This window comes from Pseudoalteromonas sp. MER144-MNA-CIBAN-0113, assembly GCF_040308965.1.
In the GTDB taxonomy this organism is placed as follows: domain Bacteria; phylum Pseudomonadota; class Gammaproteobacteria; order Enterobacterales; family Alteromonadaceae; genus Pseudoalteromonas; species Pseudoalteromonas tetraodonis.
Window position 1 is genome coordinate 1 of record NZ_JBEOOG010000019.1, and the last position, 57671, is coordinate 57671.

At 41.0% G+C, this 57671-nt stretch carries 49 protein-coding genes (1 of these 49 running past the window's edge); 21 read left to right on the forward strand and 28 right to left on the reverse strand.

Annotation, left to right across the window (positions count from 1 at the left end):
* Positions 1-213 precede the first annotated feature (213 nt).
* From AAEY57_RS07055 to AAEY57_RS07105, 11 genes are all read right to left on the reverse strand, one after another.
* Entirely contained in the window at positions 214-765 is a 552-nt protein-coding gene (locus tag AAEY57_RS07055; RefSeq protein WP_350607124.1) for a cytochrome b, read from the reverse strand.
* A gap of 673 nt (positions 766-1438) precedes the next feature.
* Complete coding sequence (locus AAEY57_RS07060; protein ID WP_350607127.1) at positions 1439-2050, reverse strand: hypothetical protein; 612 nt, start codon at positions 2048-2050, stop codon at positions 1439-1441.
* 41 nt (positions 2051-2091) lie between these two features.
* Positions 2092-2322 (reverse strand): hypothetical protein, encoded by a 231-nt coding sequence (locus AAEY57_RS07065; RefSeq protein ID WP_350607129.1) that lies wholly within the window; start codon positions 2320-2322, stop codon positions 2092-2094.
* A 732-nt stretch (positions 2323-3054) separates the two neighbouring features.
* On the reverse strand, positions 3055-4164 hold the full coding sequence (locus AAEY57_RS07070) for a RelA/SpoT domain-containing protein (protein WP_350607131.1): 1110 nt from the start codon (positions 4162-4164) through the stop codon (positions 3055-3057).
* Positions 4165-4512: 348 nt separating this feature from the next.
* Positions 4513-5283 (reverse strand): SDR family oxidoreductase, encoded by a 771-nt coding sequence (locus AAEY57_RS07075; RefSeq protein ID WP_350607134.1) that lies wholly within the window; start codon positions 5281-5283, stop codon positions 4513-4515.
* Positions 5284-5292: 9 nt separating this feature from the next.
* Positions 5293-6192: a 3-hydroxyisobutyrate dehydrogenase gene (gene mmsB / locus AAEY57_RS07080; protein WP_350607136.1), complete on the reverse strand. Its 900-nt coding sequence runs from the start codon at positions 6190-6192 to the stop codon at positions 5293-5295.
* Positions 6193-6196: 4 nt separating this feature from the next.
* On the reverse strand, positions 6197-7354 hold the full coding sequence (locus tag AAEY57_RS07085) for an enoyl-CoA hydratase/isomerase family protein (RefSeq protein ID WP_350607139.1): 1158 nt from the start codon (positions 7352-7354) through the stop codon (positions 6197-6199).
* Positions 7354-8133, reverse strand: coding sequence for an enoyl-CoA hydratase (locus tag AAEY57_RS07090; RefSeq protein WP_076919543.1), 780 nt, complete (start codon positions 8131-8133; stop codon positions 7354-7356). Before AAEY57_RS07090 ends, AAEY57_RS07085 begins: the two co-directional genes overlap by 1 nt.
* Before the next feature lie 10 nt (positions 8134-8143).
* Entirely contained in the window at positions 8144-9301 is a 1158-nt protein-coding gene (locus AAEY57_RS07095; RefSeq protein WP_350607142.1) for an acyl-CoA dehydrogenase family protein, read from the reverse strand.
* Between the two features lie 119 nt (positions 9302-9420).
* The gene (locus AAEY57_RS07100) at positions 9421-10911 is read right to left on the reverse strand and encodes a CoA-acylating methylmalonate-semialdehyde dehydrogenase (RefSeq protein ID WP_055012220.1); all 1491 of its coding nucleotides are present in this window, start codon (positions 10909-10911) and stop codon (positions 9421-9423) included.
* A 72-nt stretch (positions 10912-10983) separates the two neighbouring features.
* Positions 10984-12165 (reverse strand): thiolase family protein, encoded by a 1182-nt coding sequence (locus tag AAEY57_RS07105; RefSeq protein ID WP_350607144.1) that lies wholly within the window; start codon positions 12163-12165, stop codon positions 10984-10986.
* A 329-nt stretch (positions 12166-12494) separates the two neighbouring features.
* Here AAEY57_RS07105 and AAEY57_RS07110 point away from each other — a divergent pair, with 329 nt between their 5' ends.
* The 9 genes from AAEY57_RS07110 (at position 12495) to AAEY57_RS07150 (ending at position 21957) form a co-directional block, all read left to right on the forward strand.
* The gene (locus tag AAEY57_RS07110) at positions 12495-12929 is read left to right on the forward strand and encodes a MerR family transcriptional regulator (protein ID WP_008114692.1); all 435 of its coding nucleotides are present in this window, start codon (positions 12495-12497) and stop codon (positions 12927-12929) included.
* Positions 12930-12964: 35 nt separating this feature from the next.
* The gene (locus AAEY57_RS07115) at positions 12965-14140 is read left to right on the forward strand and encodes an isovaleryl-CoA dehydrogenase (protein WP_350607147.1); all 1176 of its coding nucleotides are present in this window, start codon (positions 12965-12967) and stop codon (positions 14138-14140) included.
* A 9-nt stretch (positions 14141-14149) separates the two neighbouring features.
* Entirely contained in the window at positions 14150-15757 is a 1608-nt protein-coding gene (locus AAEY57_RS07120) for a carboxyl transferase domain-containing protein (protein ID WP_350607149.1), read from the forward strand.
* A gap of 12 nt (positions 15758-15769) precedes the next feature.
* On the forward strand, positions 15770-16540 hold the full coding sequence (locus AAEY57_RS07125; protein WP_350607152.1) for an enoyl-CoA hydratase/isomerase family protein: 771 nt from the start codon (positions 15770-15772) through the stop codon (positions 16538-16540).
* Between the two features lie 8 nt (positions 16541-16548).
* On the forward strand, positions 16549-18531 hold the full coding sequence (locus tag AAEY57_RS07130; RefSeq protein WP_350607153.1) for an acetyl/propionyl/methylcrotonyl-CoA carboxylase subunit alpha: 1983 nt from the start codon (positions 16549-16551) through the stop codon (positions 18529-18531).
* A 1-nt stretch (position 18532) separates the two neighbouring features.
* Positions 18533-19432, forward strand: coding sequence for a hydroxymethylglutaryl-CoA lyase (locus AAEY57_RS07135; RefSeq protein WP_008114701.1), 900 nt, complete (start codon positions 18533-18535; stop codon positions 19430-19432).
* A gap of 28 nt (positions 19433-19460) precedes the next feature.
* The gene (locus AAEY57_RS07140) at positions 19461-20159 is read left to right on the forward strand and encodes a CoA transferase subunit A (RefSeq protein ID WP_010389947.1); all 699 of its coding nucleotides are present in this window, start codon (positions 19461-19463) and stop codon (positions 20157-20159) included.
* Positions 20160-20174: 15 nt separating this feature from the next.
* Positions 20175-20831, forward strand: coding sequence for a 3-oxoacid CoA-transferase subunit B (locus tag AAEY57_RS07145; protein WP_008114705.1), 657 nt, complete (start codon positions 20175-20177; stop codon positions 20829-20831).
* A gap of 247 nt (positions 20832-21078) precedes the next feature.
* Entirely contained in the window at positions 21079-21957 is an 879-nt protein-coding gene (locus AAEY57_RS07150) for a LysR family transcriptional regulator (protein WP_010389946.1), read from the forward strand.
* Positions 21958-22607: 650 nt separating this feature from the next.
* On the opposite strand, the gene msrA is transcribed toward AAEY57_RS07150, so the two are convergent.
* Positions 22608-23915 (reverse strand): peptide-methionine (S)-S-oxide reductase MsrA, encoded by a 1308-nt coding sequence (gene msrA / locus AAEY57_RS07155; protein WP_008465712.1) that lies wholly within the window; start codon positions 23913-23915, stop codon positions 22608-22610.
* Positions 23916-24093: 178 nt separating this feature from the next.
* Between msrA and pxpB the strand changes: the two genes are divergently transcribed.
* The 4 genes from pxpB (at position 24094) to AAEY57_RS07175 (ending at position 30019) form a co-directional block, all read left to right on the forward strand.
* Entirely contained in the window at positions 24094-24753 is a 660-nt protein-coding gene (pxpB, locus tag AAEY57_RS07160) for a 5-oxoprolinase subunit PxpB (protein WP_024600982.1), read from the forward strand.
* Positions 24746-25687 (forward strand): 5-oxoprolinase subunit C family protein, encoded by a 942-nt coding sequence (locus tag AAEY57_RS07165; RefSeq protein WP_350607157.1) that lies wholly within the window; start codon positions 24746-24748, stop codon positions 25685-25687. Before pxpB ends, AAEY57_RS07165 begins: the two co-directional genes overlap by 8 nt.
* A gap of 287 nt (positions 25688-25974) precedes the next feature.
* Complete coding sequence (asnB, locus tag AAEY57_RS07170) at positions 25975-27639, forward strand: asparagine synthase B (protein ID WP_350607158.1); 1665 nt, start codon at positions 25975-25977, stop codon at positions 27637-27639.
* A 799-nt stretch (positions 27640-28438) separates the two neighbouring features.
* A complete protein-coding gene (locus AAEY57_RS07175) occupies positions 28439-30019 on the forward strand; it encodes a BCCT family transporter (RefSeq protein WP_350607161.1) in 1581 nt (526 codons plus the stop codon).
* Positions 30020-30097: 78 nt separating this feature from the next.
* Here the strand turns inward: AAEY57_RS07175 and AAEY57_RS07180 are convergent, their stop codons facing one another.
* The 4 genes from AAEY57_RS07180 to AAEY57_RS07195 form a co-directional block, all read right to left on the reverse strand.
* Complete coding sequence (locus tag AAEY57_RS07180) at positions 30098-30799, reverse strand: 3'-5' exonuclease (RefSeq protein ID WP_350607164.1); 702 nt, start codon at positions 30797-30799, stop codon at positions 30098-30100.
* Positions 30800-30802: 3 nt separating this feature from the next.
* On the reverse strand, positions 30803-32698 hold the full coding sequence (locus AAEY57_RS07185) for a putative nucleotidyltransferase substrate binding domain-containing protein (protein ID WP_016899937.1): 1896 nt from the start codon (positions 32696-32698) through the stop codon (positions 30803-30805).
* A gap of 86 nt (positions 32699-32784) precedes the next feature.
* Positions 32785-35865 (reverse strand): efflux RND transporter permease subunit, encoded by a 3081-nt coding sequence (locus tag AAEY57_RS07190; RefSeq protein WP_016899936.1) that lies wholly within the window; start codon positions 35863-35865, stop codon positions 32785-32787.
* 2 nt (positions 35866-35867) lie between these two features.
* Positions 35868-36884: an efflux RND transporter periplasmic adaptor subunit gene (locus AAEY57_RS07195; RefSeq protein ID WP_016899935.1), complete on the reverse strand. Its 1017-nt coding sequence runs from the start codon at positions 36882-36884 to the stop codon at positions 35868-35870.
* A 221-nt stretch (positions 36885-37105) separates the two neighbouring features.
* Between AAEY57_RS07195 and AAEY57_RS07200 the strand changes: the two genes are divergently transcribed.
* Positions 37106-37543: a hypothetical protein gene (locus tag AAEY57_RS07200; protein ID WP_350607168.1), complete on the forward strand. Its 438-nt coding sequence runs from the start codon at positions 37106-37108 to the stop codon at positions 37541-37543.
* A gap of 57 nt (positions 37544-37600) precedes the next feature.
* Here AAEY57_RS07200 and trhO read toward each other — a convergent pair whose 3' ends face one another.
* The gene (gene trhO / locus AAEY57_RS07205) at positions 37601-38608 is read right to left on the reverse strand and encodes an oxygen-dependent tRNA uridine(34) hydroxylase TrhO (protein ID WP_350607171.1); all 1008 of its coding nucleotides are present in this window, start codon (positions 38606-38608) and stop codon (positions 37601-37603) included.
* 205 nt (positions 38609-38813) lie between these two features.
* On the opposite strand from trhO, the gene AAEY57_RS07210 reads away from it, so the two are divergent.
* Positions 38814-40136, forward strand: coding sequence for a DEAD/DEAH box helicase (locus AAEY57_RS07210; RefSeq protein ID WP_350607174.1), 1323 nt, complete (start codon positions 38814-38816; stop codon positions 40134-40136).
* Between the two features lie 2 nt (positions 40137-40138).
* Entirely contained in the window at positions 40139-40969 is an 831-nt protein-coding gene (locus tag AAEY57_RS07215; RefSeq protein ID WP_350607176.1) for a CvfB family protein, read from the forward strand.
* 55 nt (positions 40970-41024) lie between these two features.
* Here AAEY57_RS07215 and AAEY57_RS07220 read toward each other — a convergent pair whose 3' ends face one another.
* From AAEY57_RS07220 to gyrA, 10 genes are all read right to left on the reverse strand, one after another.
* The gene (locus tag AAEY57_RS07220) at positions 41025-41369 is read right to left on the reverse strand and encodes a hypothetical protein (RefSeq protein ID WP_008114737.1); all 345 of its coding nucleotides are present in this window, start codon (positions 41367-41369) and stop codon (positions 41025-41027) included.
* A gap of 120 nt (positions 41370-41489) precedes the next feature.
* On the reverse strand, positions 41490-42194 hold the full coding sequence (gene pyrF, locus AAEY57_RS07225; protein ID WP_016899932.1) for an orotidine-5'-phosphate decarboxylase: 705 nt from the start codon (positions 42192-42194) through the stop codon (positions 41490-41492).
* A gap of 33 nt (positions 42195-42227) precedes the next feature.
* On the reverse strand, positions 42228-43364 hold the full coding sequence (gene lapB / locus AAEY57_RS07230; protein WP_008465696.1) for a lipopolysaccharide assembly protein LapB: 1137 nt from the start codon (positions 43362-43364) through the stop codon (positions 42228-42230).
* 2 nt (positions 43365-43366) lie between these two features.
* Positions 43367-43648, reverse strand: a complete 282-nt coding sequence (locus AAEY57_RS07235; RefSeq protein ID WP_008114742.1) for a lipopolysaccharide assembly protein LapA domain-containing protein — start codon at positions 43646-43648, stop codon at positions 43367-43369.
* Between the two features lie 21 nt (positions 43649-43669).
* Positions 43670-43957 carry an integration host factor subunit beta gene (gene ihfB, locus AAEY57_RS07240; RefSeq protein WP_008114744.1) on the reverse strand — a complete coding sequence of 96 codons (288 nt, stop codon included), beginning with the start codon at positions 43955-43957 and terminating at the stop codon, positions 43670-43672.
* A gap of 67 nt (positions 43958-44024) precedes the next feature.
* Complete coding sequence (gene rpsA, locus AAEY57_RS07245) at positions 44025-45692, reverse strand: 30S ribosomal protein S1 (RefSeq protein WP_350607182.1); 1668 nt, start codon at positions 45690-45692, stop codon at positions 44025-44027.
* Positions 45693-45787: 95 nt separating this feature from the next.
* Positions 45788-46498, reverse strand: a complete 711-nt coding sequence (gene cmk, locus AAEY57_RS07250; RefSeq protein WP_350607184.1) for a (d)CMP kinase — start codon at positions 46496-46498, stop codon at positions 45788-45790.
* 107 nt (positions 46499-46605) lie between these two features.
* Complete coding sequence (gene aroA, locus AAEY57_RS07255) at positions 46606-47883, reverse strand: 3-phosphoshikimate 1-carboxyvinyltransferase (protein WP_350607187.1); 1278 nt, start codon at positions 47881-47883, stop codon at positions 46606-46608.
* A complete protein-coding gene (gene serC, locus AAEY57_RS07260) occupies positions 47883-48965 on the reverse strand; it encodes a 3-phosphoserine/phosphohydroxythreonine transaminase (protein WP_036956455.1) in 1083 nt (360 codons plus the stop codon). Before serC ends, aroA begins: the two co-directional genes overlap by 1 nt.
* A 98-nt stretch (positions 48966-49063) precedes the next feature.
* Complete coding sequence (gene gyrA, locus AAEY57_RS07265) at positions 49064-51763, reverse strand: DNA topoisomerase (ATP-hydrolyzing) subunit A (RefSeq protein WP_008465686.1); 2700 nt, start codon at positions 51761-51763, stop codon at positions 49064-49066.
* Between the two features lie 178 nt (positions 51764-51941).
* Between gyrA and ubiG the strand changes: the two genes are divergently transcribed.
* From ubiG to yfaE, 5 genes are all read left to right on the forward strand, one after another.
* A complete protein-coding gene (gene ubiG, locus AAEY57_RS07270; protein WP_138562050.1) occupies positions 51942-52652 on the forward strand; it encodes a bifunctional 2-polyprenyl-6-hydroxyphenol methylase/3-demethylubiquinol 3-O-methyltransferase UbiG in 711 nt (236 codons plus the stop codon).
* Positions 52652-53332, forward strand: a complete 681-nt coding sequence (locus AAEY57_RS07275) for an HAD family hydrolase (RefSeq protein ID WP_350607190.1) — start codon at positions 52652-52654, stop codon at positions 53330-53332. The genes ubiG and AAEY57_RS07275 overlap by 1 nt, the downstream gene beginning before the upstream one ends.
* A 411-nt stretch (positions 53333-53743) precedes the next feature.
* On the forward strand, positions 53744-56026 hold the full coding sequence (gene nrdA / locus AAEY57_RS07280; RefSeq protein WP_350607193.1) for a class 1a ribonucleoside-diphosphate reductase subunit alpha: 2283 nt from the start codon (positions 53744-53746) through the stop codon (positions 56024-56026).
* 73 nt (positions 56027-56099) lie between these two features.
* Entirely contained in the window at positions 56100-57230 is a 1131-nt protein-coding gene (gene nrdB, locus AAEY57_RS07285; RefSeq protein ID WP_350607196.1) for a class Ia ribonucleoside-diphosphate reductase subunit beta, read from the forward strand.
* A complete protein-coding gene (gene yfaE, locus AAEY57_RS07290) occupies positions 57230-57502 on the forward strand; it encodes a class I ribonucleotide reductase maintenance protein YfaE (RefSeq protein WP_076921099.1) in 273 nt (90 codons plus the stop codon). Before nrdB ends, yfaE begins: the two co-directional genes overlap by 1 nt.
* Positions 57503-57599: 97 nt before the next feature.
* Here yfaE and AAEY57_RS07295 read toward each other — a convergent pair whose 3' ends face one another.
* Positions 57600-57671, reverse strand: the 3' end of a protein-coding gene (locus AAEY57_RS07295) for a DUF1287 domain-containing protein (RefSeq protein WP_350607197.1). The gene runs 525 nt beyond the window's last position; 72 of the gene's 597 nt are visible here — the last part of the coding sequence; its start codon lies beyond the right edge, outside the window; its stop codon occupies positions 57600-57602.

Below are 57671 nucleotides of genomic sequence, written 5' to 3' on the forward strand. Positions count from 1 at the left end.
CAAACCGGGTTGCCAAATCGATGATTTACTGCCTTGGAATATCAAAAGCTAGGTGTGGATTGCCGGACGCTTACGAAATACTGCATGACCTCTCGGTACCAATTTATGTAAACGGTAAACATTGGGGCGGGTTTAGAATAGGGTTTAAGAGTACAAGTCATTAATTAATATAAAAAGGGAGACAGATTGTCTCCCTTTTTATAGATGATGTGTTTATTTTTTAGAAAACAGCATACGTTTAAAGGTGTTATCAGCCAAAATGTAATGATGAAATAATGCAGCCGCCGCATGTAAGCCTATTACGTAATAACCAACTTCACCCGCAGTTTCGTGTATTTCTTTAATGGTTTTACCCAGCTCTTTGTTTTCACTTGCCAATGGAGGCAACTCTAAACCAAAAAATGGCACAGGTTTACCTGCCATACTTAATATTAACCAACCCGCAATTGGCATAGCAAACATAAACACATACAGCGCAGTATGAACAAATGTAGCTAACTTATTTTGCCATTTTGCAGGCTCAGGTTGTATAGCTGGTACCGAGCCGCCCACTACACGCGCAACTAACCTCACACTAACTAAAGCTAGCACCGATAAACCCAACATAAAGTGCCACATTTTAAAGGCATCACGGGTTTCGGTACCCTTTTCAAATAATTCACGAAGTTCAATACTGCCGTACACAGTCACAATTAAAATAAACATCAACCAGTGCAAGGCTATAGAGAGTGTATTGTAATGAGTATCTGTATTTTTAAAATTCATAATACCTCCTAATAAACGCATTAAAGTTAAAAGCCACTTATGCGTATGAGTATACATTTACAGGCTAACCTTTAATCACTCACTGTTTAATGATCTAAAACATAAAATGAGTTACTAATTCAGTTCAATGGTTTAATGATTCTGGAATTTAAGTATTAGTTACAATAACTGAGCAAGCTTAAAATAAACTTAAATAGTAGGCATAAAAAAACGGCAACCTTAAGTTACCGTTTTAAAAATCAAAGTGTGTTTAAAAGTAATAAACCGCTAAAATTAAATGAATTTCTAGATCGTCAATCTTTGTATGCTAACCAATGCTTGTACAGTTCGCTCTTTGATGTCTGAAGTCAAGATTTGACCCCTTTGGTTTTCATTGTATCAACCAAACTTACTTGACGCTTTCTTGCGATTGCCATAAGACACCCTGCTTATTTTTTATGCTGATAAAAGCCTAGTACTTAGTTCGCCAAACTGCAAAAATTAGAGTGGGTGTCAAGTTTGTTTACTGGTGCATATTCACACCAATCGACGTCATTACTGGATGCATAGTCATATTTAAAGTGAGTTTAAAAAGTAACAACACTTAGTTTTTTGAATAAAAAGATCAAGAAAACACAGCTGCCTGCTTGACCGGAACTTTCTAATGGGTGACCCCTTTGGTTTAAATGCTTTGTTATGCTGTTGTTGTCAGATATTCTACAAAATCGGCCGCACCAGCCTTTGCTTCAGTTTCGATCAGTTGGTCTGATTTTGTAAGGAAGCTATCTACACCTTCCAAAACATTCACAAAACTATCCCAAGGAAGACTAGCGATAATTGAGTCTTGGCTATGTGCTATTTCATTACGGATTCGCTCCACATATCTTATAAAACGCTCAACGCCCTTCTTATTAAAACCAAAACGCTCTATAAACTCTTTGGACTTTGCTAATAAGTCGCGCTTATCTGCTAATTGTAAGCAATCTAAGAGAGATAGATCTTGGTTATTTTGCTTACGTAGCTCGTAAGTTTCTTGAGCTTTGGCCACTCTCTGTTCTGATATGCGTTCTTGCCAAGCATTATCTGGATATTCATAACGAATCCATGAGTTCAAATGCATTTCAAAGAGAGATAACATTCCAAAAACATATATTCGTACAGGAGGCTTATTTAAGTCTGCTTTTGTAATTATGCCGACTATCTTCGCTCCATGATTAACATAAAGGAAATCACTCGCTTGAAGGACAGTTAGAAGATTGGCTAAAGGAGTAGAATCTGATATGACTTGTTCAAGTTTAATGTCCATCCGATATTGACTTATGCTGCCATCCTTTAGATCAGATGAGTTTACATAACCAATGACCTTTTGATTTTATCAATCACCCCCGCAGTATCAAACTGCCGGCTCATTAGTGTCTCTTTAACATGACCAGATGGATCATCTACATGACAACAAAGCAAAGGCTCGTATATATCTCGAACTGTGACACTATCGATAAATATCTTTTTCAATGCACTAAAACGAGTGCCGTTTCTGCGATAACCCGTTATTGGTGACATCCACAGTTGATAACCCATTTGATAAAACCTTTGAATTTAATAAAACAGCATAACAACTTTATCAAAGGACACTTTCTTATTTTCATGCAATGCGCGTCCTCTTTATTATTTTAATATTAGTAACAAAACCTGTAACACATTGCCAGCTTTAAATTTTAAGTCATGCTGTAATTTAAATAATCTACAAAAAAGAAGAAAATATCCCCATTTCTTGACTTAGGAGGAAAAACACTAACACTGTATATAAATACAGTCATCTAGATTTGAAGTGAAAACGAATTAAAATGGGTGTCATGTTTATTTGTTTCTAAAAAAGAGATAGTCTTCGATGAAGAAAAATTCTTAAAGAGTTAGTCACGGTACTGAGTGAGCTGAACATCTAACTGGATATAAGGCTGAGCATCAATCAATTGGGTGAATTAATAACCAGCAAGGTTTAACCTGATTATATGCCTACAGACCTAAGCCACTTGCCTTGAATAGTGCCATGATCAGGTTAACCGATGAATGTCTAATGCCCCAGTAAGCCCAAAAGGATATGGGAAAAAGCTGGATGCGATGAGATCGCAATAAGAGAGCCTCTATATGTGTTTGCCGTAAGCTACTTGCTTAACAGCCGGATCTACATACGAAGTAAACGAATTTGTTTATTGATTTAGAATTGACCGTCAATTTATAAAAACGGTCAAAAAGAACACTAATGCCTATTGACAGAGTTAAGGCTCATATGTGTTATGTTTTAGCAACTCTTTACCCAATGTGCTTTCTTATGAAGCGTCGAAAGTCGAGTGTGTCACCAAAGTAGTTTGGATAAGCTTTCTTCAATGTTTTAGCATCTGTTGTTGCTAAAAGAACTGATAGTACAATATCTTCATCTTTTTCACTTTCATTTAACTCACTCAAGGCAATTTTAGTGTCACTATTTTTAAACTGTTTAGTCTCAAACTTTAGGTCGTTAATACCTGTATGCTTTGGGTCAAACAATTCGTCTTTTCTCAGTATTACTAAACACATACCTATATTTCTACTGTAAGATAATTTTTTTGAAGAGTTTGTTGCTGCTTTTATAGCAAAAGAAAAACGAGTAAGCTTACCTGTGACTTCTAATTCAGCCTCTAGAGTTTTCAGCTCCTTTTTAGCTTCAACTAGTTCTTGATCATTTAAGATACAAGCTGATTCATCATGAGCGACAAGCTTTCCTGAAACCTTAAAAAAACGCCTCCACTTTTCATGCCCAGTTATACTTGTTTTTAATTCGGTTTTTTCTAAAGTATCAATTATCTCAAGACTAGTAGCCCAAGCATGCTGCAACTTAGTCCTAAGTTGAACTTCTATCTTAGTTTTTTTCCAATTATTCCCAGTATCATCTTCATCAAAACAACTATAAACTAAATGAACTCCACCATAACCACTTTCTTTTGGAGTGAGATAATTAGATTTATGAATAACTTTATGGACTGATTTACTTTTCTCAAGTCTAAGTTGAAGAGCAGTAAGTTCACTTAAATTTTTTACAATCGCTCTGCATCCTCCAATATCCTGCATCCTAGTGAGTTTAATAGCATTACCTTGAGTCCCATCAAGTGTTGGCCTCTCAAGTTTATTAATTATTGTAGGTAGACGCTTTAATCGTCTTGCGATAACAATATCCTTATTTATTTTTTTTGCAGTTCTCGCTAGATGGTTTTTGATTAACATTAGCGGATACATGTGTAATTCACGAAAATTTTGAATTTTATTTATAGCATCTTCTCGAACTTCGCTTTCGCAACCATGACGAATATCTCTAGCTGCCTTATCGATAGATTTTTTTGAATAAATAAGTGTAACTTTTTGGTTTTCGTATGCTTGATTTGCCAATGGATAATCCTTTAAAACATAACAGCTTATTGAACACCACTTTGGGGAGTTATAGCACCCCAAAACGGCGTATATTACATTGCTCAATAATTCCACTAAATAACTTCAATGTAAACAAGTTATTACGCAAGTTATAAATTATCGTTGTTAAAATACACCAAAACGACTTTTAATAATGTTCTTGGACAAAACACCACACACTGTCTATATATACAGCACTCCTTTTTAAGTTAAATATCGTTTATGAAATCTCTGTTTCTAACCATGATTAAATTATAACTCTCCGATTTAAAAAAAAAGCACAGCTCAAAGAGCTGTGCTTTCAATAATTAAATTAGAGCTGACAAGTTATAAACGTATGCCGCCGTCTATCTCTACTACACGGCCAGTGAAAAAGTCGTTTTCGATAATATACTGAGCAGTATGGGCTATTTCACCGGTTTCACCTAAGCGCCCTACTGGTGTTACTGCTAGCATGCGCTGTTTGGCTTCTGGCTTCATTACATCTGTCATGGCGGTGCTAATAACACCTGGGGCAATGGCGCCAACGCGGATACCAAAACGGCCAAGCTCTTTAGCCCATGTAGTGGTCAGTGCCACAACACCGGCTTTTGAGGCAGCATAGTTAGTTTGGCCAATATTACCCGCACGCGCTACGCTCGACATGTTTACAATTACGCCGCCTTTGCCTGATTCAATCATGTGGCTTGCCGCTTCGCGCCCTGCTAAAAATACACCTGTTAGGTTAACGTCAATCACTGATTGAAATTGATCAAGCGACATCTTCTTTACCACTTTGCCGTCTTTGGCTTTTATAAACATGCCATCGCGTAAAATGCCGGCGTTATTAATTAATACCCCAATGTAACCAAAGTCACTGTTAATGGTATTAAATACGTCTTCAACTTCGCTCTCTACGGTTACATTAGCGCTGTAGCCTTTAATAGTGCCTGTTACGCCTGCTAATGCAGATAGCTGCTCGGTTGCTTCATTTAATTGGGCTTGCGCCATATCAATTAAGGCAATATTAGCGCCCATTAAGGCAAACTTTTGCGCCATTGCAAAACCTAAGCCTTGTGCGCCACCGGTAATAACTACGGTATTATTTTTTATTTCCACAATACTTTCCTACTTCGAAAACAATTTAAAAATGGCACTAAAATCATCACTGCCTGCACCTTGGTGCTGCATCATAGTGTATAAATTTTTAGCCATTGAGCTCATTGGCGTCAGTGAATTACTCTGCTGCGCTGCTTCCATAGCAAGGCCTAAGTCTTTAGCCATTAAATCGACCATAAAGCCAGGCTTATAGTCGTTACTAGCTGGTGCGGTTTCCATAACACCTGGGCAGGGGTTATAAAGTTCTAACGTCCAGTTACGACCCGAACTTGCGCTCATTATGTCGCTGAGTACTTTTGCGTCCAGGCCGTTATTAATGCCCATTTGAATGGCTTCACTGGTACCTGCCATTAAAATACTCAACAGCATATTGTTACATATTTTAGCAACTTGCCCTGCACCAATATCACCAGCATGGAATATGTTTTTACCCATATCGACTAATACAGAATTCGCTTTATCGAATGCAGTTTGCTCACCACCAACAATAAAGGTCAGCGTTCCTGCCGTTGCCCCTGCTACACCACCCGATACCGGTGCATCAACAAACGCAATACCTTGCTCGCTTAGGGCATGGCCTACATCACGAGCCGATTGTGCATCTATGGTTGAACAATCAATCACTAAGGTACTTTTACTCAGTACTTTAATTAAACCCGATTGCTCGTCTGTGCCTAAATAAAGTGATTTAACATGTTTGCTTGCCGGTAGCATGCTAATTAGCACATCAGCCTCGTGCGCACAGTCACTTGCGCTTTGCGCCGCACTAGCCCCATGATTCACAAGCTCTTTAACGGCTTCTGCACTTAAGTCAAAAACGCGCACACTGTGGCCTGCTTTAACTAAGTTTGCTGCCATTGGGCCGCCCATGTTACCTAAACCAATAAATCCTATATTAAGTTTACTCATCGCTTTACCCTTGTAAATTTAGTTGTGAAAAGTACGGCTCTAGCGGATGTTGCTCGCCAAAGCGATTTGCAAAAAAGCTATCTACTACTTCGCTTGGCACATTAGCTAAGGTTTTAAACTGCCACTGTGGCGTACCGTCTTTATCGATTAGTAAGGCACGTACACCCTCTTGAAACTCGCCCACTTCGCCAGCTCGAACCGACATGCCCAATTCCATTTTAAAACAGTCAGCTAAGTTTTTGCCTTTGCTATGTTTAAGCTGCTCACTCACTAAAGCACAACTTAATGGACAACCATGCGCCAACGATTTTTGTGCACGTTGTAGCCATTTATCATCAGTGGTTAGGTTTAAAATGTAATCTACCTGCTGCTGTAACGTGTCAAAGTCGCCTAACTTTTGAATTAGCGATAAGTTGGCTTTTAAATTGCCTTTAGGCATACGGCTAGAGTTGTTATCTAACTCAATAAGCAAGTTACTTAGCTTGTCGTGGTTTAAACTTGCTGTTTTACCCCATTTAGTATTGAGTAACGCTTCAACAAGCTCTGGGTATTTATCGGCATTTATAAAGTGGTCGGCAAGCGATACAAGCTTAGCGTCTTCACAATTTATAGATGCCGAGGTCAGCCCTAAAAACAAACCAACATGGGCGGGCATTTTATGTAAAAAATAACTGCCGCCTACATCAGGGTAAAGCCCAATGGTTTGCTCAGGCATTGCTATACGCGATGTTTCGGTAACCACACGGTGACTGGCACCGGCCATTAAACCTAAACCGCCGCCCATTACAATACCGTTACCCCACACTAAAATGGGTTTGTTGTAGCAATGAATTAGGTAATCGAGCTGATACTCTTGAGTAAAAAACTCTTCAACCAGTGAGCTCGGTTTACCTTCACTCATTGCTGTGTGCAAGCTCACTACATCGCCACCGGCACAAAATGCTTTTTCACCAGCACCTTTAAGAACCACTAATGCAATGTTATCGTCTTTGTCCCATTGCTGTAGTTGCGGCTCGAGTAAGCTGATCATCTCAAAATTTAACGCGTTTAATGACTTAGGCGCGTTAAGCGTAGCAAAACCAATGAGTCGGCCATTGTCTGTGGTAGCCGTTTCGAATACCACGGCAGCATCAGCTGAATTTAAACGGGTTAATTCACTCATTAGCCATTCACCCAATTAGCTTTGCGTTTTTCTAAAAAGGCGTTCACGCCCTCTTGCTGATCTTCGGTATCAAATAAACCAACAAACAGTTCACGTTCCAGTGGCAATGCATTCGCCATTGGTTGATGACGCCCTTTTTGAATCAATGTTTTACATGCAGCAACCGACGATGGGCTTTGCTCTGATACTTGGTTTGCCAGTTTTAGTGCTGCAGCAAAGCTTTCACCTTGTGCAACTACTTCTTCCACTAAGCCAATTTGTAGCGCTTTATCGGCTTTTAAGCGCTCACCGCATAAAATCATGCGTTTTGCCCAGCCTTCACCCACTAGCCATGCTAAGTTTTGCGTTCCACCAGCACAGGGTAATAAACCCACTTTTGCTTCAGGCAATGCCATTTGTGCTTGCTCTTCTGCAATACGAATATCACAAGCAAGCGCTACTTCAAGCCCGCCACCCATTGCATAACCATTAATGGCTGCAACCGACACGCCTCTAAAATTAGTTAGCGCTTCAAACGCTTCACCAAATACACATGACATATCTGCAGCGACACCTTTGTCGCCACTGGCAAATACATTTAGGTCGGCACCGGCGCTAAAAAACTTCTCGCCTTCACCAGTCAGTACTAATGCATAAATATTTTTATTGGTGTTGAGCTGATTAACTGTGTCTTTAAGCGCCACTAAGGTGTCTTTCGTCCAGGTATTCGCTGGCGGATTCGACATAGTTAAAATGGCAACATGACCTTCAATAGTTAATTCAATGCTAGGATTTGACATACTAATCTCCTTATAAAACTTCGCTGGCTGATTCGGCTAAGATACGACGTGCAATAATCACGCGCATAATTTCGTTAGTACCTTCTAGAATTTGATGAACACGTACGTCACGTACATGGCGTTCAAGTGGATATTCTTTTATGTAACCGTAGCCACCATGAATTTGCAGCGCATCGTTACAAACTGTAAAACCAACATCGGTTGCAAAGCGTTTAGCCATAGCACAGTAAGTGGTTTTTTCACTGTCGTTAGTATCAAGTTTAAACGCCGCGAGTCGAACCATTTGGCGCGCTGCGACAAGCTCGGTATTCATATCGGCAATTTTAAATTGTAGCGCTTGAAATGCTGCCAATGGCTTACCAAATTGGGTACGCTCTTTTAAGTATTCACGAGCAGTATTAAGTGCCGCTTGTGCTGTACCAATAGAACAAGTAGCAATATTAATACGGCCGCCGTCTAAACCTTGCATGGCGAATTTAAAGCCTTCACCTTCTTGGCCTAATAAGTTTGCGGCTGGAATACGCACATCTTCAAAGCTAATTAAACGTGTGGGCTGCGCATTCCACCCCATTTTTTCTTCTGCTTTGCCGTACTCAATGCCTTTAGCATCTGCTGGTACAACAAACGCTGAAATGCCACTTGGGCCATCTGCCCCTGTACGTGCCATTACAACTAAAACTTCTGTTTCACCGGCGCCAGAAATAAACATTTTTGAGCCGTTAATAACATACTCATCGCCATCGCGAACTGCTTTAGTTTTTAATGACGCAGCATCAGAGCCAGAGCCTGGCTCAGTTAAACAGTAAGATGCCAGTAATTCGCCCATTACCAATTGCTCAACGTATTTGTCTTTTACTGCATCGGTGCCAAAGCTTGCGATCATCCAGGTTGCCATATTATGAATGGTCAGCATAGCCGTAGTAGCTGTACAACCCAGTGCAAGTTGCTCAAAAATAATGCTTGAATCTAAACGAGATAAACCTAAGCCACCGGCTTCTTCTGGTGTGTATAAGCCACAAAAACCAAGCTCACCAGCGGCTTTTATTGTGTCTTTTGGGAAAATATGTTCGCGATCCCACTTAGCAGCGTGTGGTGCTAGTTCAGATTCTGCGAATTGGCGCGCCGTTTGCGCAAAAGCTTGTTGATCTTCAGATAAGTTAAAGTCCATGGTAGACCTCTTGTTGTGTTTTGTTTGTTGTCGGTGCATCCCATAACGGGAGTTATTAGTGAGGAGCGACAACATTATGTGTTCTGCCCCTCTTTTTTATTGATTATGCGGTTAAGATACTACTTAAGATTAATACTCATATTTGGACCTGAAGCGATATCATCTTCAAACCAGCGTGAGGTAATGGTTTTAGTTTCTGTGTAAAAACGAATACCTTGTTTACCATACGTGTGAGTATCACCATAGAATGAGCCTTTCCAACCCGTGAACGAGAAAAATGGTAATGGCACAGGAATTGGCACATTAATACCCACTTGACCCACTTCAATTTCGTGTTGGAATTTACGTGCAACCGCACCACTTGAGGTGAATAGTGAAGTACCATTGCCGTAAGGGCTTTCGTTAATAAGCGCAATGGCTTCTTCAAGGGTATCAACAAACATACACGCCAATACTGGGCCAAAAATCTCTTCTTTGTACAAGTTCATATCTTTGGTTACATCAGTAAATAACGTAGGACCTACCCAGTTACCTTGCTCGTAACCTTCAACGGTAAAATCAGAGCCATCAATTAAACAGGTAGCGCCTTGTGCTTTACCATCAGCAATCAGTGATAAAATACGTGCCTTTGCAGCAGGCGATGTTTGTGGGCCATAAGCCGCGTCTGCATCATCCCAAACACCTGGGCGTACACCTTCAAATCCTGCTTTAATTTCATCAACCCAGTCTTTTGCTTGACCAACAAATACCGCTACTGAAATACCCATACAGCGCTGACCTGCCGCACCTACAGAGGCACCCACAAGATTATTAACAACATGCGATTTACTCGCATCAGGCATAATTACCATGTGGTTTTTAGCGCCAACACACGCTTGAACACGTTTCAAGTTTTGTGTGCCTTTAGAGTAAATGTATGCACCTACACCACATGAACCCACAAATGAAATAGCGCGAACCGCTTTGTCTTCTAATAAACGGTCAACTTGTGGTTTTGTACCATGTACTACTTGTAACACGCCTTTTGGCGCACCGGCTTCAATAAATAGCTCAGCTAAGCGCATAGGAGTAAGTGGATCTTGCTCAGAGGGTTTTAAAATAAAGGTATTACCGCACACAATTGCCAGTGGGAACATCCACAATGGGATCATTGCTGGAAAGTTAAATGGCGTAATACCTGCACATACACCCAGTGGTTGCATGTAAGAATACGTATCAATTTTGCGTGCTACGTTTTCCATGGTTTCACCCATCATTAACGACGGCGCATTAGCAGCTTGTTCAACTACCTCAATACCACGCCACACATCACCTTTTGCATCTTCAAACGTTTTGCCTAGCTCATGACAAATAATAGTGGCTAGTTCATCATGGTTTTCTTTTAATAGCGCCGCGTATTTCATCATAATGCGCGCACGCTCAGTAATAGGCACATCTTTCCATGTTTTAAATGTTTCGCTTGCTGATGCAATCGCCGCATCCATCTCTGCGTCTGTAGCGCATGGCACTTGCGCGAGCACTTCTTGATTAGCTGGGTTTACAACATCAATTAATTCATTTGACGTTGACTGAACGAACTCGCCGTTAATTAATAAGGGTACTTGGTGCATAATAAATCCTATTGAGTCAATTTAATTGCCGCAGCGCTGTGATTGTTATAGTTGCTGCGGCTTTGTTATCAGTTAAAGTGCTTCGACTGCCATAGCAACGGCTTCACCGCCACCTATACACAAAGACGCAACGCCTTTTTTGAGGCCTCGGTTTTTAAGCGCATGAATAAGTGTTACTAAAATACGTGCGCCACTAGCACCAATTGGGTGGCCTAGTGCACACGCACCACCATTAACGTTTACTTTGCTTTCATCGAGCTTTAATTCATTAATAGCCAGCATGGTGACCATGGCAAACGCTTCATTAATTTCCCATAAATCAACATCGGCTGTTGTCCAGCCAGCTTTTTCAAGAACGCTGTTCATTGCGCCCACTGGGGCTACGGTAAATTCACTGGGTTTTTGAGAATGCGTGCTGTGAGCCACAATTTTGCAAAGTGGTGTTAAACCCTCTGCTTTTGCTTTTGATTCGCTCATTAAAATCAGTGCTGCGCCACCATCTGAAATAGACGATGAGTTTGCCGCAGTAATGGTGCCGTCTTTTTTAAATGCTGCGCGTAAACTTGGGATTTTTTCAGGGCGAGCATTACCAGGTTGTTCATCAATTGAAACGGTGATGTCACCCTTACGCGTTTTAATAGTGTGCGGAGTGATCTCGTTATCAAACCACCCATTGTCTATGGCTGCGTTTGCTTTACTTAATGAACCCAGTGCAAACGTATCCATTTGCTCACGGCCAATGCCGTATTCATCAGCCGTGTCTTGAGCAAAACAACCCATTGCTTTATTGTCGTAAGCATCTTCAAGGCCATCGCTCATCATATGATCTTTTATTTCACCATGTCCCATACGCATACCGCCACGGGCTTTAGGAATAAAGTAAGGCGCATTGGTCATGCTTTCCATACCACCAGCGATTGCTGATTCAATAGAGCCCGCCTTAATTAAATCATTCGCTAACATCGCTGCTTTTAAACCCGAGCCACATACTTTATTAATAGTGGTAGCACCGGTGCTAAGTGCAAGCCCCGCTTTAAGCATTGCTTGACGTGCAGGCGCTTGGCCTAAACCGGCTGGCAATACGCAGCCCATAATTACTTCATCAATTGCATCATTGCTTAAACCCGTTTGAGCAAGTGCACCTGCAATGGCCGTAGCACCTAATTCGGTAGACTGCGCATCACTTAGTGCGCCCATAAATCCACCCATTGGGGTGCGTTTTGCTGCTACAATTACAACGCTTTCGAAAGACATAAAAGGCTCCATTTTCAATTAACGCAAACATGTTTTATTATGTTTAGCTTAATGTTTAAACTAATCTGATAAATACGAGCATACATAAAATTTACGTTTACGCCAACGTAAATCTAAAATCAACTTTCTAATTAGTGTAAAAACTGTAAAGTTAGCTTGCTAAAAATTTATTACATACTGTCTAACTGGCTTATAACGTTTATAAACACTCAACTTCTGCTGCATTTCCGCTTTTATTTTATACGTCTAAAGTATAACAACCAGATCGCACTTTACCTTTACGTAAACTTCACTTATATTGGAGTTATTCGAATGAGGTAAACATTACAATGAAATCAGATAATCAAACAAACTTTGCAAATTCAGCCAACGAGCCGGCTAAAAACGAACAAACTTTTAGCATTAGTGAATTGGCTAAAGAATTTGATATTACCACCCGCTCTATCCGTTTTTACGAAGACCAAGGGTTAATATCACCAGAGCGCAATGGTCAAACACGTATTTACTCAAAGCGCGACAAGGTACGCCTTAAGCTAATACTGCGCGGTAAACGTTTGGGTTTCACATTAGCTGAAACAGGTCGTTTGTTTGAACTGTATGATGCTGATAAATCAAGTGCAAAACAGTTAGTCACTATGCTTGACCTCATCAGCGAAAAAAAGGCCGACCTATCTCAACAAATGGACGACATTAAAGTTGTACTAATGGAGTTGGTTACCGCAGAACGTCGTTGTCGCGACACGCTTAGCAAAATAGATGAATAAAATATAACAACGTCATCAACACACAGGAATTAATCATGAGCACTATTTCACTATATAAAGAAATGAACTTTGGCCTTGGCGAAACTGCAGATATGATCCGCAGTCACGTAAACAGCTTTGCCAGTCAAGAAATTGCCCCACTAGCTGAAAAAACTGACCTTGATAATGCGTTCCCCAATGAACTTTGGCCGCAAATGGGTGAAATGGGCGTGCTTGGCATGACCGTGGATGAAGAATTTGGTGGTGCGGGTTTAGGTTATTTAGAGCACGTTATTGCCATGGAAGAAATTAGCCGTGCAAGTGCCTCTATTGGTTTAAGTTACGGTGCGCATTCAAACCTGTGTGTTAATCAAATAAACCGTAATGGTTCACTAGCACAAAAAGAAAAATACTTACCTAAACTTATTAGTGGTGAGCACATTGGTGCACTGGCGATGAGTGAGCCTAATGCGGGCTCTGATGTTGTTTCTATGAAACTCAAAGCAGAGAAAAAAGGCGATAAATACATTTTAAACGGTAATAAAATGTGGATCACTAATGGCCCAGACGCTGATACGTTGGTGATTTATGCAAAAACAGATTTAAACGCCGGCGCTAAAGGGATTACTACCTTTATTGTAGAAAAAACATTCCCTGGTTTTTCAACCGCACAAAAGCTCGACAAGCTCGGCATGCGTGGTTCAAATACCTGTGAATTGGTATTTGAAAACTGTGAAGTACCCGAAGAAAATATTTTAGGTAACTTAAACGAAGGCGTTAAGGTACTTATGAGTGGCCTTGATTATGAGCGTGTTGTTTTAGCGGCTGGCCCACTTGGCATAATGCAAGCGTGTATGGATATTGTTGTGCCTTACATCCATGAGCGTAAGCAATTTGACAGCCCTATTGGTCAATTTCAGTTAATACAAGGCAAAATTGCTGATATGTATACACAAATGAACGCAGCTCGCTCATATGTGTACACAGTAGCAAAAGCATGTGATCGCGGCGAAACCACCCGTAAAGACGCTGCTGGCGCAATTTTATATGCTGCAGAGCTTGCAACTAAAATGGCATTAGACGCAATTCAAATTTTAGGCGGTAATGGTTATATAAATGAATACGCAACAGGTCGCTTGCTGCGTGATGCAAAATTATATGAAATTGGTGCAGGCACCTCAGAAATACGCCGTATGTTAATTGGTCGCGAATTATTCACTGAAAGCCGCTAAGGATTAGTTATGACGATTTTAAAATCGAGCGTTAATCCGCATGATCCAAATTTTGTGCAAAATCACAACAACATGTCGGCGCTAGTGGATGATTTACGCAGTAAAGCAGCAACAATACGTTTAGGCGGCGGCGCTGCGCTAAAAGAGCGGCATGAAGGCCGCGGTAAATTGTTTGTCCGTGACCGTATTACCACTTTGCTAGATGAAGGCTCGCCATTTTTAGAAATATCGCAATTTGCTGCCTTTGGCGTTTATGAACAAGATATTCCTTGTGCCGGTGTGGTTGCAGGTATTGGTCGCGTTAAAGGCGTCGAATGTATGGTGATTGCTAATGATGCGACAGTAAAAGGCGGCACCTATTTCCCGCTGACTGTTAAAAAGCATTTACGCGCTCAAGACATCGCCGAACGTTGTCATTTACCGTGTATTTATTTAGTTGACTCAGGTGGCGCAAACTTACCTGAGCAAGACGACGTATTCCCTGACAAACTGCATTTTGGTCGTATTTTTTACAACCAAGCGCGTATGTCGGGTAAAGGCATTCCACAAATTGCTGTGGTTATGGGGTTATGTACTGCAGGTGGCGCGTATGTTCCTGCTATGGCCGATGAAAGTATTATTGTAAAAGAGCAAGGCACTATATTTTTAGCAGGCCCACCACTGGTAAAAGCGGCAACCGGTGAAGTAGTTACTGCAGAAGAGCTTGGTGGCGCCGATGTACACTGTAAAACATCAGGTGTGGCCGATCATTACGCTGAAAACGATGCTCATGCGTTGTCGATTGCTCGCCAATGTATTGAACGAATTAACTATTCACGCCCTACCTCACCATTACTCGAAGAAGTAAAAGCCCCTCGTTATGATATTAACGAACTTTACGGCATTGTCGGTACTGATCTTAAAAAGCCATTTGATGTCCGTGAGGTCATTGCACGTACTGTCGATGACTCATCGTTTGATGAATTTAAACGCTACTTTGGTGAAACACTGGTAACAGGTTTTGCCAGCATTTATGGTCATCCCGTAGGCATAGTGGCCAACAACGGTATTTTATTCAGTGAGTCAGCGCAAAAAGGCGCGCACTTCATTCAACTATGTGCTCAGCGCAACATTCCACTGGTATTTTTACAAAACATCACTGGCTTTATGGTCGGTAAAAAATACGAGTCTGAAGGCATTGCTAAACACGGCGCTAAAATGGTGATGGCGGTATCGTGTGCCGATGTACCCAAATTTACTATTTTAATCGGTGGCTCATACGGTGCAGGTAACTATGGTATGTGTGGCCGTGCATTTGAACCGACCATGATGTGGATGTGGCCAAATGCCCGTATTTCAGTCATGGGTGGCGAGCAAGCTGCAGGTGTTATGGCACAAGTTAAACAAGATGGATTAGCCCGTAAAGGCGAAAGCATGAGCGAGCAAGAAGTTAGCGATTTTAAAAAGCCAATTATTAGTCAATACGAACAACAAGGTCATCCTTATTATGCCAGTGCCCGCTTATGGGACGATGGCATTATAGACCCTGTCGATACACGTAATGTGTTGGGGCTTGCATTAACTGCAGCTAAAAATGCACCACAGCGTGAGTCTAAGTTTGGCGTATTTAGAATGTAACCGGAGCGCACAATGTCAGTAACACTACAAATAACAAAATCTAATGTGGCTGTACTCGTTTTAAGCCGCCCAGAAAAACGTAATGCATTTAATAGCGACGTTATCAATGAGCTTATTCAATGTATTGAACATGCAAATACGCTCGATATTCGTGCCTTAGTCCTCAAAACCGAAGGTAAACATTTTTCAGCCGGTGCCGACTTAGCCTGGATGAAATCGATGGCAGATAATAACTATAACGATAACTTAGCTGATTCAATGCAACTGGCTAAACTTATGCAAGTATTAGCACAGAGCCCGCATCCTACAATTTGTGCGGTACAAGGTGCCGCCTTTGGTGGAGCATTAGGGTTAATTGCCTGCTGTGATATTGCGCTTAGTAAAGACGATGCACAATTTTGTTTAAGTGAAGTTAAACTTGGGCTAATACCTGCCGTGATCAGCCCTTATGTGATTAAGGCCATTGGTGAACGTGCTGCACGAAGATACTTTTTAACTGCAGAAGTGTTTGATGCCCACACTGCAAAGCAACTGGGTTTAGTGCATCAAATTACTGGGAACTTAGAAACAGCCCTCGATAATTTGCTGCAAACCTTGATTGATAACGGCCCTATTGCCGTTAAAGCCGCAAAAGCACTTATTAACGATGTTGCCAATAAAGAGATAAACGAGGAGCTAATTGCACTGACTGCAGAGCGTATAGCTAAAATTCGTGTATCAACTGAAGGCCAAGAAGGACTGAGCGCCTTTTTTGATAAACGCCCTCCCCAATGGCAACTCTAGGACGCATTATGAACACAGTACAATTACAAAAAATTCTGATTGCTAACCGTGGCGAAATTGCCTGTCGTATTATGCGCACCGCAAAGCAAATGGGCTTAACTACGGTTGCGGTGTATTCAGATGCAGATAAAAACGCGCAACATGTAAAAATGGCCGACGAAGCCTACCATATTGGTGCTGCGCCAAGTAAAGATTCATACCTAGTTGCAGATAAAATTTTGCAGGTTGCTAAAGCCAGTGGCGCTGATTGCATTCATCCAGGCTACGGCTTTTTATCAGAAAACAGTGAATTTGCTAAAGCCTGTGAAGCCCATAACATTGCTTTTATTGGCCCACCAGCAACGAGTATTGAAGCAATGGGCTCAAAAACCCGTGCTAAAGAAATAATGGCCGCGGCAAACGTTCCTTTAGTACCTGGTTACTATGGTGATAAACAAGACCCTGCTTTTTTGCAATCTGAGGCTGAAAAAATTGGTTACCCTGTTCTTATCAAAGCGGCCTTTGGCGGTGGCGGTAAAGGGATGCGAGTGGTAGAAAAGCCGAAAGACTTTATAACTGCACTTGAAGGCGCCCAACGTGAAGCCATTGCCGGTTTTGGTAACGATTTAGTGCTATTAGAGCGCTACGTTAATCAACCACGTCATGTTGAAGTACAAGTATTTGCTGATAACTATGGCAACTGTGTGTATTTAGGTGATCGTGACTGTTCGTTACAACGCCGACATCAAAAGGTGATTGAAGAAGCCCCTGCTCCAGGTTTATCTGACGCGCTTCGTAAAGAAATGGGCGAAGCGGCTGTACGCTGTGCATTAGCCATTAATTACCGTGGTGCGGGTACTGTTGAGTTTTTACTTTGCGGTAATGAATTTTTCTTTATGGAAATGAACACTCGCCTGCAAGTAGAGCACCCAGTGACCGAAATGGTAACCGGCGTTGATTTAGTGAACTGGCAAATTAATATAGCGGGCGGGCAAACACTGCCGTTAAAGCAATCTGAGATTCAACTGCAAGGCCATAGCTTTGAAGCGCGTATTTACGCCGAAGACCCTGCAAATGACTTTATTCCGTGCTCAGGCACCATTGAAGCGCTACATGTCCCCGCTAACAGTGAATATGTACGTATTGATACTGGTATTGCCCAAGGTGATGAAATAAGCCCGTATTACGATCCAATGATTGCCAAACTTATTGTTCATGATGATAACCGCGACCAAGCACTTTCGCGTTTACAACAAGCATTAACACAATTTCATTTAGCCGGATTTAGCACTAATATCAGCTTTTTATATAATTTAGCGATTCATCCACGCTTTAAACAAGGTGCTCCAAGCACCCACTTTATTGCAGAGCAAGGTGAAGCGTTAGTTACTATTGACCCGTCTTTATTACAAACTAGCCGCTTAATTGCAGGTTTTGCGTATTTAGCATCACTTGGTAGTAATACACGTAGTGCAAATCCATGGCAACAATTACATGGGTTTAGTTTAAATGCGCCGCAACAAGTTAAAATTCCATTTAGCGATACCCCCTTAAACGCAATAAAAACCGCGCAGGGCTATAGCATGACCATTAATGACAACACCTTTGAAGTGCAAGGTGAGTTAACTAATGGCTACTGCAACGTATCGATTAATGGCGCTAAACACACTGCGCATGTTAGCCACGTTGATAATGCCATTACTGTAATGAACCAAGCACTGCAAACTAAGTTTGAATGTGTTGATAAACATTTCATCAGCTCACATGAAAATGAGGCATTACCCCTTGCTGCGCCACTTAATGGTACTGTAGTTAAACACTTGTTAGAGGTGGGAAGCACCATTACTAAAGGCGATGCAGTGGTTATAATTGAAGCAATGAAAATGGAATACACGCTTAATGCCCCACATGATGGCGTATTAAAAAGTTACTGTTTTGCTGAGGGTGAACTGGTAAGCCATGGCGCTTTACTGGCCATAGTTGAAGACACAACTGCAGAGGAACCCGCTTAATATGAGTTCATTATTACCTAAAGCAGTGCGCATTGTTGAAGTGGGCGCCAGAGATGGACTTCAAAATGAAGCCGCTGTAGAAACTGCTGATAAAATAACGCTTATTAACGCACTCGCCGCTGCAGGCATAAAAGACATAGAAGCTGGTGCGTTTGTCTCACCTAAATGGGTGCCACAAATGGCAGACTCTAGTGAAGTAATAAGCGCACTTAATTTACCTGAGGTTAATCTCAGTGCCCTTACCCCTAATTTAAAAGGGGCAGAGGCAGCAGATGCTGTAGGTATTAAAGAATTTGCAATATTTACCGCAGCGAGCGAAGCATTTTGCCAAAAAAATATTAATTGCTCTATTGAGCAAAGTTTGGCGCGTTTTAGTGAAGTTATGGCTTTTGCAAAGGCGCATAACATTCGGGTACGCGGTTATGTAAGTTGTGTGTTAGGTTGCCCGTATGAGGGAGATGTTGACCCTCATACTGTACTGGCTGTTGCTGCTAAACTCTTAAAAATGGGCTGTTATGAAATTAGCCTAGGTGACACCATAGGTGTTGGCACACCCGCTAAAGTAATAGAGCTACTTACATTGCTACTTAAACATATTGATAAATCTAAACTTGCTGTACATTTTCATGACACATACGGGCAAGCGCTCACAAATATTTACGCTGCTCTAAACCTTGGTATAGCAACGGTTGACAGTGCTGTTGCCGGCCTTGGTGGCTGCCCATATGCCAAAGGCGCGTCAGGAAATGTTGCCACCGAAGATGTTGTATACTTACTGCAAGGACTTGGCATTGAGCATGGAATTGATTTACAAAGGCTTGCTGAGGCAGGTTGGCAAATTACGAGTGCACTGAACAAACAACCTGCTAGCAAGGTTTCTGCAGCATTACACGCACAATAATTAAATAGCACAGAATGAGGAGTGACTCATGGCCGGTTTTGATAAAGTAGTTTCTAGTTATGAAGCTGCAATGGAAGGTTTAAAAGACGGCGATACAATAATAGCCGGTGGTTTTGGCTTATGTGGTATCCCTGAGGGTCTAATTGCCCAAATTAAAAAAATGCAAACTAAAGAATTAACCGTTGTTTCCAATAACTGTGGTGTTGATGACTTTGGTTTAGGGCTGTTACTGCACGACAAGCAAATTAAAAAAGTGGTCGCCTCATACGTTGGCGAAAATGCCTTGTTTGAACAGCAACTACTAAGTGGCGAGATTGATGTAGAACTTACGCCACAAGGTACTCTTGCTGAAAAAATGCGTGCTGGTGGTGCAGGAATACCTGCTTTTTACACAGCCACAGGTTACGGCACACCGGTTGCTGAGGGTAAAGAAGTAAAAGAGTTTAATGGTCGCCCTTATATTTTAGAAGAGTCAATTACCGGTGAATTCGCTATTGTAAAAGCATGGAAAGCGGATCGCTACGGCAACTTAGTATTTCGTCATACAGCCATGAACTTCAATCCAATGGCGGCTACTGCGGGTAAAATTACCATTGCAGAAGTAGAGGAAATTGTTGAGCCAGGCGAACTTGAGCCAAGCCAAATACATACGCCAGGAATTTTTGTTAACCGCGTTATAAAAGGTAACTTTGAAAAACGCATTGAACGTGTTACCACACGAGATTAAGCAGGAGCACTAACAATGGCATTATCACGTGAACAAGTCGCAATGCGCGTAGCTCAAGAGTTACAAGATGGGTTTTATGTTAATTTGGGCATTGGTATTCCGACACTCGTCGCAAACTATGTACCCGATGGCATAGAAGTTATGCTACAGTCCGAAAATGGTCTTTTAGGCATGGGCGAATACCCTACTAAAGCCACTGTTGATGCGGATATGATCAACGCGGGTAAAGAAACCGTGACGGCAGCTACCGGTGCAGCTATATTTAATAGTGCAGATAGTTTTGCCATGATACGGGGTGGTCATGTAGACTTAACCGTTCTGGGCGCGTTTGAGGTAGACCAAAACGGTTCTATAGCCTCATGGATGATCCCTAAAAAATTAATTAAAGGCATGGGCGGAGCGATGGATTTAGTCGCAGGTGCAAAAAACATTATTGTTACCATGACCCATGCCAGTAAACACGGCGACTCTAAGTTATTAGAAAGCTGTACGTTACCGCTAACGGGCGTTAACTGTGTTAAAAAAATAGTTACTGATTTAGCCGTTCTAGAAGTAAAAGACGGCGCATTTCATTTACTAGAACGCGCACCAGGCGTATCAGTTGATGAAATTATTAGCAAAACGGCAGGTAAATTGCTAGTTAATGGTGATATTCCTGAGATGGTGTTTTAAACCACTCATAATTTCACTCTGTACCGACCTCATTCCCAGTGCCAATGGCGCTGAGTTACCCAAAATCCCTCGTAAGAGGGATTTTTTTTGTCTATATTTTAGTTTTTGCACTATAGTGACAATTTAACGCACCACTTAGGTGAATTCGACCTAATAAAATAAATAAATTGCTGATATAGTTAGTTTTTATTTTTGGTTTAATTATTGCCTATTACTAGGCGATTGAAATAACTTTATACTGGATACCATGCAAACACCTATTCGCGGCCTTCGCTCTTTTTGTTTTGCCGCAAAAAGCTTAAGTTTTAAACATGCTGCTAAAGAGCTTTACTTAACGCCCTCGGCTGTAAGCCACCAAATTAAACAGCTAGAAGAGCAGCTAGGCATTGATTTATTTCAAAGACAAACTCGCTCTATTAGTTTAACGCCTGCAGGTAAAAACTTTTTTGAAGCAATTTATCCAATTATAAATATGCTAGAGAGCACCATTAATGAATTTAGTCAGTTACAACAAAATGTAAACTTAACCATTACCCTGCCCGAATTTTTTGCCAGTGAATTGTTAATGCCTAAGCTCAGTGAATGGACCAGCGAGCACCCTAATATTAATTTACACATGGATACCCTCAAAACGCGCAAAGAACTAACTCGCCAAAGTGATTTATCTATAATTTTATCTTCAAGTAAACCGCTTGATGGACTGGCTACCGAGCTTTTTAATTTAGAATACATTCCAGCGTGTAATAAAAAGCTGCTTGAACAATGGCAAAACGATCATTGTCAGGCACTTAACCAAGTACCCCTTATTGTACATAAAGCACGGCCTTGGGCTTGGCATCAGTGGGCAGAAAAAGTTGGGATTGATGACTTTTCACCAACGCAAATTATTCAAATAGACAGTATGTTTGGTGTAGCAAGAGCTGCGCAGCAAGGAATGGGCATTGCGCTTATTCCTCTACCAATTAGCCAAAGCTGGCTGGATGAACAATGGCTTTATAAACTATTTGAACAACCACTTACCACCAAAGATAAATACTACTTGGTACAACATGGCTCTAGTACGGCAAACCACCCGCTCGACTTGTTTGCCAAATGGGTAATTAACACCTTCAGACAAACAAAGTGACTATTCATTAAACGCCCTTTTATGGGCGTTTAATTATTTACGACCTTTTTAAAATATTTTTTTCGTGTCTCACACAAACCTCTAAAAATAAAATATAACCAGCATTATCAACTACTTGAGCAACTCCTTATTGACTGGATTTATAGGTTAGTTTTTTTCACTTATTAGTTTTGTTTTTATCGCTTGTCGAAATTGAGTAAAAGCTCTAAAGTTAACTCAACAAATCAGCAACGACCAAAAATAATAAAACGCGTTACTGAAACCAAATTTAATTAGTTTGTAACAACGAGCTAGTAAAAAAGAATCTTTATTGTGTGTGAAGATGTTGTCAGTGTAAAAAACAGCTCAAGTTCGGTGGTGACTTAGCTTGGGTTGTTTTTATTTTACGCTTACACCCGCCAATAAATGTAAGAATCTTTATTGTGTGTGAAGATGTTGTCAGTGTAAAAAGCAACTCAAGTCCGGTGGTGACTGAGCTTGAGTTGTTTTTATTTACAATCACATCAGCACCAATAATTCAGCATTAGTTTTTACTAATACAACCCCCCGAATCTTTATTGTGTGTGAAGATGTTGTCAATTGAAATGCAGCGACCTTATCTAAGTCTCGCTGCTTTTTTTTGCTTAAAATTTGCCTATTTGCTAATTAGCTTAAACATCATCTGATCTGTTTATTTCATCACGAGCGACAAATTCTAACACCGTGGCATTAATACAATATCTATCTTGACCTTTTGGCCCTTCCCCTGGAAATAAATGCCCTAAATGAATACCGGTACTTTTAGATTTAAGCTCAATACGTTGCATTCCCCAACTGTTATCTTCATGTTGCGTTACGCTGTCTTTTACAGGGTGTGTAAACGACAACCAGCCAGTGCCTGAGTTAAATCTATCACGGGTATCAAACAAGGGTTCACCACTGAGTTTATCTATAAAAATACCATCGGGGGTGTTTTTAAAAATAGCGTACTCTTTACAATACGGGCTGTCGGTTTTAGCATTAAACGCTACTTTATAAGCTTCACTGTCACCAAGCTTAAATGCCCCTAGCGCCTTATAAAACCGCTCGGCATCCATGTAACCTTGGCGAGAATACACTTCTACTCCATCTTCTAAAAATAAGATGGTGGGTGTAGCCCAAGTAGCCGATTTGATGGTTAAGCCATTAAGCTGATCAGCATGGCGAAATGTCATTGGTATTGTGCCTTTGTAGTCATTGGCTACCGCCGCTTTAAATTTTTCACAGTAAGGGCAGTAATCGCGAGAGTCTAAAATAACAATTTGTTTGCCAGTCAACAATGCGGTGTTATCAAGCTGCTGCTTTTCGTCTTGACTAAAAACGACACCGGTTGAATGATCTGGGCAATAGCCGTTTGGATTTTTTTCAAGGTAATTTTGATGATACTCTTCTGCAGAGTAAAATCGCTCAAGTGGCTTAATTTGTGTAGCAATTTTTCCATAACCTGCTTTGGTGAGTAACTGCTGATACTGCTGTGTTACCGCAAGCGCGGTGTTTGCTTGCTCGTCACTTGTAGTTAAAATAATAGAGCGATATTGCGTACCTACATCATTACCTTGGCGGTTCCTTTGAGTCGGATCGTGGCTTTCGTAATAATTTTGCAGCAGCTCTTTTGCTGAAATGATATTGCTATTAAATGTAACCTGCACCACTTCGGCGTAATTATCTTCATCAAAGCGGCGCGATAACTTAGTTATATTTCTGTAGGTTGGTTTAAACCCATGCCCATCGGCATAGCCCGACTCTGCATCGAGAACACCATTAAGTGCTTCATAGCGTTTTTCTGCCCCCCAAAAACAGCCCGAGCCAAGCACTAGCTGTTCTACATGCATAGTGGCATCTAAATCACTGGGCTTAGTTACTTCGTCTGACGAGATTGCGCTCATCGCACTAAGCAAGCCCACAATGGCAAATGCCGGTAATATTAACCCCTTAAACATACGATGACCTCTTAGTTTTAGTTACCCTAAAGCTGACCTGTAAACTCAACAATTAATTTCACACACAACAAAACTTTACGAATGAGGGAGTTTATTCGATCCGAGCTTGTCTATTAATATCGTAATATTACAGTGACTGTGATAGCTTAAATGTAATTAATATTAATGAGTTATCGATATGAGCATGATTCCTAGTATAAAAATTTTAACGAACTCTAGCCTGCTTTTTGATGTTTCTCACTACAGCGAACCACACATACTTGCGACGCAAAAAAAGCTTTGGGCACTCGCCCAACACTGTAAAAACAGCAATGAATTTATCGATTTGGTACCAGCTATGAACTCGTTAACTTTGTATTTAAAGTCCTCAGAAATGCTTAATAAATGGTACAACACTTTAGCTAAGTTATGGGATGAAGTGGATGATTACCCGTTTGATAGCCAGCACCACCAAATTAATACCTACTACCAAGGTGGAGATTTAGATTACGTAGCTAACTATCATCAACTCACAATTGATGAAGTGATTAACTTACATAGTAAAGAGTTATATCACGTTCTATTTTTAGGCTTTGTTCCCGGTTTTCCTTATTTACATGGGCTCAACTCACGGTTATTTACCCCAAGGCGAGATAATCCGCGAGTGAGTGTACCTAAAGGCGCGATTGCCATTGGAGCAGACCAAACAGGTATTTACCCTGAAGATTCGCCAGGTGGTTGGCATATTATAGCTCACACTGATGCCTGCTTATTTGATTCTAAAGCGGCTAATCCTTGCTTATTTAAACCTGGCGATACCATAGAGTTTGTGCCTGTAAAAGGAGTAAGCAATGATTAAAGTAATCAAGAGCGGTATTCAACTAACAATCCAAGATTTAGGCCGTGTGGGTTTTCGTCATTTAGGGGTTAGCCGCTCGGGTAGCTTAGACGCCTATGCGCACATTATTGCCAATCGCTTAGTAAATAATCACGATAACGATGCCGTACTTGAACTCACCGTTGGGTTATGTGAATTGCAATTTGAGTGCGATACCGTCATTGCTCTGCATGGAGCCGACTTAAACGCTAAAATTGACACTCAAGCCGTTTACCCCGGGTGGAGTTATCCGGTAAAAGCAAAACAAACACTTAAATTTGATACAGGACGCGGTGGCTCCAGAGCTTACATTGCCGTAAAAGGTGGAATTGAATGCCCTGAAGTTATGGGCTCTAAATCAACCGACTTAGGGGCAGCCATTGGTGGTTTTAATGGCCGAGCATTACAAAGCGACGATATTATAAAAATAACCCCATATACTCAGCCTTGGCTATGCAATAAAGGTGCATTAACACCGCCTAAACGAAAAGTTATTCGGCTACATCAAGGCCCACATCATGAACTACTTACACCTGAGTGTATAAACGCTTTCTGTACCACCTCATTTACTATTAACCCGAATAGTAATCGAATGGGAGTACGCTTAGATCATAATAATAGCCAAATAATGCAACACTCGCTCTCACTGCACTCACTCGCAGTAGCACCCGGAAGCGTGCAACTCCCACCTGATGGCAACCCAATTGTGCTGTTAAATGATGCACAAACAACCGGGGGCTACCCATTGATAGGCCATGTAATAGAGGCGGATTTACATCAGTTTGCTCAGTTTAGAACCGCCGATTCTATTACTTTTGAGTTTGTAACGCTTGAACAATCAACCGCGGCAAAAAGTAAACTCGATGCGCATCTATCTCAGCTTAAATTGAGTTTAAATCGCTATTGGACTAATTAACTTAAAGCTATTTTCTTAACGATTATATTTGCACCCACTTGGTGCAAATATATATTTTCATGAGCATTAAATGCTTATCCCTGCCTGTTTTAAATTAAAAATTGTACAATTCGTTGCTATCACACTATCGGCCTCACCATGTTGGTGCACCAGTAGCTTGTTTGGTGCATAAATTATTCTTATTAATTTAAAAAAGCCGTGTGACTTAGTTATTTATTTCTGATAAAACAAGGTTAGTCTTTAGCAAACTCGCTATCGTAGGCACTTAATAGGAATGAGGAAAAATTATGTGTTCAATTTTTGGTGTACTCGATATTAAATCGGATCCCAGCCAGTTACGCACTCAGGCAATCGAAATGTCTAAACTGTTACGTCATCGTGGGCCAGATTGGTCTGGTGTGTATTCATCTGGTAAAGCAATTTTAGTGCATGAGCGCTTAGCCATTGTTGGCGTATCAAGCGGCGCTCAACCCCTTTACAACCCAGAAAAAACCCATATTTTAGCGGTTAATGGCGAAATTTATAACCACAAAGAGCTGGCCGCTAATTTAGAGGTCGACTTTGATTTTCAAACCCAGTCAGATTGTGAAGTGATTTTAGCCCTGTATAAACAAAAAGGGCCGGCATTTTTAGATGACTTAAATGGTATTTTTGCTTTTTGTTTATATGACGAAGAGCAAGACGCGTACTTAATTGGTCGCGATCACATTGGTATTATTCCACTGTATACAGGTCACGATGAGCACGGTAACTTTTATGTAGCGTCAGAGCTCAAAGCGCTCTCACCTATTTGTAAGCATATTGAAGAGTTTCCGCCGGGGCATTACCTTTACAGCAAAGACGGCAAATTAACCTCTTACTATCAACGTGATTGGCAACGCTTCGACGCTGTTAAAAACAACGATGCCAAAGCAGAAGATGTAAAAGATGCATTGGAAGCGGCGGTTAAGCGCCAGCTTATGTGTGACGTACCCTATGGCGTATTGCTATCGGGTGGCTTAGATTCATCGGTTATTTCCGCTATTACCCAGCGCTTTGCTGCAAAACGTATTGAAGATAACGATGAAAGTGATGCTTGGTGGCCTAAACTGCATTCCTTTTCGGTGGGTTTAGAAGGCTCCCCCGATTTAGCCGCAGCGCAAAAAGTAGCTGATATGATAGGGACTATTCACCACCCTATTATCTTTACTATTCAACAAGGTATTGATGCACTTAAAGAAGTGATTTACCACATTGAAACTTACGATGTAACCACCATTCGTGCATCAACCCCAATGTACTTAATGGCTCGTCAAATTAAAGCCATGGGTATAAAAATGGTGCTCTCAGGTGAAGGTGCGGATGAATTATTTGGCGGTTATTTATATTTTCATAAAGCACCGAATGCACAAGAATTTCATGAAGAGCTGAACCGTAAAGTTTCAAAGCTCCATATGTTTGACTGTTTACGTGCCAACAAATCAATGGCGGCTTGGGGTGTTGAAGCACGCGTACCATTTTTAGATAAGGAGTTTGTTGATGTGGCAATGCGCATTAACCCTGAAGCTAAGATGTGTAAAGACGGCAAAATTGAAAAACACATTTTACGTGCAGGCTTTGACGGCTACCTCCCAGATGAAGTGTTATGGCGTCAAAAAGAGCAATTCTCCGATGGCGTTGGCTACAGCTGGATAGATACCTTAAAAGAATTTGTTAATGAGCAAGTAACGGATCAAGAATTGGCGAATGCCAAATTTAAATACCCAATTAACACCCCAGATTCAAAAGAAGCGTATTTTTACCGCAGTATTTTTGAGTCGCACTTCCCTGGCGATGCCTCGGCTAAGTGTGTACCGCATGGTAAGTCAGTTGCGTGTTCAACCCCAGAAGCACTCGCATGGGATGCATCATTTCAAAATAATGCCGACCCATCAGGGCGCGCCGCGGGCGTTCATAACGAAGCGTACAAATGAAAATTTAACCATCCTAAGCTGCAGTGTTAAAGCTGCAGCTTTTTTTGGTGTCTTTGTGCGTAATTTTCTTAAAATGCTTATTGCACTGAGAGAAGTGAATGAGAAGAAAATGAGAAAGTAAAAGCCATTCTGCCTCATCATTTTTGTTTAATTATGTGGCTTTGTTACTTCTCTAAAAGCGCAGCGTCTCTTTACCCTCTTCGTGAGTTAAGCTGTTAAGACTCAAAATAAATGAGAAAGCAAATTAGTTTAAACTGCAAAATAAGTATGCCACCTTTTTATAAAAACTACTTTAACATCTCTATTTTCATTGCTGATTCTATTAACCTCCCCTTGGCTAAAAATCCAAAGCTATAAAAATGTAATTAAAAAGTCATAAAAAAGCCCATTTAACAAATTACTCTTAGTTTTAAAAATCAGAGTACGCTTTTAGCGTATCCAATTAAGTGATTTATCTGTTTATACGCCCTATTAATATGAATATTCATTAACTTAGCTTTTGCATTCATTGCTATTTACGACTATAAAATAAAGTGCTAACGCGTTAGTTTTCATTTTCTTAGCGACCAGACATGTACAATAAAAAGACAAAGTCAGCTCAAAATTTTAGCAAAGTGTTAATTCTTTCGTATTTAATATTTAACTCCCCTAGCAGTAAAGGTATGATGGGCAATTAAATTAGTTAGTCTTCTAATTATTCGTGTTGTTAGCTTTGGCAAATAATCTAATAAGACGAATACAGTGAACTATAAAAAACTGGCATTAAGCCAACCTGTTTCATTAACCAATGAGGTATTGCATGAGCGAGAATCATGACAAGTACAGTATTGATAATACGGACTACACCGTAGGTCAAGACAACGTACAAAAGTGGGGATTTGATATACATAACCCTGTATTCGGGATCAGTGCAGGGTTAATAGCACTTTTTTTAATCGCCGTACTAGTGTCAGATGCCGAAGTAGCTAAAACAACACTAAATGGTATCAAAACCGATATTATTAATAATTTTGACGGCCTGTTTATGTGGGCTGCTAACTTCTTTGTTATTTTTTGTTTAGTTTTAATTTTTTCGCCTTACGGCAATATCCGTTTAGGCGGCGACGATGCTAAACCATCTCACTCTCTTATTTCTTGGCTGGCAATGTTATTTGCAGCAGGTATGGGTATTGGCTTAATGTTTTGGGGAGTTGCTGAACCGGTGGCTTATTACACCGGCTGGTATGAAACACCGCTTAATGTGGCTGCCAACACCCCAGAAGCAGCAAAGCTTGCAATGGGCGCAACTATGTACCACTGGGGTCTTCATCCTTGGGCCATTTATGCGGTTGTCGCGCTTTCTTTAGCGTTTTTCACATACAATAAAGGCTTACCGCTTTCTATACGCTCAATTTTTTACCCTATTTTAGGTGATAAAGCATGGGGCTGGCCGGGGCATATAATCGATATTTTAGCTGTGCTTGCGACCTTATTTGGTTTGGCAACATCTTTAGGATTAGGTGCTCAACAAGCTTCAGCGGGTATTAACCACGTATTTGGCCTTGAAGGTGGCGTAGGTTCACAAATTCTGGTTATTACAGGGGTGACGTTATTAGCCATTGTCTCAGTTATTCGAGGCATTGATGGTGGCGTTAAGCTACTAAGTAACGTCAATATGCTTATTGCTTTAGTGCTACTGGTATTTGTATGTTTAGTTGGTTTTGCTGTATCTATGGGTAATATACCAAACACAGTAATGGGCTATGTAGAAAACATTATTCCGTTAAGTAACCCACATGGTCGTGAAGATGAAACATGGATGCATGGATGGACAGTATTTTATTGGGCTTGGTGGATTTCGTGGTCACCGTTTGTAGGTATGTTTATTGCCCGTGTTTCACGTGGTCGTACAATTCGTGAGTTTTTAACCGCTGTACTACTTATTCCTACAGCAGTCACTATCTTATGGATGTCTATTTATGGCGGCATCGCAATTGACCAAGTAGTTAATGGAATTGGTGCCCTAGGAACTGACGGTTTAACAAGTGTGCCTATGGCGATGTTCCAAATGCTTGATGAAATGCCAATGGCGAACGTTTTATCTTTCATTGCTATTGTTTTAGTACTGGTATTCTTTATTACTTCTTCTGATTCAGGGTCACTTGTAATCGATTCAATCACAGCAGGTGGTAAGATTGATGCGCCGGTACCACAGCGTATTTTTTGGGCGTCTGTTGAGGGTGCTATCGCTGCTGCATTACTTTGGATTGGTGGCACTCAAGCGATTGAAGCACTGCAAGCGGGGGCTATATCAACCGGTCTGCCATTTACCATTGTATTGTTATTGATGTGTGTAAGCTTAATTTTAGGTTTACGAACTGAGCCTCGCCCAGTTAAATAACACAACACATTCCATAATAAAAAAGCCGCAAATTGCGGCTTTTTTTGTGCTCTATTTTTAACAGTAATGCTTCAATAGCTAAAGCCAAATTTCACTCAGTGGCGTATCTGATCTATAGTGGTAACTCAGCTGCGCTTGCAGCAGCTCGGCAGTGGCTAGTGCATCAGTAAGCGCGTTATGGTTTTGATACAGTGGCAATGAATAACGCTCCCGTGTATCACTTAACCTAAGTGATCCTAGCTTTGAATTAAACAGCCTGCCTAATAATCCCTGCCGCGCTTTAAGCGCCCGCCTTTCTATTTCCATCGTATCAACTAGTGCAAACTCAATGCCCTCTTTTATACGCATAAGTAGCGCGTTATAAAAAAAATGACGTTCTATTGCAGCATAATGTACCACCACCACTTTGCCTTTAAGGGCATCAAGCAGTGGCGCTAAAATTCGATTAAGATCAGGGGCTTCATCCACTTCTGAATGAGTAATTCCATGAATAACAATTGACTCTTCACTTAAATCTCGTCGTGGTTGTACCACCCAGTGACGGCTCTCTTTACAATAAATACGATTTACATTAAAAGGCACCAGCCCCACACTAACAATATCATCGCTATTCGCATCAAGTCCGGTTGTTTCAAAGTCGAGTGCCACAAAAGTGACATCTTTAAGTGGAGCAGCCTGATTGGTAAACGCTTGTTGATAAAAGTCTTTAAGTAACGGGTTTTGTGCAGTTTGCAATAACTGCTCGTAGCGCTGTGACCAATCTAACGGTGATTTAGCCATAACTTATTTCACACCCGGGTGCGCAGAATAGCTAAATTTTAAAAAGCTTTGCGCTTTTTCTAAAATAGCAAAGGCTTCTTTTAAATTACTTTGCTCAAAGGGTGAAAGTAAATGGGGGTCTAGATCGTTATCTGGGGCTTCACCTTGCTCTATTTGCCACGCCTGATGACGAATACGTACTGTGGCAATATACTCAAACGCATCACGTAAATCTTGTGCTTTACCTTTAGGCAGTAAATTTGCCTCTATAATATCTTCTAAGCGCTCAAACGAATTTTGTTTACGTGAGCCAACCGCTAACGCATGAACGCGCACCACATCAGATAGCGGTGCCGTACCACGGCGTTTTAAGTTCATTGACCGCTTATGCTGGCCATTATGCTCAAGCACAAAGCCATTAAAAAAACCTAGTGGCGGCGTTCTATTGCGGGCATTGGCAGCAAGGTTCGCTAAAAAGCGTTTGTTTACTTTGCTTTCTTTGGCCACCAGCGTTTTAAGCTCATCGGCCCATTTTAGCTTGCCCCATACACCATCTAAGTCAAAAAATATCGAGCTATTAAGCAGGGCTTGCGGTTTCGGCTCGGCCATCCAGCTAGCAAATTTTTCTTTCCATTGTGTACGGGTCATACGCCATTTTTTAAACGACGCCATAATTTCACCGTCACAATAGGTATAGCCACATTTAGCTAAACCATCACACACAAAATCTGATAGGTTTTGAAAATACTCATCGTGCAGTGCCTCATCAAAACTATTATCCAAAATGAGAGCATTATCTTGATCAGTCACAATTAGCTGCTCGTCGCGGGCCATTGAGCCTAAGGCTATAAAACAATAAGGAATAGGCGGCTCGCCAAATTTTTCTTCGGCCAGTGCTAACAAACGCTGTTTAAAGGTACGCCCTATGACAGCCATAGCGGTTCCTATCATATGCGAATTTGCATCTTCATTAACCATACGTACAAATACATTAGGTAATTGGCGCGCGTAATGAACTAAGTCATCAACTGATTGCTGCGCTAAAATACCGCGTACTAACAGTAAGCTACTTTGTGATTCATAACGTAAAATGTCAGACAGCGATATTACCCCAATAGGCCGTTTTTTATGTACCACAGGTAAATGATGTAAGTTATCTCTTAGCATGGCTAATACGGCTTCAAACACATAGGCGTTGCTATCAAGTAGTACTAAGCTTGATGTCATTACTTCTTTGGCGGGTGTATCATATGTTAACCCTTGGGCAACCACCTTAGTGCGAATATCTCTGTCGGTTATGATCCCAACAACTTGACCGTCGTCTTCTTCTGGGTCGTCGCTTATTTGTTTTTCTATGTCGGTAACTAACACTGAAGAGACCGATTCTTGCGTCATTAAAAATGCGACGTCTTGAATAGCAGTTTGCATTGTTACTGTGACCACATCACGGTGTAATAATGACTTCACTTTCGCGGTGGTTAAATCATTGCTGTCGGCTTGCTCTACAATGGCTTGGTGCAAACGTACGTTACCATCCACTTCAAAAAAATCGGCAAAGGTTTCGTATTTATCACAATATTCGTTGAAGGTATTAACGTTAATACAATAGGTTAAGGTGTCTTCTAGGGCTCGAGCCGGAAAGCGAACTTTGCGGTTCATCAATAGGCCCATTTGGCCAAAAATGCCGCCTGTGGCTAAACGATTATAGAGCTCGCCATTACGACGTGAAATTTCAACCGAGCCACTACGAATAATATATAAGTCACTAATATCTTGGCCTAAATGTAAAATATCAGTTTGCGCACGAAAATAAGCAACTTCAATTTGCATTGCTAGTTCGTTTAGTGCCTCGCTCTCAAGCGTATCAAAGGGGGGGTGTTCAACTAAAAATTGGGCTATTTCAACTTGCTCGGCCTGCATGGGTGATCCTTGTGGCTTTAATCTAGTTGAATTGTGGGCTTAATTGGCTATTTTTTCAAAGAAAAATAGCCAATTAGCGTAATTAGTTAGTCAAGTTGCTCCAGCTCTTGGGCTAATTGCTTTGACTCATCGCCACGAGGACTGGTAAAGCGGGCTAATCCTAAATAAATCACCGGTGTTAAGTAAAGCGTAAACAATACTGCTAACGCAAGTCCACCAAATACCACCCAACCAATGGCATTACGTGCTTCTGCTCCGGCACCTGTTGACATAATGAGGGGTAACGCACCGAGTAAGGTCGATATTAAGGTCATGGTGATTGGTCTTAAACGTACCAATGCAGCTCGTTCAACCGCTTTTCGAACACTCAGCCCCTGATCTCTTAATTGATCAGCAAACTCGACCAATAAAATTGCATTTTTAGCGATTAACCCAATTAACATCACTAGGCCTATTTGCGAGTAAATATTCAGTGAGGTACCGGTTAAATACAGCGCTAGAATGGCCGATGTAATCCCAAATGGTACAGTGATCATTACCACGATTGCACTGTTAACATTTTCAAATTGCGCCGCAAGTACTAAAAACACAATTAAAAATGCCAATACGTAGGTCATTAATACTTCGTTGGAGGTTTCTTCAAATGTCAGTGCTTCCCCTTTAAATGCAAGAGTAATACCTGCTGGTAATGATTGCTCAGACACTTGCTTTATTTGTTCCACTAAGGTGGCAATTGTTAAGCCCTCAGGCAGCTCCATACTGAGCTCTATGGCACGGCGCTGAGCATGACGCTCAAGCTCGGCAGCAACCCCTTCCTCTGAAATGTTAGCGACACTACTGAGCGGCACCAATTGATTATTACGAGCTCTAATAAACAAGTTTGCTAAATCACTTGGGTCGTTAATAGTTTGATTTTGTGCCTGTAGCATAATAGGAATAGATTGATCGCCAATGTTTAAATCAGCGATATCGTCACCATTAATAGCGGCTCTTAATGTAATTGCGATATCACTTAAAGACACGCCAAGTTCTTCTGCGCGTCGTCTGTCAATATTAACACGCAATTGCGGCTGCGATGGCTGATACGATACTCTTACCGGCGCAACTTCTGGCACGGCTTTTTCAAGATCAGCTGAGAACTGCTGTGCAGCCTTAAATATTTCAAGATAATCTTGTCCAAGTAAAGCGATTTCTATGCCGCCACCTTGGCCACGTAAATTTAAGCTATTTGCCCCACCAGGGTAAGCTGGTGCGCCTGGGATGTTGCCTAAAGGCTGGCGAATTTTATTAATAATTTCTTGTTGGCTAAAGTTACGTTCATCCCAATGCTTTAATGGCACAGTAATAAACACAATATTGGGATCCCATTGCCCAACAACAGTGTAAATAGACTCAATTTCACCACTTTCAACGAAAGGCAATAAGGTATCTTCCATTTTAATGGCTTGTCTATCCATAAAGTTTAAGCCTACGCCATCAGGTCCGCGGGCAAATATTCTAATTTTACCGCGATCTTCAGTAGGGAGCAGTTCGTTATCTAAACTCATATACAAAGCACCCGAACCGCCTGCAACTAATAAACAAACAATAAAGGTAACCCACGCATGATCCAGTACTTTATGAATTGTTTTGGTATAAATATTGGCAAGCACGTTACCAAATTTCGCAAAGGGGTGAAAACCACCTTGCTTAAGCTTTAGTTTTGAGGTGAGCGCCGGTACTAAAGATAAAGCAACAAAGCTAGATATAATTACCGCACCAGCTAGTACGCCACCAAACTCCCTAAATAAACGCCCTGCTGTAGAGGGTAAAAATGCGATGGGTACAAACACAGCCGCTAATACTGCAGTGGTGGCAATAACGGCAAAAAATACTTCGCGGGTACCAACAACCGCTGCGGCACGCCTTCCAAGGCCTAACCCTCGCTGGCGTTGAATGTTTTCACTCACTACAATTGCATCATCAACAATTAATCCTGTCGCTAATACCAGTGCTAATAAGGTTAAAATATTAATTGAAAACCCAAGTGCCCATATCAGTGCTAATGAACCTATAAGCGCAACAGGAATGGCAAATGCTGGGACTAATGTTGCACGCCATGAGCCAATAAACACCCACAAGGTGATGATCACTAGCAGTACCGTCAGTACCAATGAGTTAATCACTTCATCTACTGAGCTTCTAATAAACTGCGCGTCATCTGATGTTAGCGTAAACTCCATCTCAGGAAAGCGCTCCCGCATCCCCTCTATAAGGTTGAGTACTTCATCAGAAATTTCGATAGTGTTGGACTGTGCTTGGCGAATAATTTCCATACCAATAACAGGTTTACCATTAAGCCTTACCATAGAGCGCGGATCGGCCGGACCAAAGTACACGGCAGCAATATCGCTAATACGAGTATCGCCCTGAATTATAATGTCGCCCACCTGTGCGGGGGTAACAGACGTTGCATCAGCGCGCACTATTATTTGCTGATCGTTTGATTTTAAACTCCCTGCAGGCACATCAAAGGGGGCTTGCCTAAGTACATCGGCAACATCTGGAATCGTTAAATTAAAACTGCTGAGCTTTAATGGATCAATGCGAACCCTGAGCACACGTTCTCTATCGCCGTTTAATCGTACGTCGGCAACGCCAGGAATAGTTAAAAACTGCGGCGCTAAGTCAACATCAACCCGCTCTGTTAATGCCTCTAACGATAAACTTTCGCTTGATACTGTTAATGAAACCACCGCTTCAGCGTCGTTATCAGCCTTAATAATAGAAACGCGCTCTACCTCTTCAGGGAGCTCTCTTTGCACTCGAGCAACTGACTCACGCGTTTCATTTGCAGCGTCGTCAAGGTTAACACCCGGTCTAAATTCAACCACAATACGTGAATTACCTTCTTCACTTTGCGCACGAATCGATTTAACACCGCTCACACGGGCCACGGCGCCTTCAAGTTTACTGGTAACTTCGGTATCAACGGTTTCAGGTGAACCACCAGGGAACGAGGCTGATACGGTAATTCGGGGTCTGTCTACATCTGGAAGCTCTCGAACTTCTACGCCTGCTATGGCGGCAATTCCGGCAATAATAATCAGTAAATTCAGAACCACAATAAGCACTGGGCGGCGAATAGCCATTGATGGCAAGTCTTGCATCATAGGTTGCTGTTTCATGGCTACTCCTGCGTATTAGCGATTGGCGCTGAGAAGCTTAGCTCTTGGTTCGCACGTAAGCGTTGTACGCCCTCTACCACTAAGTTATCTTGTTCTTTTAAAGCCCCCGAAACTAATAAACGACCAGCAAGGCGCTGTTCAATTTTCACATCAATTCGAGTGGCTTTTTTATCAACACTTGTCCAAACGTAAGGGCCTGTTGCTCCCCACAGTAATGCCGCCTCAGGTACAGCAGCAAAACGTTGCCCTTCTACTTCAATATGAACACGAAAACTCATGCCAGGTAAGAACTTTTGTTGCGGGTTTTCAAGCTGCGCTTTTACACGTAAGGTGCGGGTTTGTGGGTCTATTCGTGAATCTAGATAAGCAATTTTTGCGTTTACAGCATTTTGTGACTGCCAAGGAAATACTTTTACATTGCCTTTATTGCGCAGCATATAAACGGCCGATTCTGGGGCGTTAAAATTTATATATAAAGCACGCGTATCATCAATACTTGCAATCGCCGTTTGGGGAGTAATTCTGTCACCCACTTCAACGTCGGTAAGTCCCATAGTGCCGTTAAAAGGCGCACGAACTTGGCGGTCTTCAAATTCTGTTTCTGCTTGGGTAAGGGTCACTTTTGCTAATTCAACAACTGTTTTTGCATCATCCACATCACTTTGTGGCACTGCCCCTTTTGCTTGGCTTTGCTTTAAACGTGCGAGGGTTCTTTGGGTGTCAGCAAGTTTTATTTTTGCCTCTTCAAGTGCTGCTTTTTGTCTGCGTGAATCAAGTTCAAGTAACACATCACCGGCCTTTACGCTATCACCCGGTTTAAAATGCACCGCCGTTACTTTATCGCCCACAGCCGGATATAAAATAACCGAATGAATTGCTTCGGCGTTACCGACAGCCTGAACTTGCTCTTTAGCACGTTCCATCGCTACCTGCTCTACCACGACATTGGCACTCTTTACAGATAAACTTAACGACATTAAAGAAAAAAATACGCTGGTAAAAAGAATTCGCGATTTCAAAGGATCACCCTAATTAATTATTATTTGCATTATGTTACGCAGTTTAACAGCTCTATGATCAATAAATAGCTAAGTACGACAAATTAGCAAAACAATAAGCTGAAATTAAGCATGCTAGCCACTCTACATATTTTTACAGCAGCATACAAAATCCACACATATTTAAATTACATTTATGACTATGATTTAGCTCATCAATATTTTTAATAAAGGCAACATTTATGAAAAAGAGTTTAATTATGGTGATCTTACTATCAGGCTGTGCATCACCAGGGATTGATCGGGCAGATCAAAATCAAGTTGTTAAACGTTATTATGCGTCTGTTGAATCAATACAAAAAGTAACACTCTCCTCAGAAGTGGGAACTGGAATAGCTGCTGGTGCGGGGTTTGGCTTTGTAGATAGCTTAGATGGCAATAAAGAAGAAATGATTGGCGGCGTCATTATTGGTGGATTAGTCGGTGGATTATTTACTGCTTTATTTGAAGGGGGCAACACCGCGTATCAGTATAATCTATATGCTGCTGATGAAGGTGAATTTACCGTTATTCAAAAGAAAAAGCTCGATAAAAACACAAAATGTGTGCTCGTCAATGCTGCTAACAAGGTCACGCTCTCTACTACAGATACAAGCAATTGTGAAAAGAGTTTAAAATAAAAAACCTCAGTTGAAACTGAGGTTTTTTATTAATAACGTACAAACAAAAAGTACCGCTTATTTATTTCGCTGTGCTTCTTTTTGCGCTTTTTTAGCTTCTTTACGTTGTTGTAAAACAGCTTGTGCTTCGTTACCAATGTGGCCTTCACCGCGCGCTTGAGCAAGCTCTATTTGCTTTTGGCGCTCTGCAAAGCGAGCGCGTTGTTCATCGGTTACATTGTCAATACAGTGGTGACACGACACCCCTTCCATGTATTCTGGCTTTTGCTTTTCTTCTTCTGTGATAGGCATGCGACATGCATGACACTGATCGTATGAGCCTTTTTGTAAGTCATGATTTACCGCTACACGGTTATCAAATACAAAACACTCGCCTTCCCACATGGTTTCTTCTTTTGGCACTTCTTCTAGGTATTTTAATATGCCGCCTTCAAGGTGGTATACCTCATCAAAACCTTGCTCTTTCATATAGGCTGTTGATTTTTCACAGCGAATACCACCAGTACAAAACATGGCTACTTTTTTATGTTTTGATGGGTCTAAGTTTTCTTTGGCCCACTGAGGAAATTCACGGAACGTTTTAGTGTTTGGGTCTACTGCGTTTTGAAACGTACCAATTTCAATTTCGTAATCATTCCGGGTATCAATAAGGATCACCTCAGGATCAGAAATAAGGGCATTCCATTCATTTGGCTTAACATAACTGCCGACTACTTTTAATGGGTCTACGCCTTCAACACCCATAGTCACAATTTCTTTTTTTAGCTTAACTTTTGTGCGGTAAAACGGGCATTCGTCATCAAATGATTCTTTGGTAACAATGTTGTCTAAATTTGGTTGGGTGTCTAACCACGCAAGTAAATTATCTATGCCTTCACGTTTTGCAGAGACAGTACCGTTAATCCCCTCTGCGGCAATTAATAAAGTGCCTCGTACTTCGTTTTGCTCCATTACATTGAGTAAAGGTTGGCGAAGTGCTTCAAAATCAGGTAAAGAAACAAATTTATACAGAGCGCAAACAACAAAGTGTTCGCTGGTTACATTATCTTTATGGACAGCAGTCATGGTATTCCTATTTTGCTTTTAAAACCCACAAGGGGCGTTTACCGAATCGTAAATCCGGCGCATATGGGGCGCGTATTTTACGCTTTTTTTATTTAAATGCAAAAAAATGGATGATAATGCGCTTTTTACTGTTAGCGCAGTAGCTCAGTGGGCTATAATGCGCGGATAAATTTATACAGACTTGCTCATATTGGAGAAACATACATTGCACTTTACTGAACTTGGGATTGATACTCGCCTAGAAACACAATTAGCGCACCAAGGGATCACCCAGCCTACCGATATTCAAGCCCATGCTGTGCCAACGGCACTGGCGGGACATGACATTTTCGCTCAGTCAAAAACAGGGTCAGGCAAAACTTTAGCGTTTTTATTACCGGCTGTGCAGCGTGTAATGAAACAAAAAGCACTCAGTAAACGTGATCCTCGTGTACTTATTGTTGCTCCAACTCGTGAGCTTGCGACCCAAGTTTTTACTCAACTTCGATTACTTATCGCCGGTACCAACATAAAGGCCGTTAAAATCCTCGGTGGCGAAAATTTTAACGACCAAATTAAAGCACTGCGTAACGACCCTCACTTTGTGGTCGCCACACCTGGGCGTTTAGCCGATCATTTAAAGCAACGTTCATTACAATTAAGTGGCCTAGAGTTACTTATATTTGATGAAGCTGACCGTATTTTAGATTTAGGTTTTACCGATCAACTTAAACTAATTAATGAACTAGCCGATCATCGTCTTCGTCAAACTTTATTGTTTTCGGCGACATTAGATCATGCTCAAGTTGATGCGTTATCGCGTAATTTATTAAAAAAACCAAAACAAATTATGCTCAGTGCAGCCAATGAGCAGCACAGTGATATTAAACAAACACTGTATTTAGCTGACCATCTTGATCATAAAGAAGCACTGCTTGAGCACTTTTTAAACCAAGATAACGTTGGCCAGTGCATTATATTTACTGCCACACGGGCTGATACCAGCCGTTTAAGTAAATCATTAAATAGTAAAGGCTTTAAATCTGTCGCATTAGCTGGGGATTTAACTCAAAGTAAGCGCCTTGATATTATGGATGCGTTTAGCCGTGAAAACTTTAAAATATTAATTACTACAGATGTTGCTTCGCGCGGTTTAGATTTACTCAGTGTTACCCATGTTATTAACTTTGATTTACCAAAACACGCAGAAGAATACGTTCATCGTATTGGTAGAACTGGTCGTGCTGGTTTTAAAGGTAACGCATTATCACTTGTGGGCCCTAAAGATTGGACAAGTTACTTGGCAATAAAATCATTTTTAAATGATGAATTATCGTTTGCTGCTGTTGAGGGTTTAAAAGCGAAATTTAAAGGTATTAAAGAGAAAAAAGTAGCGCCAATTAAACCGACTAAAAAAGCAGTGACCGCTAATAAGCCACAGCCAAAACGAAAAGCAAAACCGAAAAAGCCAGCGGCCCCAATTAAAGCACCTCTTAATATTGATGGTGATACCCCGATGCGTCGTAAAAAAAAGCCTGAGCAGGAATAATTATGAGTTACCTAGGAACCACCCAAACCCTTTTTGTTAAAGAAGTCAGCAACGAAGGTGCCTATTTAGATGGGCATGACTTAGGTGAAGTTTTTTTACCTAAACATGAAATAAAACATGAGCTTGAAGCCGGCGATAGCATCAGTGTATTCACATTTTTAGATAATGCAAACCTGCCAACAGCCACAACTAAAAAGCCGCATGCTCAAGTGGGTGAATATGCCCTACTGCGTGTAAAAGAAATAAACAGCATAGGCGCGTTTTTAGATTGGGGCTTAGAAAAAGACGTACTCGCACCGTTTAATGAACAAAAACCACGTATGCAAGAAGGCTACTCATATTTAGTGCGTTTATATCTTGATAACGCCAGTCAGCGTATTTGTGCCTCAACTAACTTTAACCGTTTTTTATCAAAAGATGAGCCTCAGTATAGTCACTTACAAGAAGTTGACTTAATTGTTGCAGGCAAAACTGATATTGGTTACAAGGTGCTTATTGAAGAATCCCATTTTGGCGTCGTGTTTTACAACATGGTGTTTAAAAACCTGTTTGTTGGTCAAAAGCTAAAAGGATTAATTCAAAAAGTACGTGAAGACGGAAAAATTGACGTCATACTTGAAAAACCAGGCATGGGTAAAGTAAGCGAGCTTGGTGAAAAAATAATGGAAAAACTAAAGGATGAGGGTGGCATATTAGCCATAGGCGATAAGTCTGATCCTGAATTAATTAAAAAAGTATTTTCGACCAGCAAAGCAAACTACAAAAAAGCCATTGGCGGTTTATTTAAACAAGGCTTAATTGATATTGAAGCTAAGTCTATTCGTTTAAAATAATTAAATAAAAAGCCACTTAAGTTTTAAACCTAAGTGGCTTTTTAGTATCTGAAATTTATAACCTAATATTTTTATAAGGTAAGGTACAGCGAGAATATTCATTTGAGTATTCAATTAATTCTTTTTTAGAATCTAGATTTAACGGCGCTAGCCTAAAAACTTTTTCTGTACACTCATTTTGCATTTCATCATGTGTCGCAACACAGTCTCTGCTGCTAACATCTATTCCTGCTAACACACCTTCATTGGTGTAACACAGATGCTGGGCATAATTTTGAGCAATTTTTTTAAACTTGAATAAATCAACGGGGTAACCAGATACCAAGTCAGTAACGTTTGAAACATCATCATACATTTTAGTTGAAAAAACATATTTATTTACAGCAAAGCCACTAATCATAATTACAACTAAAAATATTATTATACGCAAAGCAGATCCCTCACTGCACACCCATAATTTAAATGTAGCACAAAGAAAAGCAGTTGTAAGGAACTGCTCTCAATTATACTAGTTTTTAATTTAAGCTATTGATTCATTTACATCATTTAGTACTTTTACAGGGTTTTGTGCCTGAGTGATCGGACGCCCAATCACTAAATAGTCACTACCCGCTTCAATCGCTTCTTTAGGTGTCATAATACGTTTTTGATCGCCTGCATCACTGCCCGCTGGGCGAATACCTGGCGTAACTAATTTAAACTCTTTCCCTAAAGCAGCCTTTAAACTTTGCGCTTCTTGCGCGGAACAAACAACACCGTCTAGTCCTGCTTGCTTTGTTAATTTAGCTAAATGCATAACTTGCTCTTGGGGTGATTTAGTTATACCTAAACGCTCAAGTTCAGCTTCGTCCATGCTGGTTAATACAGTTACCGCAATAAGTAATGGCGCTTTGTCGCCAAACTGCTCGAGTGCTTGTTTAGCTTTATGCATCATTTCATAACCGCCCGATGCATGTACATTGACCATCCATACACCCATTTTAGCCGCAGCAGTCACCGCTTTAGCAACGGTGTTTGGAATATCGTGAAACTTTAAATCTAAAAATACATCAAAACCTAAATCGACCAATTCTTTAACAAATGCAGGACCAAAATAAGTAAACATTTCTTTGCCCACTTTTAATCGACAGGTATCTGGTGATAACTGTTTTACAAATGCTAAAGCAGTTTGCTGATCATCATAATCAAGCGCGATAAGAATTTTTTTTGATTTTTCGAAAGACATAACTATCCTACTAGTGAGCGAAAAGTATAAAGATTAAAATCCGTCTAAGCCTCTGCTAGGCACAATGGTTTCCCAGTGTTTACATGAAGGGCAATTCCAATAAATGGTGTAGCTAGTAAAGCCACAATGCTGACATTGAAAGTCAGGTTTAGTGGCAATGTAAGAAGTAACAAGTTTATCGATTTGATTAAGCACATCTTTTGTATTTTTATTTTCTGTACTCATTAACTGTAATAAAAAACTAAAGCCACGAATAGTGGGTTGACGTTTTAAATTATCAGTCAAAAATTCAAAGGCTTGTTCAGTGTGTCCTTGCTCAAGCAAGGCTTGGCAATGCTGTATTTTTATCATCACCCCACCCTTTTCTAGTAACTCAGTAATGAGTTCATGAAATTGGTGAGTTAATTTTAATTGCTTATAGCTGTGAGCTAACTTTTCAATAAACAATGGCGCAAAAAAAGTAAATTGGCAGATTAATTCTCGCCAATAGTAAATTGCTTTTACGTAATCTTCTTTGGTGTAAGCTGACAGTCCAAGCTCATATAAAGGCCTAATTGTTTTAAAGTTTAAGCTAATGGCTTTACGCATAAGTTGTGGGTTATTACTGGCAATGGCATGCTCACAGTAAAAATTAGCGATGGCTTTAAAGTGTTGTTCTTTTGAAAAAAGCTCAGTATGCGCTTCAAACATATTAATGCCTTTTTGCCATTCACGGGTTTGTGAATATAAAGAAATTATCGGTTCGAGTGCATCTGCATGGCTATTTTTTACCAGCCATATTAAATGTTCTTCTGCGCTGTCTAATAAGCCAGCCATAATATAATCTTCGGCTAGTTCTAAACGGCTATTAGCGGCTTGTTTTTCGTTAAGACTTGGGTGTTTTAGCAGCAGTTCGTGAATTTTTATTGCGCGGTCAAGCTCACCACGACGGCGAAACATGGTGGCTAAAGTAGAATAATGTTCAACAGAGTCAGCAGCTACTTCGAGCAAATTAATTAAATGCTCAAGCCCCTGATCTTCTTCTCTGTCCAGTAAAAACTTTAAGCCTTTACTGTATTCAGAAGTAATTTGACGATTAAACTGATGAGCCTGATTTTTTGCACTGTTTTTCCCCATGATCCAACCATAACCGGCAGCAACGGGAAGCAGTAAAAACAACAGCTCAATCATAATTAGGTGTCTTTGTTGGCAATACGCTTTTTATTATCTTTTTCAGGCGTTAATTGCTTTTTTAAACGGTAATTTTGCCACTTTAATTGCGTGAACAATTTAAAACTCACAAAACAACCCACTACAACACCTAGCAAAAAGCAGATACTTATTATAACGGCTAAAGGTAATGTATTACTGGCTATTATGTAGTTAATTTGTGTTAATTGTGGGTTTTGAGAACCCAATACAAATGCACCAATTAAAAAAAGTGCCGCCAGAATAATTTTTAATACCTTGAACAAGTAACTACTCCAATAAGTTTACTAAGCAATGCTCTCGTTTACACGGTCACGTAGTTCTTTGCCTGGTTTAAAATGAGGTACATGCTTACCATCTAACTCTACAGTTTCACCTGTTTTAGGGTTACGGCCTGTACGAGGCGCACGGTAATGCAAAGAGAAACTTCCAAAACCTCGGATCTCAATACGATCTGAAGAAGATAATGAGCCGGCCATTTGTTCAAGAATTTCTTTAACAGCGTTCTCAACATCTTTCACAGGAATATGTGAATGTTGTTCAGCAAGTGTTTCTATCAGTTCTGACTTAGTCATAGCGTTTCCTTAAAAAGAAATAGTGGAAGGGCATAAACTGCCCTTCCAATTAAAAGACTATAATTAATTAGTCTTTTTGTGCATTTGCGAAAGCAGCTGCCATTGCGTTTTCAAACACTGGCTCTTCTTTCTTAAGCTTCTCTAGTACTTCTTTCTCTTCTGCTTCGAAAAGAGCTTTAACAGATAAGCTTAAAGTGCGGTTCTTACGATCAACACCAACGTATTTAACTTCAATCTCGTCGCCTACAGAAACAACAGTAGTTGCATCTTCAATGCGCTCTTGAGCGATATCAGCTACACGGATGTAACCTTCAACGCCTTCGATAAGTTCAACAGTTGCGCCTTTCGCATCAACTTCAGTCACTTTACCTTTAACAATAGCACCTTTTTTGTTTGCATCAAGGTAGTTATTGAATGGGTCAGCTTCGATTTGCTTAACACCTAGAGAGATACGTTCACGCTCTGGGTCAACTTGCAATACGATAGCAGTGATTTCGTCGCCTTTCTTGAATTCACGTACAGCTTCTTCGCCAGGTGTATTCCAAGAAATGTCTGAAAGGTGTACAAGACCATCAATACCACCGTCAAGACCGATAAAGATACCGAAGTCAGTGATTGATTTGATCTTACCAGTAACTTGGTCGCCTTTGTTTTGTAGACGAGCAAATTCCTGCCAAGGATTAGCAATACATTGCTTAAGACCAAGAGAAATACGACGACGTTCTTCGTCGATTTCAAGAACCATAACTTCAACAGTGTCACCAAGTGAAACAACTTTTGAAGGGTGGATGTTCTTGTTAGTCCAATCCATTTCAGAAACGTGTACTAGACCTTCAACGCCTTCTTCGATTTCTACGAAGCAACCGTAATCAGTAAGGTTAGTTACACGACCAGAAAGTTTAGAACCTTCTGGGTAACGACCAGCGATAGCTGCCCATGGATCTTCGCCAAGCTGTTTAAGACCTAGAGATACACGAGTTTTATCTTTGTCGAATTTAAGAACTTTAACTGCGATTTCGTCGCCAACATTAACGATTTCTGAAGGGTGCTTAACACGCTTCCACGCCATATCAGTAATGTGTAGTAGACCATCAACACCACCAAGGTCAACGAATGCACCGTAGTCAGTAAGGTTCTTAACGATACCTTTAACTTCTTGACCTTCAACAAGGTTAGCAAGAAGCTCTTCACGTTCTTGTGAGTTTTCTGATTCGATAACTGCACGACGTGAAACAACAACGTTGTTACGTTTTTGATCAAGCTTGATTACTTTAAATTCAAGCTCTTTGCCTTCAAGGTGAGTTGTGTCACGTACTGGACGAACATCAACAAGTGAACCAGGTAGGAAAGCACGGATTGAATCAACTTCAACTGTGAAACCGCCTTTAACTTTACCGTTGATAACACCAGTAACAGTCTCTTGCTCTTCACATGCTTTCTCAAGACGGATCCACGCTTCGTGACGCTTCGCTTTCTCACGAGAAAGGATAGTTTCACCGAAACCGTCTTCGATTGCATCTAGTGCAACATCTACTTCGTCGCCAACAGCAACTTCTAGTTCACCAGCAGCATTTTTGAACTGCTCTGCAGGGATAGCACTTTCTGATTTAAGACCAGCATCTACAAGTACAATGTTGTTCTCGATTGAGATTACTGTACCTTTAACGATAGAGCCTTGCTCTGCTTCAAAACCCTTTAAGCTTTCTTCAAATAACTGCGCAAAATTTTCTGACATACGAATATACGTCTCATATATTAATACCAATAAGCAACCATGCTGCATGGGGTTGTTAAAATAGCACTGGCATCCTGCTGGTGCATAAAATGTATTTAGCTTCGTTTAGGAAGCTTACCTTCTGAGATGCTCGCATCTAATAAAGTTATAACTTTATCAAAGACTTGCTGCGCGTTGAGTTCGCTAGTATCAAGCTCAATCGCATCCTCTGCAGGTACAAGCGGCGCAACGGCACGATTCATATCGCGGTCATCACGTGCTTGAATGTCCTGTAATAGACCACTTAGTGTAACATTAAGCCCGCGCTCATTCAACTCAACAAAACGTCTGCGAGCACGTTCTTCTGCACTTGCGGTTAGAAATATCTTTAATGGCGCATCTGGAAATACCACAGTGCCCATATCGCGGCCATCGGCAATTAAACCGTTTTCTGTTCTAAACGCACGCTGGCGGCGAAGCAACGCTTCTCGAACACGCGGTAATGCGGCCACTTTAGACGCTGCAGCACCCACTTCTTCATTTCGAATAGTGGTTGTGACATCTTCGCCTTCTAAAATAATCTTTCCTGCATTAGTGTCACTGTCTATCAAAAACTGCACATCAAGATTTGCAGCTAATGGAACCAGTGCTTCTTCGTTATCTAACGCAATTTGGTGATGAAGTGCTGCAAGTGATAGTACGCGATAAATTGCTCCGCTATCTAACACATCCCAGCCTAATTTTTCAGCCAATAGGCGACAAACAGTTCCTTTACCAGAACCACTTGGGCCATCTACGGTGATTACGGGCATTAATAACGCCGGCATTTAAAACCTCCTTCAATGCACACCAAAATAAACCGCCACATTATACGCCAATTAATAAAGATTATCCGCTTTTAGTATGTAACTTTTTATAAATACTTATCAATAGCCTATTTACTGACAGATGCTAACACGTTGAAAAATGTTGGGAATGTCTTATAAGTACAGGCCGGATCGTTAATCGTTATGGGCTTACCCCCTACTGCCACCATTGCAAAGCACATGGCAATACGGTGATCGTCGTAGGTATCTACAGCCACATTATTAAAATGTTTTGGCGGTGTGATCTCAATAAAGTCGTGCCCTTCAACCACGTCAGCCCCTACTTTTTTAAGCTCGGTGGCCATTGCATGTAAACGGTCAGTTTCTTTTACCCGCCAGTTATAAATATTACGAATAGCGGTTGGCCCTTTAGCAAACAAGGCAACAGTCGCCAAGGTCATGGCAGCATCAGGTATCGCATTCGCATCAATATCGATACCGTTAAGCTCGCCTTTACGAACAACTAAACGCTCGTCATACCAATCAATTTTAGCACCAACCTGCTCCATCACTTTAGCAAAGCCAATATCACCTTGAACTGATTTAGCGCCAACGCCTTTAATTTCTATTTCGCCACCGGCAATTGCTGCAGCAGCAATAAAATAAGAAGCCGATGAAGCATCACCTTCAACCATTATGCGCTCAACCGCTTGGTATTGCTGAGCACCTTTAACGAAGAACGTGGTGTAATTATCATGCTCAACAGTTACACCAAAGCGCGCCATCACATCCAGCGTAATATCAATATAAGGCTTAGAGACTAAGGTGCCTTTAATTTTAATGTGTGTATCGCCTTTAAATAACGGCGCAGCCATGAGCAGCGCCGTTAAAAATTGACTTGAAATACTGCCGTCAATTTCGACTTCACCGCCGGCTATTTGCCCACCGATAATTTTAAGTGGCGGGTAATCTTTATTTTTTAAATAACTAACATCACCCCCGAGCGCTTGTAAGGCATCAACTAAATGCCCTATAGGGCGCTCTTCCATGCGCGGCTCACCAATTAACTCATACTCACCAGCAATCGCACTCAGTACTGCCGTTAATGGCCGATACGCTGTACCTGCATTACCTAAAAACAACGGCTCAGTTGGCGTATTAAACACGCCACTCACGCCCTCTACGGTCGCTACGGTGCGCTCAGTATTAAGCGTTACATTAACGCCTAAGTGCTTTAACGCACCCAACATATGGCGAATATCGTCGCTATCGAGTAAGTTTTCAACAACCGTGGTGCCGTTAGATAATGCTGCTAATAATAAAATTCGGTTTGATAAACTCTTTGAGCCCGGTAATGTCACACTGCCATTCACTTGTGAAATAGGGGCTAAGGAAAGTTGCTCCATTAACTATTCTCCTTGGCGAAGTTAGCCATAAAGTCAACTAGGGCTTGTACGCCTTCCAATGGCATCGCGTTATAAATACTGGCGCGCATCCCGCCAACAATACGATGACCTTCAAGCGCTAACAAGCCCGCTTCTTTTGACTCTTTAACAAACTTATCATTTAAGCTTTCATCAACCAGCCAAAAAGGCACATTCATACGTGAACGGCAATGCTTCGCTACTTTATTGGTATAAAAATCTGAGCCATCAATAAAATCATAAAGCAGCTGCGCTTTGGCAATATTATGAGCTTCCATGGCTTTTACACCCCCGGTTTGCTCAAGCCATGCAAATACTTCAGCCGCTAAATACCAAGCAAAAGTCGGTGGTGTGTTAAACATGCTGCCTTGTTTTGCTTCAAGGGCGTAATCTAAAATACCCGGCTTGGCGAGCCCTTCACGCTCAAGTAGCGTTTTGCGAACAATCACAATAGCAATGCCCGACGGACCGATATTTTTTTGTGCACCCGCGTAGATTAAATCAAATTTATTAACGTCAATTTCGCGCGATAAAATAGTCGACGACATATCGGCCACAATCGGCGCCGTTGGATGACTGGGTACATCAAATATTTCAAGGCCGTCTACGGTTTCATTCGGGCAATAGTGAATGTAAGCCGCATCAGCAGGTAAAACCCAATCGGCTACCTGCTTAATAGAAAACAGGCCGTTATCATCATTGCGCACATCAACAGCGTGTGTATTTGTAAACTTATCGGCTTCGCTGGTTGCACTTTTTGACCAAACGCCATTTTCACAATAAACTGCTTTTTTACCGTTAACATGAAGGTTTAAAGGTACGGCACTGAATTGACCTCGACCACCACCGTGCATAAATAGCACTTCAAACTCGTCACTTATATTCATTAAACGACGCAGGCTGGCTTCACATTTAGCGGTTAATGCTAAAAATTCATGACTACGATGACTTATTTCCATCACCGATACACCAAGACCTTGCCAGTTTAAAAACTCTTTTTGCGCTTTTTGCATGACTGCCGGTGGTAACATTGCAGGGCCTGCACAAAAATTATATATACTCATTACCTTTTCCTCATTCCAGTAATTTAACTTGAATTAAACTAATTTAATTTTTTTCAACTACATAAAAAAAGCGGCCAAGGCCGCTTTTTTCAATCTAATTATTCTGAAGGAGGATTGTCATCCGCCACTTCATCAATAACTGTATCTACTGTTTCAACGTCTTCGATATCAACCAAGTCACTTTCAGTCACTTCAATTTCTTCTATACGTTGTAAACCAACTACTTGCTCTTCGTCAATAGTTCTGATCAAAATAACACCTTGGGTGTTACGCCCAACCGTAGAAACTTCATTAACGCGAGTACGTACTAAGGTACCACGATTCGAAATAATCATTATTTCGTCGTTGTCATCAACCTGTACAGCACCAACAACAGCACCGTTACGCTCACTCACTTTGATTGATACAACACCTTGAGTTGCACGACTCTTAGATGGGTAATCTTCAAGTTGGGTACGCTTGCCGTAGCCATTTTCTGTCACTGTTAATATTGCACCATCATTCTTTGGTACAATAAGTGATACAACACGCTGATCGTCTGGCATCTTAATACCACGAACACCCGTTGCAGTACGGCCCATAGGACGTACACCTTTGAAACGGATTTCAGGTTTGCCTTCTTCGTCTAGTACTGGGTTACCATTTTCATCAACGACAGCTGTTTCTTCAGCTTCTTTAAAGCGAACAACTTTACCCGCATCAGTGAACAACATAATTTCGTTGCTGCCATCGGTAATATCAACACCGATTAAGCTATCACCTTCGTTTAAGTTAACCGCAATGATTCCGCTTGCACGTTGACGACTGTAAGCCGTTAATGGCGTCTTCTTAACCGTACCGAACGCCGTCGCCATAAAGATGTATTTATCATCTTCATAATCGCGTACTGGCAGGATTGCAGTAATACGTTCATCTGCTTCAAGTGGTAATAAGTTAACAATTGGCTTACCGCGCGCTGCACGACTGGCAAGTGGCAACTGGTATACTTTAAGCCAATATAAACGACCCGCTGTAGAGAAACAAAGAATAGTATCGTGCGTATTGGCAACCAATAAACGTTCAATGAAATCTTCATCTTTCATCTTAGTTGCTGATTTACCTTTACCACCACGACGCTGCGCTTCGTAATCAGTTAATGCTTGATACTTAACGTACCCTTCATGTGAAAGCGTAACGACTACGTTTTCTTCGTTGATTAAATCTTCAAGGCTTATATCGTGTGCTGCAGCATTTATTTCAGTGCGGCGCTCATCACCATATTGCTCTTTAATTTCAACGAGCTCATCACGAATAACTTCCATTAAACGCTCTGGATTTGCCAAAATGAATAATAACTCGGCAATCAACTCAAGTAATGATTGATATTCGGTAAGAATTTTTTCGTGTTCAAGACCAGTAAGTTTGTGTAAACGTAAGTCTAATATTGCTTGAGCTTGTTGCTCAGAAATATAGTACTGACCATCACGAATACCAAGCTCGCTTGCTAACCAATCTGGGCGTGCCACGTTGTCTTCGCCTGCTTTATCAAGCATGGCTTTAACATTACCTAATTCCCATGGACGCGCTGTTAATGCAACTTTTGCTTCAGCAGGTGTTGGCGACTTACGAATAAGTTCGATAATTGGGTCAATGTTAGCCAGTGCAATCGCTAAACCTTCTAGCGTATGCGCACGGTCGCGGGCTTTGCGTAAATCAAATACCGTACGACGGGTAACAACTTCACGACGGTGAATAATAAATTCTTCAAGCATTTCTTTTAAGTTGAAACACTTAGGTTGGTTATTAATTAACGCAACCATATTCATACCAAACACAGTTTGTAACTGAGTTTGTGAATAAAGGTTGTTTAAAATAACTTCACCTACGTCACCACGTTTGATCTCGATAACGATACGCATACCGTCTTTATCTGATTCATCACGTAATGCGCTGATCCCTTCAATTTTTTTATCTTTAACTAGCTCGGCGATTTTTTCAATCAAACGTGCTTTGTTAACTTGGTAAGGGATTTCATGAACAATAATGGTTTCGCGACCCGTCTTTTCATCGGTTTCGATGTCAGCACGCGCACGCATGTACACTTTACCACGACCGGTTTGATAAGCTTGTTCAATGCCTTTTTTACCGTTAATAATCGCCGCAGTTGGGAAATCAGGCCCAGGAATGTAATCCATTAACTCAGTAATGGTCAATTCAGGGTTTTGAATAAGCGCTAAACAGCCATTCACGACTTCTGTTAAGTTATGTGGCGGAATATTTGTTGCCATACCAACCGCAATACCCGATGAACCATTAACTAACAGGTTAGGTATTTTAGTGGGTAACACATCAGGAATTTGCTCTGTGCCATCGTAGTTAGGCACAAAATCAACCGTTTCTTTTTCAAGATCGGCTAATAATTCGTGCGACATTTTTGCCATACGTACTTCTGTATAACGCATTGCCGCTGCTGAATCACCATCAACCGAACCAAAGTTACCCTGACCATCTACTAGCATGTAACGCAGTGAGAATGGCTGAGCCATACGTACGATGGTGTCATAAACTGCACTGTCGCCGTGTGGGTGGTATTTACCGATTACGTCACCGACCACACGGGCCGATTTTTTGTAAGGCTTGTTCCAGTCATTACTAAGCTCGTTCATTGCAAACAAAACGCGGCGGTGAACAGGTTTTAAACCGTCACGTACGTCTGGTAATGCACGTCCTACAATTACACTCATGGCGTAATCTAAGTAGGAGTTTTTTAACTCGTCTTCAATATTGACTGGCAGAATTTCATTGGCGAGATCAGTCATTTGATATCACATTCCTTCAGTATCAGCTCTTAACAACCCAGTATTAGGTATTAAGAGTGTTTGTTATTATTTCTAAGTAACCATGCTATCACAATTAATTTTAATTTACAGGCGCAAAACTTTGCGATTTATCAATTTAGGCCTATATAATGGCCTCAGATTGACGAGGAAGTATTTTATGACCGAACATCAAAATGTAGATAACGCAGAAATAGCAAAGTTTGAAGCCATCGCAGAGCGTTGGTGGGATTTAGAAGGCGAATTTAAGCCGCTTCACGAAATTAATCCATTACGATTAGATTTCATCGCAGACAAAACCAAAGGATTATTTGATAAAGAAACCCTCGATGTAGGATGTGGTGGTGGCATTTTAAGTCACAGCATGGCGCGAATGGGCGCTAAAGTAACTGGCATCGATATGGGCCAAGAGCCTTTAACTGTCGCCAAGTTACACAGCTTAGAAACAAGTGTCCCCGTTGAGTATATAAAAGTACCTGCAGAGCAGTTTGCAGATGAGCACCCTGAGCGCTTTGATGTGATCACTTGTATGGAAATGTTAGAGCACGTCCCCGACCCTGCTTCTATTATTCATGCGGTGGCTAAGTTGGCAAAACCAGGCGCTGATGTTTTTTTCTCTACTCTTAATAAAACCCCAAAAGCTTACTTATACGCTATTGTCGGTGCAGAAAAACTGTTAAAAATGGTCCCAGAGGGTACCCATGACCATAAAAAGTTTATTAAACCTGCACAATTAATTGCATGGGCAGAGCAAGCTGGCTTAAAAGTACGTGCCAGTGCTGGTTTAAGTTACAACCCGCTTTCTAAGCAATACACAATGAATGATGATGTAAGCGTAAATTATATGCTGCATTTTGAGAAGTTAGCGTAATGGCAAGCTCTCAAACCTCCATTGCCCCATTGGAATATCAAGCATTGCTGTTTGACTTAGATGGTACTTTACTCGATACCGCCGATGATTTAGGCGCCGCACTCAACACTGTGCTGCAAAATCATCAACAACCCCAAGTGGGCAGTGATATATATCGCCCCGCGGCTTCAAATGGTGCTGCCGCTTTATTGGCTGCTGGTTTTAAAGAAAGCTGGGCACAACAGCCGCAAGAGCAACTTTTACATGAGCTAGTTACGCAATACGCTGCCAATATTGCCACCCATACCCGATGTTTTGTAGGAATAGAGCAATTACTAATCGCACTTGATAACAAAGCAATCCCTTGGGGAATTATGACTAATAAGCCCGGATTTTTAACTGATCCTTTAGTCAAGGCGATTCCTGCATTAAAAAATGCACGTATTGTGATAAGCGGTGATACCTTAGCTGAATCTAAGCCCTCACCCCTTCCTTTACTGTATTGCGCTGAGCAAATGAGTGTAGATCCTTCGCGTTGCTTATATATAGGTGATGCGCAGCGTGACATTCAAGCAGGTAAAGCAGCCAATATGCACACCGCAACCGCACTATGGGGATATGTACCGAGTGTTGACGAGGCATTGGCTTGGAATGCGGATTTTAATTGGCACAGTCCTATAGATGCATTTAACCACATATAGTGTCATGTTAATTAATAAACACTACATCTTGTGATTGTGTTAGTTTTTACGCAAAGCTTGATGATAAAAAAAGCAGACAAAATTTATTTTTAAAAAGCGTAAATTTAATCTTTCCTTAGTTGATTTTTACAAATTTCAACTTAACCGAATGATCAAAGGTTAATGCCTACTAACACAATTGCGTTATCCCAACGTTATCCACAATCAGAGCGGTTTCTGTCCCTTGCAAAAGATCCCAGACCACACTATCTTGTGATCTCTAATTTGAACAACACCAGATATTGTGGCTAAATGTTATTCAATTAAATTCACCAAACCGGTGAAAATAACAATAAACGAATAGGCACTGCGCTTTTTTAGGTGCACGCATTGGTCAAAAATATTTAATTCCCAAGGAATACAGGCAAAGCTATGAACCAACAGTTATCTGTAAGCAAACGTGACGGTCGTAAAGAGCCACTCGATCTTGATAAGATCCATCGCGTTATTGAATGGGCCGCCGAAGGTTTAAATAACGTTTCGGTTTCACAAGTTGAACTTAAATCGCATATTCAATTTTATGACGGTATTCGTACTAAAGACATCCACGAAACGATTATTAAAGCTGCTGCGGATCAGATTTCTAAAGAATCGCCTGATTATCAGTACCTTGCTGCTCGTTTAGCTGTATTCCATTTACGTAAAAAAGCCTATGGCCAGTTTGAGCCACCGCGTCTTTTTGACCATGTTACTAACATGGTTGAACAAAAACGTTACGATGCACATTTACTCGTTGATTACACAGAGCAAGAATTAGATGAGCTAGATGCGTACTTAGATCATTCTCGCGATCTTAACTTTAGCTACGCAGCAGTAAAACAGCTTGAAGGTAAATACCTAGTTCAAAACCGTGTAACGGGTGAAATTTACGAAAGCGCGCAGTTTTTATATATCTTAGTGGCTGCAAGCTTATTCTCTGATTACCCTCGTGATACACGTATTGATTACATCAAACGTTTTTATGATGCGGTTTCATTATTTAAAATTTCTTTACCTACGCCAATTATGTCGGGCGTACGTACACCAACACGCCAGTTTAGCTCATGTGTACTGATTGAGTGTGGCGACAGCTTAGATTCAATTAATGCGACTTCATCAGCAATTGTTAAATACGTTTCTCAACGTGCTGGTATTGGTATTAATGCAGGTCGTATTCGTGCATTAGGTAGCCCTATTCGTAACGGTGAAGCGTATCACACTGGCTGTATTCCGTTTTATAAGCACTTTCAAACAGCGGTTAAAAGCTGTTCGCAAGGCGGTGTACGTGGTGGCGCAGCAACCCTTTTCTACCCGCTTTGGCATTTAGAAGTTGAAAACTTATTAGTGCTTAAAAACAACCGTGGCGTTGATGATAACCGCGTACGTCACTTAGATTACGGCGTACAGTTTAATAAACTCATGTACTCACGTTTAATTAAAGACGATTACATTACGTTATTCAGCCCCTCTGATGTGCCTGGACTTTACGATGCATTTTTTGAAGATCAAGACGAGTTTGACGCGCTATATGTAAAATATGAGCAAGACGAGTTAATTCGTAAAAAACGAATTAAAGCAATTGAGCTGTTCTCTATGTTTGCTCAAGAACGTGCTAGCACGGGTCGTATTTACTTACAAAACGTTGACCACTGTAATACACACAGTCCGTTTATCTCAAAAGTGGCTCCGATCCGTCAATCTAACTTATGTTTAGAAATTGCGTTACCAACTAAGCCTCTTAACAACGTAAATGATGAAGAAGGTGAAATTGCACTTTGTACATTATCTGCGTTTAACTTAGGCGCGATTGAGTCTTTAGATGAACTAGAAGAGTTAGCTGAGCTTGCAGTACGCGCACTTGATAACCTACTTGATTTCCAAGACTACCCAGTACCTGCAGCTAAAAATGCCACTATGGGACGTCGTACGCTAGGCATAGGCGTTATTAACTACGCATACTACCTAGCTAAAAACGGTAAGCGTTATTCAGATGGCAGCGCAAATGCGCTTACGCACAAAACATTTGAAGCGATTCAGTACTACCTAATGAAAGCGTCTAATGAGCTGGCAAAAGAACGTGGTGCCTGTCCTAAATTTAACGAAACAACGTACTCACAAGGTATTATGCCAACGGATACGTACAAGCGTGATTTAGATAAAATTTGTGATGAACCACTTCATCTTGATTGGGATACGTTACGTGCCAGCATTAAAGAGCACGGTATGCGTAACTCAACACTGAGCGCATTAATGCCATCAGAAACATCATCGCAAATATCTAATGCAACCAATGGCATTGAGCCACCGCGTGGCCATATTAGTGTTAAAGCAAGTAAAGACGGTATTTTAAAACAAGTTGTCCCTGAGTACGAACGCCTTAAAGATAGCTATGAGTTACTGTGGGATATCCCATCTAACGATGGTTACTTACAATTAGTAGGCATAATGCAGAAATTTATCGATCAAACGATTTCAGCAAATACTAATTATGATCCAAATAAATACGAAGGCGGTAGAGTACCTATGAAAGTCTTACTAAAAGACTTACTTGGTGCCTACAAGCTAGGTGTTAAAACACTGTACTACCATAACACCCGTGATGGCGCATCAGATGCACAAGAAGACGCTCCAGAAGTGGAAGATGATGATTGTGCAGGCGGCGCGTGTAAAATTTAATAGTTAAACTTAAAGCGGGCGCCTTGCCCGCTTTGTCCTGATAGTTTTAGTGATAGTTTTTTGAGTGATAAACATGTCTTATACTACTTTTAGCAGAAATCATAATAACCAAATGCAAGAGCCAATGTTTTTTGGTCAAACCGTTAACGTGTCACGTTACGATCAACAAAAATACCCTATTTTTGAAAAGCTGATTGAAAAACAATTGTCTTTCTTTTGGCGTCCTGAAGAAGTTGACGTAAGTAAAGACCGTTTAGACTTTCAAGCGCTTCCTGATCACGAAAAACATATCTTTTTAAGTAACTTAAAATACCAAACTTTGCTTGATAGTGTTCAAGGCCGTTCGCCTAACGTTGCACTATTGCCAATCGTGTCAATTCCTGAGCTTGAAACATGGATTGAAACATGGGCGTTTAGTGAAACCATTCACAGCCGTTCATACACACATATTATTCGTAATGTAACTCAAGCCCCTGAACTCATTTTTGACGACATTGTTAGCAATGACAAAATTAGTGAACGTGCCGATGCCGTAACCACTTATTACGACGATTTAATTAACTCGGTGTCGCTTTACAACCTGTACGGTGAAGGCAAACATGACATTAATGGTGAAACCGTTGTGGTTAATTTATTTGAGCTGAAAAAGAAATTGTATCTGGCGATGATGTCAGTGAACATTCTTGAAGCTATTCGCTTTTATGTCAGCTTTGCGTGTTCATTTGCGTTTGCCGAGCGTGAGCTAATGGAAGGCAATGCTAAAATTATTAAGCTTATTGCCCGTGATGAAGCGCTTCACCTTTCAGGAACTCAGCATATTTTAAATATTATGCAAGATGGCAAAGACGACCCTGAAATGGCAATTGTTGCTGCACAGTGCCGTGAAGAAGCAATCAAGATGTTTGTTGACGCTGCAGAGCAAGAAAAAGAATGGGCCGAGTACCTGTTTAAAGATGGTTCAATGATTGGCTTAAATAAGCATATTTTATGTCAGTATGTTGAATACATTACCAATGCACGCATGACTGCTATTGGTTTACCAGCACAGTTTGATAATAACAGTAACCCTATTCCATGGATCAACTCATGGCTTGTTTCTGATAACGTGCAAGTTGCTCCACAAGAAGCGGAAATTAGCTCATACCTTGTAGGTCAAATTGATTCACAGGTTGATGTTGCTGAATTTGGTGACTTTGATTTATAATGACTGATAGAACGACTGCAAGTATTACGCTTGCAGATAACAGCCAGCGTATTGATTTTACCGCTGGCTGCCCTTCTCTTTTACATTGCCTAGAATCAAATAAGATTGATGCCGCTTACCAATGCCGTGAGGGATATTGCGGTGCGTGTCGAGCAACACTTGTCTCTGGTAAAGTTAATTACAATGAAGAGCCGTTAGCGTTTGTTCGCGATGGTGAAATACTCTTGTGTTGCTGCAAGCCCAATGGTGATATCAGTATTAATTTAAAGTAACTAGCAAACCACACAGTATAATGCCAAACAGCTCGCTTTATTTACTTACCTGTTTCTGCAATTATTACTCAAGTAATCGCGATTATAGCCGTGTTATTTAATCTGAATAAGCAGCAGGTAAAAATCGGTAATGACCCGTAATTGTATAAGCAAAAAGCATATCGCTCAT

Coding starts and splice junctions, on each gene's coding strand:
- AAEY57_RS07175 (WP_350607161.1), top strand. CDS start 28,439: ATGAGCGAGAATCATGACAAGTACAGTATTGATAATACGGACTACACC.
- ihfB (WP_008114744.1), bottom strand. CDS start 43,957: ATGACTAAGTCAGAACTGATAGAAACACTTGCTGAACAACATTCACAT.
- AAEY57_RS07190 (WP_016899936.1), bottom strand. CDS start 35,865: ATGAAACAGCAACCTATGATGCAAGACTTGCCATCAATGGCTATTCGC.
- AAEY57_RS07130 (WP_350607153.1), top strand. CDS start 16,549: ATGAACACAGTACAATTACAAAAAATTCTGATTGCTAACCGTGGCGAA.
- AAEY57_RS07100 (WP_055012220.1), bottom strand. CDS start 10,911: ATGCACCAAGTACCCTTATTAATTAACGGCGAGTTCGTTCAGTCAACG.
- msrA (WP_008465712.1), bottom strand. CDS start 23,915: ATGTTTAAGGGGTTAATATTACCGGCATTTGCCATTGTGGGCTTGCTT.
- AAEY57_RS07085 (WP_350607139.1), bottom strand. CDS start 7,354: ATGAGTGAATTAACCCGTTTAAATTCAGCTGATGCTGCCGTGGTATTC.
- gyrA (WP_008465686.1), bottom strand. CDS start 51,763: ATGACTGATCTCGCCAATGAAATTCTGCCAGTCAATATTGAAGACGAG.
- ubiG (WP_138562050.1), top strand. CDS start 51,942: ATGACCGAACATCAAAATGTAGATAACGCAGAAATAGCAAAGTTTGAA.
- AAEY57_RS07185 (WP_016899937.1), bottom strand. CDS start 32,698: ATGCAGGCCGAGCAAGTTGAAATAGCCCAATTTTTAGTTGAACACCCC.
- pyrF (WP_016899932.1), bottom strand. CDS start 42,194: ATGTCTTTCGAAAAATCAAAAAAAATTCTTATCGCGCTTGATTATGAT.
- asnB (WP_350607158.1), top strand. CDS start 25,975: ATGTGTTCAATTTTTGGTGTACTCGATATTAAATCGGATCCCAGCCAG.
- lapB (WP_008465696.1), bottom strand. CDS start 43,364: ATGATTGAGCTGTTGTTTTTACTGCTTCCCGTTGCTGCCGGTTATGGT.
- trhO (WP_350607171.1), bottom strand. CDS start 38,608: ATGACTGCTGTCCATAAAGATAATGTAACCAGCGAACACTTTGTTGTT.
- AAEY57_RS07090 (WP_076919543.1), bottom strand. CDS start 8,133: ATGTCAAATCCTAGCATTGAATTAACTATTGAAGGTCATGTTGCCATT.
- aroA (WP_350607187.1), bottom strand. CDS start 47,883: ATGGAGCAACTTTCCTTAGCCCCTATTTCACAAGTGAATGGCAGTGTG.
- AAEY57_RS07055 (WP_350607124.1), bottom strand. CDS start 765: ATGAATTTTAAAAATACAGATACTCATTACAATACACTCTCTATAGCC.
- AAEY57_RS07165 (WP_350607157.1), top strand. CDS start 24,746: ATGATTAAAGTAATCAAGAGCGGTATTCAACTAACAATCCAAGATTTA.
- AAEY57_RS07140 (WP_010389947.1), top strand. CDS start 19,461: ATGGCCGGTTTTGATAAAGTAGTTTCTAGTTATGAAGCTGCAATGGAA.
- nrdB (WP_350607196.1), top strand. CDS start 56,100: ATGTCTTATACTACTTTTAGCAGAAATCATAATAACCAAATGCAAGAG.
- AAEY57_RS07105 (WP_350607144.1), bottom strand. CDS start 12,165: ATGTCTTTCGAAAGCGTTGTAATTGTAGCAGCAAAACGCACCCCAATG.
- AAEY57_RS07065 (WP_350607129.1), bottom strand. CDS start 2,322: ATGGGTTATCAACTGTGGATGTCACCAATAACGGGTTATCGCAGAAAC.
- AAEY57_RS07180 (WP_350607164.1), bottom strand. CDS start 30,799: ATGGCTAAATCACCGTTAGATTGGTCACAGCGCTACGAGCAGTTATTG.
- AAEY57_RS07150 (WP_010389946.1), top strand. CDS start 21,079: ATGCAAACACCTATTCGCGGCCTTCGCTCTTTTTGTTTTGCCGCAAAA.
- nrdA (WP_350607193.1), top strand. CDS start 53,744: ATGAACCAACAGTTATCTGTAAGCAAACGTGACGGTCGTAAAGAGCCA.
- AAEY57_RS07220 (WP_008114737.1), bottom strand. CDS start 41,369: ATGATTAGTGGCTTTGCTGTAAATAAATATGTTTTTTCAACTAAAATG.
- AAEY57_RS07200 (WP_350607168.1), top strand. CDS start 37,106: ATGAAAAAGAGTTTAATTATGGTGATCTTACTATCAGGCTGTGCATCA.
- AAEY57_RS07120 (WP_350607149.1), top strand. CDS start 14,150: ATGACGATTTTAAAATCGAGCGTTAATCCGCATGATCCAAATTTTGTG.
- AAEY57_RS07125 (WP_350607152.1), top strand. CDS start 15,770: ATGTCAGTAACACTACAAATAACAAAATCTAATGTGGCTGTACTCGTT.
- yfaE (WP_076921099.1), top strand. CDS start 57,230: ATGACTGATAGAACGACTGCAAGTATTACGCTTGCAGATAACAGCCAG.
- mmsB (WP_350607136.1), bottom strand. CDS start 6,192: ATGAGTAAACTTAATATAGGATTTATTGGTTTAGGTAACATGGGCGGC.
- AAEY57_RS07135 (WP_008114701.1), top strand. CDS start 18,533: ATGAGTTCATTATTACCTAAAGCAGTGCGCATTGTTGAAGTGGGCGCC.
- pxpB (WP_024600982.1), top strand. CDS start 24,094: ATGAGCATGATTCCTAGTATAAAAATTTTAACGAACTCTAGCCTGCTT.
- cmk (WP_350607184.1), bottom strand. CDS start 46,498: ATGCCGGCGTTATTAATGCCCGTAATCACCGTAGATGGCCCAAGTGGT.
- AAEY57_RS07115 (WP_350607147.1), top strand. CDS start 12,965: ATGAGCACTATTTCACTATATAAAGAAATGAACTTTGGCCTTGGCGAA.
- AAEY57_RS07060 (WP_350607127.1), bottom strand. CDS start 2,050: ATGGACATTAAACTTGAACAAGTCATATCAGATTCTACTCCTTTAGCC.
- rpsA (WP_350607182.1), bottom strand. CDS start 45,692: ATGTCAGAAAATTTTGCGCAGTTATTTGAAGAAAGCTTAAAGGGTTTT.
- AAEY57_RS07215 (WP_350607176.1), top strand. CDS start 40,139: ATGAGTTACCTAGGAACCACCCAAACCCTTTTTGTTAAAGAAGTCAGC.
- AAEY57_RS07110 (WP_008114692.1), top strand. CDS start 12,495: ATGAAATCAGATAATCAAACAAACTTTGCAAATTCAGCCAACGAGCCG.
- AAEY57_RS07275 (WP_350607190.1), top strand. CDS start 52,652: ATGGCAAGCTCTCAAACCTCCATTGCCCCATTGGAATATCAAGCATTG.
- AAEY57_RS07145 (WP_008114705.1), top strand. CDS start 20,175: ATGGCATTATCACGTGAACAAGTCGCAATGCGCGTAGCTCAAGAGTTA.
- serC (WP_036956455.1), bottom strand. CDS start 48,965: ATGAGTATATATAATTTTTGTGCAGGCCCTGCAATGTTACCACCGGCA.
- AAEY57_RS07095 (WP_350607142.1), bottom strand. CDS start 9,301: ATGGACTTTAACTTATCTGAAGATCAACAAGCTTTTGCGCAAACGGCG.